We start from the raw sequence: 57671 nt of genomic DNA, 5'->3' as shown, positions 1-57671 counted from the left end.
TGCATATTACCGACGGCATAAAGCCCCTCGACCTTATTACCCCTGATATCAAGGACCTGCATATCGGGGTCACAATCAAGCCCCCCCAGCGTCACCAGCATATGGGAGCGAATTGGCACCGCATAGAAGGGGGGTTTTTCGACAGGAAACATCAGATAGGGTTCTTTATTAAAGTCTTCGTCCTTACCCTTATGCGCCATTTCGCTATACCGTTTACAGGTGGCGACAAAGCTGTCGACCGGAATATCCATCTGCCGGGCGAGTTCTTCCAGGCTATTGGCGCGGAACAGACGTCCTTTATCAGCATGGGTGTTCAATACGTCGATGGGTTCAGTTACCGGACCATCAAAACCAGTTTCAAAGGTTTGGTGATCAATTTCATATCTGCTGTCAAACACTGCCCACGCCTGCTGATTAGGCTGACGGAAGCGGCCATCGACCAGGCTCTGGTTCGGCAGCGATTCGTTCTGAAAGCGTTTACCCAGTCGGTTAACCTGCATAAACGACTGGTTGCCGGTCATCAGATCAACGTGAAAACCAGGGATAGTGTGGATCATTACCGGATGAGGCCAGTTTTGCAGCGCTGCGCCAATATCTAATGCCTGGCCCAGCACCTCGCCAATATTGCCGCCCTGAGGGTTATAGGTCTTAATTTCCGCCTTATTAATGATTGGACACCAGGCGTTAACCATCTCTTTATTTTCAGAGTAGCCGCCGGCGGCCAGCACTACCGCGTTACTGGCTGAAAAACGGATATACTCTCCCGATTTATTTTTCCCGATGATACCGCTGACCCGTCCATTATCCTGCCGTAAGATCTCTTCACAGGCGATGTTGTAATAGAAGTTAACCCCAAGCTTTTTGCATTGATCTTCAATAAAATCAAGAAATGCCTGCTGGGTGGGAACATATTCATTACCGGTACTGATCTTCTGATCTGCTCCGGCAAAAATATGGGCGGTAGGATATTGCCGGTAGAGATCCGGGTACTGTTTGGCCACGCTGAAAGTGTCAACCAGCGCCACCTTCATACCGTGCGCTTCGCAAAGGTCAATATAATGATCGAATACCCGGCCACTCTGACGAACCCAGATAGCGACCAGCTCAGGATGAACCCGATTATTAGCAAACCGGATCAGATCGGCAAAGATAAGGTCTTCATCAATCTTTTTGCCCGATTTCAACTGTAATTTACTGTTAACCGCGCCATTATCCATACCGCGGGCGGATAAAGCAGGAAATTTTTCCACCAGTGCGACTTTTAATCCATGCTCTGCCGCTGAATGGGCGAGAAACAGACCCGCGCAGCCTGCGCCGACAATAACGACATCAGCTTCAACAACCTGGCTAAAGTTATAGTCGGTAAGCGGCGGCTGCGGTTTATCCCACCCGGGCACCCGCAGATTATTATTTGGATCATGCCATTTAATATTTTTATCAGACATTTTACTCCCCTTACATTTTAAACCGGATTTTTGGGTTTTAACCCCTAAGCATAAATAAATTTTTCTTTTATTATTATCAACTTCAGAGATTATATTAATTTATCGCCTTAAGTTTTCAGGCCTCTGAGTGATATTTTTATTAACATTATGGTACGCGCGATCAAAATAAGTGAGCGCATCGTTCTCTGAATATTTTTCGATCGCGACAACACGCCCTACAATAATATTATGGCTGGCTGTCTCATAGATTTTATCAAGCTCACAGTCGAAATTCACCAGCGCATTATTTAAGGCGGGGCTGCCGGTTATCAATTCATGCCATTCGCCTGCGGCATAACGTCTGCTCATTTCCATCTGGCCATTGGCAAAATGCCCCGCCAGTTCAGTCTGGGAACCCGCAAGCACGTTGACACAAAAATGCCGGTTTTGCATAAACAGCTCAGTTTGCAGCGATGCGCGTCGCATACATACCAACAGTGACGGCGGTGTGTCGGAAAGACTGCACATGGCAGTGGCAGTAAACCCCCCACGACCCGCAGGACCCGCCGTGGTGATGATGTTAACTGCAGCACATACCTGCGACATTGCATCACGAAACTCATTTTGTGAAACTACTGTAAGTGTGTCCATGCTTGCCATCTCTTTTTCCCCGGTGATATCTTCACTTGATTAGCCCGCCGGATAAAAATACGGGTGGTACATAGTCAAATAAAAATAATGTTTATTATTCCTGTCAACTTAACCTGTATCGCTATTAATTCATTACATTTAAACAATGTTATTTCTGTGATTTTCCCCGTATTTTAATGGATAGAGAAAATCCGACTGCTGTTCTTATACGATAACGAATAGAAGAGTGGTAATTCTTTTTTCAATTTGTGTTATGTTGATCGCGTATAACAAAATGATAAATTATTCTGCAGGTTGACAATTTACCTGCGTATTTAGCGCGCTGGTTTTTTAAAATTCACGACAATAATTAACAATATCCACCCGATGCCGCAGTCGCCGCCATAAAAAACCACAAACAAATAATTAACAAACAACACATACCAGCAATAAAACACACAAGGAAACAACAGTTCTGGCGATAAAACCGCCAGTCATAGCGCGCCCGTTTTTTATGATCTGTATCATATTAGTTATGTTATTGCGGCATAACGGGCGAATGATGCGTGCTATTTGGATTGCTTTCACATTTTAGTCGCGATGATTTGGTTATATTGGCCGGGGAATATAATACTTTTAATTAATTAACAAGAGATTAACCATGAAGATGCAACTCTTGTACGAATTCGTTCAGCTGGCGGAATCGCTTAATTTCAGCCGCGCGGCACTCAAAATGAATGTGACGCAGCCCGTGCTGAGCCGCCATATGAAGATGCTGGAAGAACATTTCGAAACTGAGTTGCTGGCACGCAACACCCATACCGTCGCGCTGACGTCGGCCGGTAAACTGTTGTTGGTCGAGGCACGCAAGATCATTCAGCAATATGAATGCTCACTATCGACGGTCAATGCTTTTACTGGCAAGAGTCGCCGTCGGCTGAGCGTGGTATTTCTCGGCGAAGCCATCCAAAATTTCCTCATCACCTTTCTCACCCAATTTCGCCAGGACCATACCGATATCGCGGTAGAGTGCCATGACTGCGAGCTGGATGAAGCGCTGGAGTTGCTGGATGGCCACAACTGCGATCTGGGCCTGCTGATCCGGCCAGGCTTTACCGGAAATAGCCGATTCAATATCCTGCCTCTTACCACCGATCCGCTATGCGTGGCGGTAAACCGCCACCACCCCCTGGCCGGGCGGGGTCAGGTGTCGCTACGCGAAGTCGGTGCATGGCCGCTTATCCGTATCAATCCGCGCGAATTCTCACTCTCTGAAGAGTACAGCACCCGCTTTTTCGACATTCATGGTATTCCCTTCCGGGTGGGCAGAGAGTATGCCAATCTGAAGACCTGCTGCTTTAACCTCGAGTTCGACACTCAGTCAGTGATGCTGATGCCGAAGCACAGAAGAAACTGGCTCGGCAAAAACTGCGTACTGCTGGATCTGGCCGAGGAAGACTGTAAGTTCAATGTCGAGCTGGTCTGGGATGATAACAATATCAACCCCTGCATTGCGGTGTTCCTCAGTGCGCTCAAACCCTTCCTGAACGATAAAAACGTGGTTTTCTGAATATTCGGGCATCTGTATCCAGCAGTAAGCCCCCTCCACCTGCCACCATTATCAGCCACGCCAGTGCAAACCGTAAAATCTCCGCCGTCGACAATTATGTCGAAAATACATAACTGAAAAAACAAATAGAATTTCACCCGCTCTGGCGAGAGTGTTAGGTTTTTTCTGAACCGCAGTAAATCGTCTTATTTAATGACATCTCGCGCATTATATTAAAGGAGTAGATCATGGTGATTAAAGCCAATTATGTATCCGATCACGACAAACGTAAGGAAATGACGCATGAGGAATTAGGCACAATTCCACATATGCGTTTCGAGGAATATTCGGAAAAACTTAAACACTGTTTCACCATGAAACGGAAGAACGGCATTCTGGAAGCCCGTCTGCACACTAATGGCGACAGCCTGCAATGGGGCGCACCTGCTCATCAGGCGTTGCACTATTTCTTCGACTGGGCCGGACGCGATCCGGACAATGAAATCATTATTCTTGGCGGTACCGGCAAAGATTTTATGAAAGGTATCGGGCGGCTGGATAAAAATGGCAAATGGCAGTCCGCCACCGAGTTTTCATCCTCCCCGGATGAAGCCTGGAAAATGTACGAATATCAGTACTATGACGGTACTAACGATATTGAAGGCCAGGTATTCGATGTTGAAGTCCCGACGATTGGCGTGTGGAATGGCGCCGCTTTCCACACCGACCTGGTGTTATTCAGCGATCTCACCCTGTGTACCGAAGATGCCTGGACCACCGAAATGCATTTCCGCGTCAATATGGTACCCGGCGACGGCATTCAGATTGCCTGGCGCGAGCTGATGGGGCGCAAACGTTATGCCTATGCGGAACTGACCGGTGAAATCATTACCGCCCGTAAAGCGCTGGCGCTTGGTATGGTCAATGAGATCTGCCCTGATACCGAAGCCTGCTACGACCGTGCCTGGGAAATCGCCGAACTGATTATGCAGACCGGTACGCGTGTCACCCGCCGCATTACCACCCAGCAGCTGCGTAAAGCCTGGAAAGAAGATATTGCCAGTGAACTGCGCAATGCCTTCGCCACGGAAATGTTTGTTACCGCCACTGAACACTCGCCACACGAAGCTAACTACTGGGAGTGGGCCCATGAAGAGGCCGAACTGGTGCTGGCGGCAGAGAAGAAAGGTAAAATTGTTCGTCCGCGTATTGGCGGCGGTAAAGAGGAAAACGAGATTAAGTAATCGTTCCCGACGGCGGCCGGTAATGCTATTCAGGTTTTATCCTGATTTAACAAAAAACTCAGTGTCACAGGAAATATTCCGGTCGCTGCAAGGTAATATTTTTAAAATATCACTCATATTTATCCCGCCAATCCGGGGGAGGGGGTATTTATATTCAAAATGGAACCCCCCGCTAAATAATAGCATTTTCTTGCTGAGCTAATGAGCGGAATAAAAACTATGAACGGAGGAAAGTTCATGAATACAGGAAACGACGTTATTATTTCCGCCGCCCTGACCGGTGCGGTTACGCCGAAAGATATTAACGAACATATTCCACTGACGCCGCAGGAGATCGCGGCGGATGCTTATCGCTGCTGGCAACAGGGGGCGGCGGTGGTTCATCTGCATATGCGCGATAAGCAGGGGCTGGGCACCATGGATCGTGCGCGTTTTGACGAGACCATCCGTCTGCTACGCGATTATCAGGACTGCGACGTCATTATCAACTGCACCACTTCCGGCGATAGCCGGGCCAGTGATGAAGATCGCATGGCGCATGTTTCAGCGCTGGACGGTATCGAAATGGCGTCCTGGGATGCCGGCTCATTTAACTGGATGCCCGGCGGCGTATTTATCAACTCTCCGCAATTTCTTGGTCGGCTGGCTGAGATCCTCACGGCGCGCGGTATCAAGCCGGAAGTTGAGATCTTTGACAGCGGCATGCTGGGCGTCGCCAGCTACTTTGTCGAACAGGGTAAGCTGCGCGCCCCTCTTCATTACCAGTTCTGTCTCGGCGTGCCGGGTGGCATGCCCGCCACGGTGGAAAATCTGCTCTATCTGAGCCAGCAGATCCCGGCTAACGCCACCTGGTCAGCCTTCGGTATCGGCAAGCACCATTTGCCGATGCTGTACACCGCTTTAGCTCTGGGGGGTCACATTCGCGTGGGGCTGGAAGACAACGTCTATTTCAGCAAGGGCGTGAAGGCGACGAATGCGCAACTGGTGGAGCGCGCCGCTCAGGCGATACGCCTGTTCGGCAAACAGGTGGCGACCCCCGCCGTAGCGCGGAACATCCTGGGCCTGCCACCGTTACCCGTAAGCCACAAAGCACGTGCTTATGCTGGCCATTAATCCTGCGGGATCAAACCAGCTTTGTTAACAGTCTGACAAGAAGGTTTTATGAGAGAAGCGGTGATTGTTGCAGCGGCACGCACGCCAATTGGCAGATGCCGTGGTGCGTTAGCCTCCGTTCCGGCACATGTGCTGGGCGCTCTGGCGGTTAAAGAGGCAGTACAACGGGCCGGGATCGCCCCCGAGAGTATTGATGACGTGATTTTTGCCAATCTGATGAATCACGAGATTAACAATATGGGGAGGATGGTATTGCTGGAAGCCGGGTTACCGGTTTCGGTACCGGGTATCACTCTCGATCGTCAGTGTGCGGCGTCGCTGAACGCGCTGGCCTATGGCGCCATCCAGATTATGGCCGGCTTTGCCGAGGTGATTGTCGCAGGCGGGGTAGAAAGCGATTCACGCCGGACCTGGATGCTGGAAAAGACCGAGACCGCCTGGTCGGTGCAGCCGCCGAGCTTTGTCAATATTCATACTGCGCCCGATCGCGTTGGCAACCCGTCAATGGGTATCACCGCCGAGAATATCGCCGCCAGATACCGCTTCAGCCGCCAGCAGCTGGACGAATTCTCACTGCGCAGTCAGCGGCTGGCCAGCACGGCCTGGCAGAACGGGCGCTTCGATGCACAGATCGTTCCGGTGCCATTGACCGATAAAAAAGGACGCAAAACGCAGGTGAGCCGCGATGAATCGGTACGCCCGGACTGCTCCGCAGACGGGCTGGCGGCCCTGCGCCCCAGTTTTCGTCCTGATGGGGTCGTCACGGCGGGTAACAGTTCACCGATGAGCGATGGCGCAGGTGCGCTGGTATTGATGGAGCGCAGCCTGGCGGAAAAAACCGGGCGGGAGATCCTCGCTGTGTTCCGCGGCTATGCCGCCGCTGGCGTCGATCCCAACTATATGGGGATGGGGCCGGTGCCTGCGTGCTCGAAATTATTACAGCAAACCGGCCTGACCGTGGATGACATCGCGCTGTGGGAACTTAACGAAGCGTTTGCCGCGCAGTCGCTGGCCTGTATCCATGAGATAGGCATGGATCCCGATCGGGTTAACCCGAATGGCGGCGCCATTGCGCTGGGGCATCCGCTGGCAGGCAGCGGCGCCATCCTGGCGACAAAAGCGGTTTACGACATGCGTCGCCGCCAGCTGGACAACGCGGTGATTACTTTCTGCGTCGGCGGTGGCCAGGGCGTGGCCGTGCTACTCACGAGGGAATGACTATGGCGGAAAAATTTGCTTTACCCGATGACATTACCGCGCTGTTTAAAGACGGGCAGACGCTAATGTGCGGCGGCTTCGCCAATCATGGTGTACCCAACCGCCTTATTGACTGTGTGATAGCGAGCGGAGCGCGGCATTTAACCCTGATCTCTAACGACAGCGGCGATGCCGATTTGACAATAGGTCGCCTGATCCACCACGGACTGGTGGATAAGCTGATTGCCTCTCATATCGGACGCAATACCGAAACGGTGGCGCTGGTGGCCGCTGGCAAAATCGAACTGGAACTGGTGCCACAGGGTAGCCTGGCGGAACGCATGCGCTGCGGTGGTTCCGGGCTGGGAGGTGTGCTGACCAAAACCGGTATCGGCACCCTGGTTGAGGAGGGTAAACGACGTATTGAGATAAATGGCGAGGTGTGGCTGCTGGAGGTGCCGTTACAGGCGGATATCGGCCTGGTGCGCGCCCGTACCGCCGATCCGCTGGGTAACCTGACCTACCGCGGCACCATGCGTAATTTCAACCCGCTGGTGGCGAAAGCCTCGCGTCTGACGTTAGTGGAAGCCGACATGCTGGTAGATGTGGATGAACTGGGAGTAGATGCCGTGGTCACCCCCGGCGTCTACGTGGATAAGATTCTGACACTGCCGGGAGCAACTTTATGAACGCACGCAACAGAATAGCCCGGCGCGCCGCCGAATATTTCGCTGACGGCGACGTCATCAACCTCGGTATCGGCATCCCCAGTCTGTGCAACGATTACGCTCCACCCGGCGTGATGTTCCACACCGAAAACGGTCTGGTGGGAATGGGGCGGCTGGTGGCCGGTATGCTGGCAGTCGAAGGGTTTTCCAACGCCACCGCCATGCGTTTCGTACCGGTACCGGGCGCCAGTGCGCTCGACAGTGCCGAATCTTTTGCCCTGGTGCGTTCCGGCAAACTGGCGGCAACGGTTCTGGGAGCCTTGCAGGTGGCGGAGAACGGCGATCTGGCCAACTGGGCGCAACCCGGTCGGGTATTCGGTATGGGCGGCGCGATGGATCTGGTCACCGGCGCACGCAAGGTCATCGTCACTATGGAACTCTGCACCAAAGATGGCCAGCCGAAAATCGTCAAAACCTGTAGCTACCCGCTCACCGGCGAGCGCTGTGTTGATCACATCGTCACCGAGCAGTGCGTAATCGATGTGACGCCTGACGGACTGGTGCTGACCGAACTGCTTGCAGGGCTGACGCCTGACGATATCCGGCGCCAGATAGAGCCCCGGCTGATGGTCTCCCACCAGCTGAAAATCATGCAGGAATGACGCCGGTATCCGACTGATTACAAGAGGTAAATATGACATCACTGGTTATTGTAAGCGCCGTGCGCAGCGCCATCGGTAAATTTGGCGGCAGCCTGAGCAGCGTTGCGGCACCGACGCTGGGGGCGCTGATGATGAAAAGTGCGCTGCAACGGGCAGGCATTACGCCATCAGCGGTAGACGGAGTGATTTTCGGTAATGTATTACAGGCAGGACTCGGCCAGAACCCGGCCCGCCAGGCGATGCTGCAGGCCGGGCTGTCGGAAAGTAGCGCGGCAACCTCGATCAATATCGTATGTGGTTCCGGCCTGCAAAGCGTCATTTTTGCCGCGCAGAGCATTGCCGCAGGCGACGCTCAGGTGGTATTAGCGGGCGGCATGGAAAATATGTCGGCGGCGCCCTACCTGCTCGGCAAAGCTCGCTGGGGATATCGCATGGGAGATCAGCAGGTTACCGACAGTATGGTAAACGACGGGTTGTTCTGCGCTATTGGCCACTACCATATGGGCATCACGGCGGAAAATGTCGCCAGACGCTGCAATGTCAGTCGTCATGATCAGGACGAAATTGCACTGCTGTCCCAGCAACGTGCGGCAGCGGCAATTGCCCGCGGCGATTTCCGTCAGGAAATTGTACCGGTAACGGTGCGCGGTAAAAAAGGAGACTGTCAGTTTGCCGTTGATGAACACCTGAGAAGTGACACCACGCTGGATAGTCTGGCACAGCTGAAACCGGCATTCGACCCGGAAGGTTCGGTTACCGCTGGCAACGCGTCAGGTATTAATGATGGCGCCGCCGCGTTGCTGGTGATGAGCGCAACGCGGGCGCAAAGCCTCGGTGTTCGGCCGCTGGCGCGCATCCGCAGTTATGCCACTTGCGGCGTTGATCCGGCGCTGATGGGGCTGGGGCCGTTGCCTGCTACCCGACTGGCGCTGAGCCGGGCGGGATTGACGGTAGCGGATATTGATCTGGTGGAAGCGAATGAGGCCTTTGCCGCCCAGTTTTTAGCCGTTGGCCGCGAGCTGAAGCTGGATATGGAAAAAACCAACGTTAACGGCGGCGCTATTGCGCTGGGTCACCCCATCGGCGCATCTGGCGCGCGCATTCTGGTGACCTTGCTGCACGCGCTGGCGGCGAGAGACCAGACGCTGGGACTGGCAACGCTCTGCGTCGGTGGCGGACAGGGCGTGGCGATGATCGTCGAACGTGTGTAACCCGGCCTGCCACTGGTATCGCCGGCTACGCGCAGACACTTATTATTTCAATAAACCATTAAATGTCGGCAGAGAGGGCTGGTTAATACTCATCAGCCATAGCTGATACAGGGTGCTTTATCACTCTGATATGAAAATATGCCATGACCAAAATAGAGTTTAAAAAACTTAATTCATAACACGATAATTATTAGCAGTTATTCGCTGCATGAAAATAGTTTACCAGCCACTCTGTCGTTTTTTGTCATTAATGTTCAGCTGTTTCTGCCTTATTTATTTTACAGGATAGAACAATGAAAATTACGCACTGGAATATGTGGATGCAAATGCTAAACGCCGGAGTTATTGCATCCGGAATATTAATGGCGAACGGCGCGGCAATCGCCGCCAATACCGGCAGTTCCGGACGTCCGTTATCCGATGTCGGAAGCTGGCTGTCTGATGAGGGCATCACTCCGCATATTATGGCATCCCAGCTCTGGCTGGGTAATCCCGGCGCCGGGACGAATACTGGCCAGCACTCAGCTTATACGATGTTTTTTGCTGGCGCCGATTTTGATCTCGACCATATGGGGCTTATTCCCGGCGGGAGTGTACATTTCATGCAATTATGGGTGCCATTTTCTTATAATGAGGAATACGGTAACAGTGCCGGCGGTCTGCTGGCGGGTGACCCGCCTCCTTATATCCCCAAAGTCGGCCATTTGCTGCGCTTCGGCTATGAACAGAAACTTTTCGACGACCACTTATCCGTTGAGCTGGGTAAAAGCAATCCAGGCCTGTTCTTCGGCTTTAGCAACTGTAATATCCCGCAGTCCTGCGTAAATAGCGTTCTGAATAAAACCGCGGGCTTTGCACCGGCGCCTTATGCTGGCTGGGGCGCTCACGCCAGCTACCACTTTACGCCCACGCTGGAGTCCGGCATCGGCGCATGGCGTACCTATCAGGCGTTTCCGTTCACTAACGGCTGGGAAAAGTGGGATGACGATTACAACAGCGGCAGCACCCTGCTGGTCGCTAACGTGGCGCGTCGCGCCAGCTGGCAACAAGAAAGCTACCCCCTGAACTGGGAAGTGCTGGTTTTCCACAACAACCTTGCCTATGACGATGTTTACTACACGGTAAACGGCACTTCAAAAGTGTATGACAGCGACTCTGCGGTACGCAGTCACAAAGGCGTCTCCGGCGTGTATCTCAGCGCCAAAAAGGCCCTGTGGCGAAGCGATGGCGGGAGCGAACCTCAGGATGCCGCGCCCAGCGCCATTAGCCTGCATGGCGGCATAACACAGACGCTGGAATCAGATGCTTACACCGGCGTCTCGACGCTGGCGGATACCGGGCTGATCTGGTCCGGCCCCTGGCGGAGTCGCCCGTTTGACAGCTACGGCCTGACTTTGCGCTGGGGCCGGCTGACGGGCAGTGAACAACGCTATATGCAGGATATGTTTGATGCGATGGGGGGAAGCGGATGGCAGGCGCCGCGCAACGAGTATCAGTTGAGCGTTGACGCTTCGATTATGTTAACGCCGGAGATCAATCTGCAGATGACCGGTGCGCGAACCTGGAACAACAGTAACTGGCAGTATCCCTATTCCGCGATCAAACCGGAGGACGGCTATACGTTCTGGCTACAGGTGAACGTTATGCTGGAAAAACTGCTCGGTCTGTAATTTAGCGGGCCGGGTTTTTCCTTAATGTCTGAATTTAATGCTCTCTACCTGACACTGTGATTATCAATGAAGAATATCAGCCCGGATGACGCTATTACGGCGTCCGATGTTTCCGCTAAAACATCATCTCTGTATAACGTACTGTTACTGGTGGCCTTTATTGCACTGGCGGCTAATTTGCGTTCACCACTCACCTCATTACCCTCAGTGATTGATAGTATCAGGAGCGATCTGCATATCAGCCCGGGATTAGCCGGGCTGATGACCACTATCCCGGTGTTATGTTTCGGCGCATTGATGCCCGTCGCATCGGTGATTCTGGCCCGGGTCGGTATTGGCAAAGCCATTTATCTCACCCTGTGCGGTGTGGTGCTTGGCACGATTTTGCGATCGGCCGGTGGCTTGACGCTGGCGTTGTCAGGAACGGTAGTGATTGGCGCGGCGCTGACGCTCGGTAATATCGTCAGCCTGATGGTGATAGCCCGCGATTTTCAGCGCCACTCCAGTATTATCACTGGGGTATATGTGATGTCGATGAGCATCGGCGCGATGCTGACAGCCGCCCTGACGGTGCCGATCGCATCGGTGATCGGCTGGCGCGCAGCGCTGGCGATATGGAGCCTGCTGGCAATCTTAGCCATTGTGCTGTGGATCGGAGCCGGATTTGTCAGGGCAACACCACCCGCTGGCGGCGTTTATTCCGTGCCATCTGGCGCCGCGCGCGCACCCGGCGCCACAGTCTCGCCGTCTGCCAGAGAAGCGTTAGCGGTATGGCGGCGCCCGGTAGTCTGGTTACTGGCGATCGCTTTTTCCTCACACACCTTTCTGTTTTATGCCATGACCGCCTGGCTGCCGGAATATATCAAGCCGGTTGTTAATATGGACACCAGCCAGGCCGGCACCATTGCCTCCATTTTTCAGATACTGGGTATCCTCGGTTGTTTCGGTGTTCCCTGGCTTGGCTCTGTCGCGCGTTTCCCGACGGCAAAATTATTCCTGATTGCCGGTGGCGTATGGTTTTGTATGGCAGCCGGGTTGTTGTTGTTGCCGCAAATGTGGCCCCTGTGGATACTTTCCGGCGGCATCGGTGCAGGCGCGGGCTTTGTGGTGGTGTTTATGCGGGTGATGGAGCTGGCCGGCAGCCTGGATGAAAACCGCCGCATCTCCTCCTTTGTGCAGGGATTTGGCTATATTGTCGCCTCAACCGGTCCGACAGTTGTCGGATATATTCACCAGCAGAGTGGCGGCTGGTCTGGCGTATTTACCCTGCTGTCCACTATCGCTTTGGTCATGATTTCAACAGGAATAATTGCCGCAAAAAGCAAATAATCCCGCCAGACGGCTGAGCAGGCGAATTTGCCATTAATCCTATTTTTGGTAAGGAAACGGAAAGTCGGATGAAATTGATTCAGAAAATTCTTACAATAGCATTGATGATTATCCGACCATTTTCACGGAGCGACAGATGGCAAGTCATTTTGTACGCTGGGCATACGTCCAGAACCCGGCACGTATGCCGCGACTACCGCAGAAATTATTAGAAGATTCCTGGAAACTGAACGAGAAGCGCCGAATGCGTTTTCTTGCCGCCCGTGAGCTGCTGGCCGAACTGATGCTGCGGGTTTATGGTATGCAACAACTCCCCTCCCTGATCACCACGAGCAGCGGCCGTCCCTGTTTTGCCGATCCCGACCTGCCTGACTTTAGTATCGCCTATGCCGGTAATCAGGTTGGTGTGTTACTGGCAGAAGAGGGCGGACGTGCCGGACTGGATATGGAGATTGTTCGCGCTCACAGTCGTCAGACGGTAGAAAGTCAGCTACAGCGCCTCTCTTCAGGCGAGAAAGCCTGGATCAATGCCCAGCAAGACCCGATTGAAGCCGCCACCCAGCTCTGGACCTTACGTCAGAGCGTGCTGAAGCTCACCGGCGAAGGCCAGCGCGATATCGACTCTTTGCGTCTTCATCCCGCTTCCGGTCGTCTGCGCTCAACGGCGTTTCCCGATATTCAGGCCATTTGCGATGTCGAGCCATTAATGGTGTGGTCATGCGCCCTGTCGCCTGGCACCCAGCGTTTACGCCTGTGGGAATTTGCTGAGGGAAATAGCTGGCACGCGCTGCGCGATGTGGAAGTGAATAAACCGAATATGGGACCACGCGCCCTGCGCCTCACCAGTATGCCGCCGGAACGTCAGGTACAGCATTAAAAAAGCGGCATCAGGTAAATCCTGACGCCGCCTGCGGTTAGCGCTTAACTCACGGATCAATGTGCGTCGATAAACACAATCTTAAGCACAAACAGCAGCGCCACCACGATGACGCATGGGCTGATTTCACGCCAGCGTCCGGAGCCCGCCTTCATCACGCAGTAAGCAATAAAGCCCAGCGCGATACCTTCGGTTATTGAGAAGCTGAAAGGCATCATCACGGCAGTCACAAATGCCGGAACCGCTTCTGTCAGATCATCCCACTTAACGCGCGCCAGGCTGGAAGTCATCAGCACGCCAACATAGATCAGCGCGCCGGCTGCAGCATAGGCCGGTACCATCGCCGCCAGCGGCGACAGGAAGATCACCAGCAGGAACAGAATGCCGGTTACCACGGCCATCAGACCGGTACGGCCACCGATAGAGACGCCGGATGAACTTTCAATATAGGCGGTAACGGAAGAGGTACCGATAAAGGAACCGACCACGGAGCTGATACTGTCAACATACAGTGCCTGCTTCATGCGCGGGAACTTGCCTTGCTCATCGGCTAACCCGGCTTTGTCGGTGACCCCAATCAGGGTACCGGAGGAGTCGAACAGGTTAACCAGCATAAAGGAGAAGATAATACCGGCCATACCGAGGTTCAGTGAACCCGCCAGATCAACCTGACCGATAATCGAGGTTACCGGCGGCGGCGCAGAGAAGAAGCCGGTGTATTTCACATCGCCTAACAGCATGCCAATGACAGTGGTGATAATAATCGACACCAGCACCGCCACATGAATGTTACGCGCGGCCAGAATGGCAATGATAAAGAAACCCAGCACGCCAAGCAGTACACTGTGCGAGGTCAGGTTGCCCACCGCCATCAGCGTATCTTTGTTTGGCACCACGATACCGGCATTTTTCAGGCCAATCATCGCAATAAACAGACCAATACCGCTGGTAATACCGATGCGCAGTGACGCCGGAATATTAGCAATCATCCAGTAGCGTACGCGGAAAATCGTCAGCAACAGCAGGCCAACCGCGCCCCAGAAGATGGCGCCCATACCGGTCTGCCACGAGATGCCCATCGCACCCACCACCACAAATGCGAAGAAGGCGTTCAGCCCCATCGCCGGCGCCAGCGCAACCGGTAAGTTCGCCACCAGTCCCATCAGGATACTGCCGAAGGCAGCAATCAGACAGGTGGTAACAAATACTGCCTGGGTATCCATGCCTGCGACACCGAGGATTTGCGGGTTCACAAACACGATATAAACCATAGTGAGGAAGGTAGTGAAACCGGCGATCACTTCAGTGCGTGCTGTTGTGCCATGCTCTTGCAGTTTAAACAGGCGCTGCAGTAAACCTTGTTTATTCATTATCAGATTCCGAACCAAAGGAAATGTTGTCGTTGGCTATCCTATACTAATATGCTGATTTTTGATGCGGATCACACTGTTTTTTCGCAACCGATTGCGCAGTTTTTACCGCTTTATCGCCGTCATTAACAGTAATTGACATTTCCTGGTCGCAATCCTGCCACAGTTGGTTAAAGATGTTATGACATCTTCGAACGATAAAGGATAAAGCGTAATGAGTATTGAATGTGTGTTTTTTGATTGCGACGGTACGCTGGTGGACAGTGAACTGATTTGCACCCAATCTTACGTAAATACCTTTGCGCAGTATGGTGTTGAACTGTCGTTACAGGAAATGTTTGAAAAATATAAGGGTGTGAAGCTGTATGACATTGTCGCCGATGTCTGCGCGCAGCATCAGCTGGATGTTGCGGTCGATGAACTGGAGGCCGCCTATCGTCAGGAAGTGGCAAGGCTGTTTGATGCCGATTTGCAGCCGATTGCCGGTGCGCAGCAGCTGCTGGCGCAGGTTAGCGTACCGATGTGCGTGGTTTCTAACGGCACCGTAAAGAAGATGCAGCACTCCCTTGGACTGACCGATATGCTGCGCTATTTTGATGACCGGTTGTTCAGCGGCTATGATATTGCCCGCTGGAAGCCCGATCCGGAGCTGATGTACCACGCGGCAGAAAAAATGCGCGTACCGGTTGAGCGCTGCATTCTGGTTGATGATTCCGAGGCCGGCGCCAGGGCGGGCATTGCTGCCGGTATTCCGGTGTTTTACTACTGTGCCGACGCCCATAATAAGCCGCTCGACCACCCGCTGGTGACCATGTTTGACGATATGGCGCAGCTGCCGGCGCTGTGGAAGGCGCGCGGCTGGTCGATTACGCAATAGTTTTTGCATGGCGGAGAGATATCCCCCTCAGGCAGCGGGAGCCATTACTGGCTCCCGCGCCGGTTAACCAATTGCTCCCAGCGCATCTTCGTTACCCTGACGCCGCGGTAACAAAAACAGTGTGGCGATAATATCCAGCAGATAGATTAGCGCCAGCAGCGTAATGGCAGCGACAAATGACCATTGCGACGCCAGCAGGCCGATGACCAGCGGTCCAAAGCCGCCGACGCCACGCCCAAGGTTAAACAATACGTTTTGCGCCGTGGCACGAGCCTGAACCGGATAGGTATCGGAGATCAGCGCGCCGTAGCCGCCAATCATGCCATTCACAAACATCCCCATCAGAGCGCCGGTAAACAGCATCACCATCGGATCACGCAGCTGTGCATAGATCACCACCATAATCACCGCGCCAAACTGGTAGATCAGGAAAATCTTCCAGCGCGCAAAGCGATCGGCCAGCACGCCAAACAGCCAGATGCCGAAGGTCATCCCGACCACCGTTACCGCCGTCCAGAGTCCGGATTTGGTCAGTGAGAAACCAAAATTGGCAGAGAGATAGCTCGGCATCCAGATCATCAGGCCGTAATAGCCAAAGTTCTGTACCGAACAGAGGATCAGAATGCCAAGGCTGGCTTTGCTGGTTTGCGCATCTTTAAACAGCAGCTTCAGGCGGGCGCGAAAGGAGAGTTCGGGGGTGGTTTTCTGCTGGCGGGTAAAGGCTTCCGGCTCGCCCATGCCACGGCGAATCATAAACGACAGTAGCGCCGGCAGCAGCCCGACAAGGAACATGCCACGCCAGCCGATGATATTCAGCAGAAAGGGGGTGATAAACGCCGCCAGCAACACGCCAAGCTGCCAGCCGATGCCGACCCATGCTGATGCACGATTACGCTTGTGCGCTGGCCAGGCTTCGGCAATTAGCGCCATCCCGATACCAAACTCGCCACCCAGGCCAACCCCCGCCAGAGTGCGGTAGATCAGCAGATCCCAGTAGCCCTGCGCCAGCGCGCACAAACCGGTAAACAGGGAAAACATCAGGATAGTAAAGGTCAGCACCCGAATACGACCCAGACGGTCGCTGAGGTGCCCAAAGATAATACCGCCCAGCACGGCGCCGATTAGCGTCCAGGTGACCAGCGAACCGGCCTGGGAAGGACTTAATATCAGCGATGCGCTAATAGCGGGCAGCATAAAACCAAGGATAAGCAGATCAAAACCATCCATGGCATAGCCACTAACGGCAGCGAGCATGGCTTTAGCCGGTGTCGCGCTCTGCTTCGCTTGAGTGGATATCGACATGTTTCAGTACCCTACAGATAAAATTGTAGGCCAAGTATATCTCCCCGGGAGTATCTGAAGTACCTGAAACAGCGCAGGGGAGCCATCAATGGCTCCCATTCAACGGAAATTATGCGGGATTACTGCCGCCGTCATCACCAGCCAGCAGTTTATCCAGCTGGTCGCCGCCAACATGACGGAAGTCCTGGCCTTTGACGAAATAGAAGATAATTTCGCAGATATTCTGGCAACGGTCGCCAATGCGCTCAATGGCCCGGGCACAAAACAGCGCCGTCAACACACTGGGAATGGTGCGCGGGTCTTCCATCATATAGGTCATCAGCTGACGCACGATGCCCTCATACTCCTGATCCACCTTTTTATCTTCACGGTAAATCTGGATAGCGGCATTGAGGTCCATCCGCGCAAAGGCATCCAGCACGTCATGCAGCATCTGTACGGTATGATGTCCCAGCGATTCAAGGCTGACCAGCAGCGGCAGATGTTGCTGACTGAATTTCTCCAGTGCGGTGCGGCTGATTTTCTCCGCCACATCGCCAATACGTTCCAGTTCAGAGATGGTTTTGATGATCGCCATCACCAGACGTAAATCACTGGCGGTCGGCTGACGCTTGGCGATGATGCGCACGCAGGCTTCATCAATCTCCACTTCCATCATATTGACCTTGTGATCGCCTTCAATCACCTGTTTCGCCAGATCGCCATCCTGATTATGCATCGCGGTAATCGCATCGGTGAGCTGTTTCTCCACCAGACCACCCATGATCATCACCTGAGTGCGAATGTGCTCCAGCTCGGCATTGAACTGGCCGGAGATATGTTTGTTAAGATTTAAGTTATCCATGTTTTCTCCAACCTGTTAATCAAACAGGCGTAATCAACGCCGAAACAATGGGTGCAAACCCAGTCGCAAAATGGCAACGGCAATCGTCCGTTTTCAACCGTAACGCCCGGTAATATAGTCTTCAGTCTGCTTCTGATGCGGCTTAGTAAACAGGGTATCTGTATCACTAAACTCAATCAGTTCGCCGAGATACATAAAAGCAGTGTGATCGGAGCAACGCGCAGCCTGTTGCATATTATGCGTTACGATAACCACGGTGTAATCCTGCTTCAGTTCGGTAATCAGCTCTTCAATACGGCCAGTTGAGATAGGATCGAGTGCGGAACAGGGCTCATCCAGCAGCAGTACTTCCGGGCGAATAGCGATACCGCGGGCAATACACAAACGCTGCTGCTGACCGCCGGAGAGGCTGTAACCGCTCTGATGCAGCTTATCTTTGGTCTCATTCCACAGCGCCGCCTTGGTGAGCGCCCACTGTACGCGCTCGTCCATATCGCTGCGCGACAGCTTTTCAAACAGACGCACACCGAAAGCGATATTGTCATAAATCGACATCGGGAACGGTGTCGGCTTCTGGAACACCATACCGACACGGGCGCGCAGCAGGGCGATATCCTGCGTCGCCGTTAAAATATTCTCGCCATCCAGCAGAATTTCGCCTTCCGCACGCTGCTCCGGGTAGAGAGAGAACATCTTGTTAAAGGTACGCAATAGCGTCGATTTACCGCAGCCCGACGGGCCGATAAACGCCGTTACCTGGTTTTTGGCGATATCCAGGTTGATATTCTTCAGGGCATGGAATTTCCCGTAATAGAAGTTCAGATCGCGAACCTGCATTTTTCCGGGGGCTTTATTCACCATACTCATTCTCTTCTCTCTTATTCAGCGCCGCCGTGGCCGCGCTGTTCAATTAATGTTTGCCCCTGGCAAAAATTACACGAGCCAGAATGTTCAGTAACAGCACACACAGCGTGATAATCAGCACGCCCGCCCAGGCCAGACTCTGCCATTCGGCAAACGGACTCATGGCGAACTTAAAGATAGTTACCGGCAGGTTGGCGATCGGCTGCATCATGTCGGTACTCCAGAACTGGTTCGACAATGAGGTAAACAGCAGCGGCGCGGTTTCACCGGCAATACGTGCAATAGCCAGCAGTACACCGGTCATAATGCCGGAGACCGAAGCTTTCAACGTGATAGCAGAGATCATCTTCCACTTGGGCGTGCCGAGGGCATAAGCCGCTTCGCGCAGACTATCCGGCACCAGCTTCAGCATATTTTCGGTGGTACGGATCACAATCGGCACCTGCAGCAGCGCCAGCGCAATCACCCCGGCCCAGCCGGAGAAGTGCTGCATTTGCGCAACCACGATGGTGTAAACAAACAGACCAACCACAATCGACGGCGCTGAAAGCAGGATATCGTTAATAAAACGAATCACTTCGGCCAGCATTGATTTGCGGCCATACTCAGCCAGATAAATCCCCGCCATAATCCCCAGCGGCGTTCCAAATAGCGTCGCCCAGAGGATCAATAAGCCGCTACCGGCAAAGGCATTCGCCAGACCGCCGCCAGCGCTATTTGGCGGCGGCGTCATTTCGGTGAATAGCGCCAGCGACATGCCGTCGATACCGCGGCTAATGGTGGAAAACAGGATCCACACCAGCCAGAACAGCCCAAAAGCCATGGTCAGCAGCGACAGTGTCAGCGCAATACGGTTTTTCATCCGGCGCCACGCCTGCATTTTCCGGCGTGAAGCATCCAGATCGGCGCGTGCCTGCATTTCAATTGTTGTCATGTGCGCGTCCCTTCACTTTTCGCTAAACGCATCACCATCAGTTTAGAACAGGCCAGCACGATAAAGGTGATAACAAACAGAATCAGACCCAGCTCCATCAGTGCGGCGGTATGCAGCCCTGATTCCGCTTCGGCGAACTCATTTGCCAGCGCCGAGGTAATACTGTTACCCGGCATAAACAGCGAAGCGCTGCTGAGCTGGTAAGTGTTACCGATGATAAAGGTCACGGCCATGGTTTCACCCAGAGCGCGCCCCAGACCGAGCATCACGCCGCCAATCACGCCGTTTTTGGTGAACGGCAGCACAATGCGCCAGATCACTTCCCAGGTGGTGCAGCCAATACCATAAGCAGACTCTTTCATCATCACCGGAGTCTGCTCAAACACATCACGCATCACCGAGGCGATATAAGGAATGATCATGATGGCGAGGATAACCCCGGCAGCAAGAATACCGATGCCAAAAGCCGGGCCTTCAAATAATGCCCCGACTAACGGAATACCGGACAGCACATTACCTACCGGCGTTTGGAAATATTCGGCAAACAGTGGCGCGAAGATAAACAGCCCCCACATGCCGTACACGATACTGGGGATGGCTGCCAGCAGTTCAATTGCCGTGCCCAGCGGACGCCGTAGCCAGCCTGGCGCCAGTTCGGTAAGGAACAGAGCGATGCCGAAGCTTACCGGTACGGCGATCAGCAGGGCGATAATCGAGGTGACCAGGGTGCCGTAAATCGGTACCAGCGCACCAAAGTTCTCGTTAGGCGCATCCCACTCTTTAGTCCACAGGAAGGCAAAACCGAATTTCTCGATGCTTGGCCATGAGGCAATAACCAGCGAGACGATAATACCGCCCAACAGAAATAGCACAATCAGCGCAGCCAGTTTTACCAGTGCACCGAAGAGGATATCGCCCTGTTTACCCGGGGCCTTAAATGTCGGCTTGGTCGCAGCCATAGAATTCTCGACGTTAAGATGGAAATGGCGGCAAAAGCGCCGCCCTGTGTGACGGACCGAATCCCTTCGGTCCTGCACTGAGTCTTAGTACAGCGCTTTACCGGAGCTGTCTTTGATATTGGTTTTCCATGCTGCACGAATCTGATCGGTCACTTCTTTCGGCAGTGTCGCGTAATCCAGTGCGTTAGCTTCTTTGGCACCGTCTTTATACGCCCAGTCAAAGAACTTCAGTACCGCAGCAGCCTGCTCAGGTTTTTCCTGAGTTTTATGCATCAGAATGAAGGTAGTAGAGGTGATTGGCCAGACGTTGCTGCCTTTCTGGTTAGTCAGATCCTGAGCAAAGGTTTTATTCCAGTCCGCGCCTTTCGCCGCATTACTGAAACTCTCTTCGCTCGGGCTGACAGGCTTACCAGCCGCATCGACCAGCTTGGTATAAGTCAGGTTGTTCTGTTTAGCGTAGGCATACTCAACGTAACCAATCGCCCCAGGCAGACGCTGAACAAAGGCGGCGATACCATCGTTGCCTTTACCACCGAGACCGGTTGGCCAGTTTACTGTGGAGCCGGCGCCAATCTTCGATTTCCACTCTTCGTTTACTTTCGCCAGGTAGCTGGTAAAGACGAATGAGGTGCCAGAGCCGTCAGCACGACGCACCACGGCGATATTGGTTTCCGGCAATTTTACGCCCGGGTTCAGCTTCACGATGGCTGCATCGTTCCACTTTTTAATGTTACCGAGGTAGATATCGCCGAGGGTCTTACCGTCCAGCACCAGCTCGCCAGACTTCAGGCCAGGGATATTAACCGCCAGCACCACACCGCCAATCACCGTCGGAAACTGAAACAGGCCGTCGGCATTTAATTTATCGTCAGTCAGCGGAGCATCAGATGCGCCGAAATCAACGGTTTTTGCAATAATCTGTTTTACGCCACCTGATGAGCCGATACCCTGGTAGTTGATCTTATTACCAGTTTCTTTCTGATAAGTATCCGCCCACTTGGCATACACCGGCGCCGGGAAGGTCGCGCCCGCGCCAGTCAGGCTTGCCGCTGCCATGGCAGAAGCCGCGCTCAAAGATACGGTTGCTGCGACGATTCGAGCTAAGGTGCTATGCATCAGTGTCATATTCCCTCCGGGGGAGTAAAAGTCAGGCTCAATGCCGTTTTAATAAGATTAATCATTGCTGCTGGAGGCAAAATAGGACAGTTTGGTGACAGTAAAATGTACGAAATATGACAGTTTTGTGACATCCAGCAGCTAATAAAAAATCTGCCGGCCCGCAGCCGATAGCGCAGAGCGCCAGCCCCGGCATCAGCGTTACCCTCAGGCCCTGAAACAGGGTCCCACCAGCCGCGGTTGGTTATTACAATGTGGATCACATCTGATGGTTATTGTTGTGATTTATTTCTACTTGTTGGTTTTTTCGCGATGAAAAATCCCCGGAAACAGCTCAGTGATTTTCCCGCAAAGGGGGTATTGCGCCCATAAAAAAAGCCCGGTATTGGCTACCGGGCCTTGCTGATTAATCCTGAACTGTCGTCAGATTATTCGACGGTAACCGATTTCGCCAGGTTACGCGGCTGATCGACATCAGTGCCTTTAATCAGCGCCACATGATACGACAGCAGCTGCAACGGTACGGTGTAGAAGATTGGGGCAATCATATCTTCAACGTGTGGCAGAGGGATAATGCGCATCCCTTCGCTGTCACTAAAACCAGCATCCTGATCGGCAAACACATACAGTAAACCGCCGCGTGCGCGCACTTCTTCGATGTTTGATTTCAGTTTTTCCAGCAGTTCATTATTCGGCGCCACCACAATCACCGGCATATCCGCATCAATCAGCGCCAGCGGACCGTGCTTCAGTTCACCGGCGGCGTAAGCTTCGGCGTGAATATAGGAGATCTCTTTCAGCTTCAGCGCACCTTCCATCGCAATCGGATATTGATCGCCACGGCCAAGGAATAGCGCATGATGTTTGTCGGAGAAATCTTCTGCCAGCGCTTCAATCAGCTTGTCCTGGGACAGCATCTGCTCAATACGGCTTGGCAATGCCTGCAGGCCATGCACGATATCATGTTCGATTTGCGCATCGGCGCCTTTCAGGCGGCCAATCTTCGCCACCAGCATCAGTAACACGGTCAGCTGGGTGGTAAAGGCTTTGGTGGATGCCACGCCAATTTCAGTACCGGCTTTGGTCATCAGCGCCAGGTCAGATTCACGCACCAGCGAGGAGCCGGCCACATTGCAGATTGCCAGCGATCCGAGGTAACCCAGCTCTTTCGACAGGCGCAATGCGGCCAGCGTATCGGCGGTTTCACCGGATTGCGACAGGGTGATCAGCAGGCTGTTTTTACGCACCGCAGATTGGCGATAGCGGAATTCAGAAGCGATCTCGACGTCGCATGGCACATTGGCCAGCGCTTCAAACCAGTAACGTGAAACCATACCGGAGTTATACGAGGTGCCGCAGGCAACAATCTGAATATGCTCAACCTGACTCAGCAGAGTATTAGCGCTGGCGCCGAGCTCGGAGAGATCGACTTCACCATGGCTAAAACGACCGGCTAAGGTGTTTTTAATCGCCATCGGTTGTTCGTAAATCTCTTTCTGCATGTAGTGGCGATAGATACCTTTATCACCGGCGTCATACTGCACCTTAGATTCAATTTCCGCACGCTGTACATCGTTGCCGTTACGGTCGACGATAGTGACATCGCGCCGGGTAATCTCAGCAATATCGCCCTCTTCCAGGTAGATAAAGCGGCGGGTAACCGGCAACAGCGCCAGCTGGTCAGAAGCAATAAAGTTTTCACCCACGCCACGACCAATCACCAGCGGACTGCCGGAACGTGCGGCTATCACGCGCGATGGGTCGCGACTATCCATAATCACCATGCCGTAGGCGCCACGCAACTGTGGGATCACACGCAATACCACTTCACGCAATGAACCACCCTGTTGCTGTTCCCAGTGCACCAGATGCGCCACCACTTCGGTGTCGGTTTCTGAGGCAAAGTGGTAGCCACGTTCAATCAATAGCGCACGCAGCGGCTCATGGTTCTCAATAATGCCGTTATGGACGATGATGATATGTTCAGAGATATGAGGGTGTGCATTCGCTTCGGAAGGTTCACCGTGGGTCGCCCAGCGGGTATGCGCAATACCAGTACCGCCCGTCAGCTGAGTCTCCTCAGCGGCTTCGGCCAGCTTCTGCACTTTACCAAGGCGGCGCAGACGCGTTACCTTGCCCTGCTGATCCACCACAGCCAGACCGGCGGAGTCATAACCACGATATTCAAGACGACGCAGACCTTCGAGAAGAATTTCTGCGATATCACGTTGCGCCACTGCACCAACAATTCCACACATAATTATTTTCCTGACTAAATGGTGTTTCAGCACCATTTTCGTTGTCTTGTGACCTGATTTTCCGCTGAGATTTACGTGCTTGCGCATCGAACCTGCGGATTCCCCGAGCCTTGTAGAGTGGGGAGTATTATTTTTTTAACTAACGGACGGCATAAATGCCGCCCCTACTGCTTTTTATTTCTTTTTCGCCGGACGCTGCCAGCCTGACTTTTGGATCTGCTGTTTACGGTTATAGACCAGATCGGCGGCGGTGATATCTTTCATCACCGTGGTTCCGGCAGCGATAGTGGCGCCGCTGGCCACCGTTACCGGCGCCACCAGCTGGGTATCAGAACCAACAAAGACGTTATCGCCAATGATGGTTTTAAATTTATTCGCGCCATCATAGTTGCAGGTAATGGTGCCGGCGCCAATGTTCACGCCGGCGCCGATCTCTGCGTCGCCGAGATAGCTGAGATGGCCGGCTTTGGAACCTTTACCCAGACGCGCCTTTTTCAACTCAACAAAGTTGCCGACATGTGCGCCTTCCGCCAGCTCACTGCCCGGACGCAGGCGTGCGAAGGGGCCGATAGTACAGGCCGCGGCCAGTTCGGCATCTTCAACCACCGTATATGGGCTAATTTCGCAATCATCGCCGATCACGCTATTTTTGATCACGCAGCCGCTGCCGATTTTCACCCGATCGCCCAGTGTTACCTGACCTTCAATAATAACATTGGTATCAATCACCACATCACGACCATGCTTCAGACTGCCACGCAGATCAAAACGCGCCGGGTCCAGCAACATCACGCCAGCCAGCAGCAGTTTTTCCGCCTGCTCAGCCTGATAAACACGTTCAAGCCCGGAGAGCTGCAGACGATTATTTACGCCCTCGGTTTCGCTAATCCGCGCCGGATGCACCGTTTCAATCTTGCGGCCTTCATGGTGGGCGAGGGCAATAATATCAGTGATATAGTATTCACCCTGTGCATTATTGTTCGTCAGTTTGCTTAACCAGCGCTTCATATCAGCACCGTTAGCAATCAGAATGCCGGTGTTAATTTCACCGATGGTTAGCTGTTCAGGAGTGGCATCTTTCTGCTCAATAATCCCCACCACGTCGCCCTGCTGACGCAGGATGCGGCCATAACCGGTGGGGTTATCCAGTTTCACCGTCAGCAACCCAATGCCCCCCTGCGGTTTTGCGCTGCGCAGGCGTTCGAGAGTTGCCACGGAGATCAACGGCACATCGCCGTACAGCATCAGAATATCTTCGTCGTCGGCAAAGTGCGGCGCCGCCTGTTGCATTGCATGGCCGGTACCCAGCTGTTCCGCCTGCAGCACCCAGGTCAGCGACTCATCATTCAGCGTGGCCTGCAGCAGATCGCCACCATGGCCATACACCAGGTTGACGTTACGCGCGCCGAGGTGTTTAGCCGCATCAATGACGTGTTGCACCATCGGTTTCCCTGCCAGAGGATGCAGGACTTTCGGAAGATCTGAATACATGCGGGTTCCCTTGCCGGCAGCAAGAATAACCACGCTCATTGCGCTGTTTGACATACACACCCTGACCATTCTTTTGATAGACGAAAGTAAAACGGTTTAAGCCTGAGATTACTACATTTTTCTCGGAACGAAATTAGCCAGCAAAGCGAAAATAACCGGCAAAGCCGTCGAAAAGGCCAAAAAAAATGCCGGTCAGATAACTGACCGGCATCTTAAGACATAAAGCCTGGATTACATCGCTTTCCTGGTCAACTCGATAACGCGCAGTTTGGCGATCGCTTTAGCCAGTTCCGCCGATGCCTGAGCAAAGTCGACATCGCCGTGAGAGCTGTTTATATGCTCTTCCGCTTTGCGTTTCGCTTCCAGCGCTCGCGCTTCGTCGAGATCTGTGCCACGAATCGCCGTGTCAGCCAGCACGGTAGTCGAGCCTGGCTGCACTTCCAGTACGCCGCCGGAGAGATAAATAAACTCTTCTTCGCCGTGCTGTTTAACGATACGGATCATACCAGGCCTAATGGCGGTGAGCAGCGGGGCGTGACCAGGATAGATACCCAGTTCACCTTCGCTACCTGACACCTGGATTTTTTGTACCAGACCAGAGAACATTTGTTGCTCTGCGCTGACCACATCCAGATGATAAGTCATAGCCATATCTAACCTCCTGGGAAACCGTTATTACAGTTTCTTCGCTTTTTCCACGGCTTCGTCGATGGAACCTACCATGTAGAAAGCCTGCTCTGGCAGATGGTCGAATTCACCTTCCATAATGCCTTTAAAGCCACGGATGGTATCTTTCAGCGACACATACTTACCTGGAGAACCGGTGAAGACTTCCGCTACGAAGAACGGCTGGGACAGGAAACGCTGCATTTTACGTGAGCGTGCTACCACCAGTTTATCGTCTTCAGACAGTTCATCCATACCAAGAATGGCGATGATGTCTTTCAGTTCCTGATAACGCTGCAGCAGGGACTGAACGCCACGCGCGGTGTCGTAGTGTTCCTGACCAACAACCAACGGATCGAGCTGACGGCTGGTGGAGTCCAGCGGGTCAACTGCCGGGTAGATACCCAGAGAAGCGATCTGACGGCTCAGTACCACGGTTGCATCAAGGTGCGCAAAGGTGGTGGCTGGTGATGGGTCAGTCAAGTCATCCGCAGGAACGTAAACCGCCTGTACGGAAGTGATGGAACCGGTCTTCGTGGAAGTAATACGTTCCTGAAGCACACCCATCTCTTCTGCCAGGGTCGGCTGATAACCTACCGCAGATGGCATACGACCCAGCAGAGCTGATACTTCAGTACCGGCCAGGGTATAACGGTAGATGTTATCGATGAACAGCAGTACGTCACGACCTTCATCACGGAATTTTTCCGCCATGGTCAGGCCGGTCAGCGCTACGCGCAGACGGTTTCCCGGTGGCTCGTTCATCTGGCCATACACCAGAGATACTTTGTCGATAACGTTAGAGTCGGTCATTTCGTGGTAGAAGTCGTTACCTTCACGGGTACGTTCGCCCACACCGGCAAATACGGAGTAACCTGAGTGCTCGATCGCGATATTACGGATCAGCTCCATCATGTTTACGGTTTTACCCACACCCGCACCACCGAACAGACCGACTTTACCGCCCTTAGCGAACGGACACATCAGGTCGATAACTTTGATACCGGTTTCCAGCAGTTCCTGCGAGCTTGACAGATCTTCGTAGGAAGGAGCCGGACGGTGAATTGACCAACGGACTTCTTCACCGATGTCGCCTTTCATATCGATTGGCTCACCCAGCACGTTCATGATACGGCCGAGTGTTGCAGTACCTACTGGTACTTCGATTGGATGCTCAAGGTCAACCGTTGCCAGACCGCGTTTCAGGCCGTCTGAGGAACCCATGGCGATGGTACGAACCACGCCGCCACCCAGTTGCTGCTGAACTTCCAGCACCAGACGAGCATCACCATTCTGAACCTCAAGGGCGCTGTACACTTGTGGTACTGCGTCCTGAGGGAACTCGACGTCCACCACGGCGCCGATTACCTGGACAATCTTTCCAGTAGCCATCTTAATCCTCTACCTAATATTTAACCTGGTTAAACCGCGGAGGCCCCCGAGACGATCTCGGTAAGTTCCTGGGTGATGCTGGCCTGACGAGCTTTGTTGTATACCAACTGCAGCTCTTTGATCAGGTTACCGCCGTTATCGGTTGCGGCTTTCATCGCCACCATACGCGCGGCCTGCTCGCTGGCCAGGTTTTCTACAACACCCTGGTAAACCTGAGACTCTACATAGCGACGCAGTAAAGTATCCAGCAGCCCTTTCGGATCCGGCTCATACAGGTAATCCCAGGTCTTCTTCTTCAGATCGCCTTCATCTTCTGCAGGTGGTAACGGCAGCAGCTGAATGATCTGAGGAGCCTGAGACATGGTGTTGATAAATTTGTTGCTGACGATAAACAGCTTATCTAAGCGGCCTTCATCGTAAGCCTGCAGCATAACCTTTACCGGGCCAATCAGTTCGGACAGGGAAGGTTTATCTCCCATACCGGTAACCTGAGCAACCACGTTGCCGCCAACAGAACTGAAGAATGACAGACCTTTGGAGCCAATAATCGCCAGATCGCTCTCGACGCCTTTATCAGCCCAGGCTTTCATATCAGCCAGCACTCTTTTGAACAGGTTAATGTTCAAACCACCACAAAGCCCACGGTCGGTAGAAACGACCAGGTAGCCAACGCGCTTGACGTCGCGCTCCTCAAGGTAAGGGTGCTTGTACTCCAGATTACCAAGAGCAATGTGACCAATCACTTTGCGCATGGTATCTGCATAAGGACGGCTGGCCGCCATGCGTTCCTGCGATTTACGCATTTTGGAGGCGGCGACCATTTCCATCGCTTTGGTGATCTTTTGCGTGTTCTGGACGCTTCCGATCTTACTACGTATCTCTTTTGCGCCGGCCATAAGCTTCTCCTCAAAGCCTTGCGGCCTGCCCTGTCAGGGCAGGCCGCCAGACGTTACCAGGACTGGGTTGCTTTGAACGTATCAAGAACGCCTTTCAGCTTCTCTTCGATATCGTTGTTGTAGTTACCCGACTGGTTGATTTCAGCCATCAGCTCGACATGGTCGCGATCGGCATAAGCCAGCAGCGCAGCTTCGAAGCTACCGATTTTCGCCAGTTCGACGTCAGTCAGATAGCCACGTTCAGCAGCGAACAGCACCAGGCCCTGCTGGGCAACAGACATCGGCGCATACTGTTTCTGCTTCAGCAGCTCGGTCACTTTCTGACCGTGGCTCAGCTGTTTGCGGGTTGCTTCATCCAGATCGGAAGCGAACTGAGAGAACGCAGCCAGTTCACGATACTGCGCCAGCGCGGTACGAATACCACCGGACAGTTTCTTGATGATCTTGGTCTGAGCAGCACCGCCCACACGAGATACCGAGATACCCGGGTTAACTGCCGGACGAATACCGGAGTTAAACAGGTTAGTTTCCAGGAAGATCTGACCATCGGTAATCGAAATTACGTTGGTTGGAACGAACGCAGAAACGTCACCCGCCTGGGTTTCAATGATTGGCAGCGCCGTCAGAGAACCGGTTTTACCTTTCACTTCACCTTTGGTGAATGCTTCAACGTACTCCGCATTAACACGGGATGCACGTTCCAGCAGACGGGAGTGGAGGTAGAACACGTCACCAGGGAATGCTTCACGACCTGGTGGACGACGCAGCAGCAGGGAAACCTGACGGTAAGCAACAGCCTGTTTAGACAGGTCATCGTACACAATCAGCGCATCTTCGCCGCGGTCACGGAAGTATTCGCCCATCGCACAACCGGCATATGGCGCCAGGTACTGCAGTGCGGCGGATTCTGATGCGGTAGCAACCACAACAATGGTGTTAGCCAGTGCGTTGTGTTCTTCCAGCTTACGAACCACGTTAGCAATGGTGGACGCTTTCTGGCCGATGGCCACGTACACACATTTAATTCCGGAGTCACGCTGGTTGATGATTGCATCGATCGCCATCGCGGTTTTACCGGTCTGACGGTCACCGATGATCAGCTCACGCTGGCCACGGCCGATTGGAATCATTGCATCGACAGATTTGTAACCGGTCTGAACAGGCTGATCAACAGACTGACGCTCGATAACGCCAGGTGCGATCACTTCGATTGGCGAGAAGCCATCGTTATCAATAGCGCCTTTGCCATCAATTGGTGCACCCAGGGTGTTCAGCACACGACCCAGCAGGCCACGACCAACCGGAACTTCCAGAATACGACCAGTACACTTAACTTTCATGCCTTCGGCAAGGTCAGAATACGGGCCCATCACTACCGCACCTACAGAGTCACGCTCGAGGTTCAGTGCAATAGCGTAACGGCTGCCCGGCAGGGCAATCATCTCACCCTGCATCACATCGGCCAGGCCGTGGATGCGGATGATACCGTCACTTACAGAAACAATAGTACCTTCATTGTGAGCTTCGCTCACGACATTGAACTGAGCAATGCGCTGCTTGATCAGTTCGCTGATTTCGGTGGAATTCAGTTGCATATGCTCCAAGTCCCCTTAAGACTGCAAGACGTCTGCCAGACGCTCAAGACGGCTGCGTACGCTGCCATCAATCACCATATCACCCGAGCGGACGATAACGCCTGCCACTACAGACTTATCAATTTTGCAATTCAGCTTAACTTTGCGAGACAGACGTTTTTCCATCGCGGCGCTGATTTTAGTCAGCTGTTCGTCACTCAGAGCATTGGCAGAGATAACTTCAACTTCGGCGGTCGCATCGTGTGCGGCACGCAGTTGTATATACTGAGCCAGTACATCCGGAAGCGCTTGTAAACGTCGGTTTTCTGCCATTACCTTAATCAGGTTCTGACCAGCTTCGTCGAGTTGATCACCACAGATCGCGTTGAAAGATGCAGACGTAGCTTCCGGCGCCACGGCGCCGGAGAGAAGTTCTGTCATCTGTTCATTGCTTGCCACTTCAGCGGCAAACGCCAGCATCTGCTGCCAGCGGTCGACACTTTGATGTTCAACAGCAAAGTCAAAAGCTGCTTTGGCGTAGGGGCGAGCTACAGTTACAAATTCAGACATCAGCCCCTCCCTCCTTACAGTTCAGCGACCAGTTTATCTACGATGTCGCTGTTAGCAGCTTCATCCACGGAACGTTCAATGATCTTCTCGGCGCCGGCAATTGCCAGCATCGCGACTTGCTTACGTAACTCTTCACGTGCTCGTTTACGCTCAGCGTCAATTTCCGCCTGAGCCTGGGAGACGATCTTGTTACGTTCGAGCTCAGCTTCAGCTTTCGCTTCGTCCAGGATTTGACCACGGCGTTTGTTAGCCTGTTCAATAATTACCTGGGCTTCTTCTTTCGCTTTTTTCAGCTGGTCAGTCGCATTAGCCTGCGCAAGATCCAGATCTTTTTTGGCACGTTCAGCGGAAGCAAGGCCTTCAGCAATTTCTTTCTGGCGCTTTTCGATGGCTGCCATAATCGGCGGCCATACGTACTTCATGCAGAACAGGACAAACAGGACGAACGCGATAGCCTGGCCGAGGATTGTTGCGTTAAGGTTCACAGCACAATGCCTCTTGTTAAGTTAACTTAATCTGCCGTCATCAGAGATAAGCGGCAGAGTCCGTTCATCGCTCAACATACAATCTGTTGCCCGATGAACCATCGGTTATTACGCGACAGCAAACATCACGTACAGACCCAGACCAACAGCGATCATCGGGATTGCATCCACCAGACCCATGACAACAAAGAACTGCGTACGCAGCAGAGGAATCAGATCCGGTTGACGCGCGGCGCCTTCCAGGAATTTACCTCCGAGGATGCCGATACCGATCGCAGCACCGATTGCCGCCAGGCCCATCATCACAGCGGCAGCCATGTACAGCAGATCCATATTCAGGTTTTCCATGACAGTCTCCAGTTTGTTTCAGTTATAACGCAGTAGTGTTGATAAAAAATCAATGTTCTTCGGATGCCATCGACAGATAGACAATCGTTAAGACCATGAAAATGAAAGCCTGCAGCGAAATGATCAGGATGTGGAAAATGGCCCAGGGCACACTCAGAATCCACTGTGACCACCACGGCAACAGACCGGCAATCAGGATAAAAATCAATTCACCCGCATACATGTTGCCAAACAGTCGCAGACCGAGAGAAACCGGTTTAGACAGCAGGCTGACACCTTCAAGAATCAGGTTGATGGGGATGAAGATCGGGTGATTAAAGGGTTGCATGGTCAGCTCTTTCGTAAAGCCGCCGATGCCTTTCATCTTGATGCTGTAGAACAGAATCAAAATAAATACGCCCAGAGCCATAGACAGCGTGACGTTAACGTCAGCTGAAGGCACAACACGCAGAGCTGGCAGACCGAGCCACTTTTCACCGATATACGGCAGCAGGTCGATTGGCAGCAGATCCATGAAGTTCATCAGGAACACCCAGACGAAAATCGTCAGGGCCAGCGGGGCGATAAGTTTGCTTTTACCGTGGTACATGTCGCGAACGTTGCCGTCGACAAAGCCAACCACCAGTTCAATAACCGTCTGGAATTTTCCCGGTACGCCGCTGGTAGCACCTTTCGCTACTTTACGGAACAGCACCAGGAACAGCAGGCCCAGCACCACAGAGAAAAACATGGAATCGATATTTAATACCCAGAAAGACGCTGGTGCGTCGTGCGGGTTCACTAACTCGAAAGTACGCAGGTCCAGCTGAAGGTTATTCAGGTGGTGACCTATGTATTCTTGCGGAGTAGAGATTTCTCCTGCAGCCATGATGCCTCTTACCCTTTGTTGTTAATTACAGCCGGTGCCAGTATCTGCACAACCAGCACCGATAACCACGCCAGCCCGAGCGGCAAAAACACCGCGCCGAACAGCCCCAGCGCCACGATAAGAAGGATAATCGTGGCAAACACCTTCAACACCTCGCCAAGGGCGAAGCTCCAGGCAACACGGCCTTTCGCGGGTGTTTGCGCCCCAAGGCGCCAGGCTAAAATCATAAAAAACACACTTGGCAGCCACGCAGCCAGCCCACCAGCGATGGCAGATGCGCCCCAGGTGACATCTTTCAGGGCAAACAGCAATCCGATTACGACAAAAGTCACCAGCTGAAGCAGCAGCACGGTTCGGGCAAATTTTACACTGTAAAGAGACACTGACATGACGCTAAACTCTCCTGCCCCGCTCGGGGTATGTCGCGTGTCGTATAAAACTGCCTTTACTCATTTGAGTCAAGCAGCAAAAAACGAGCAAATTATACGGGGCGTACCTACGATTTCAATGGATAAGTAGCGAAAAGGTGAACAATTATTTAAATTTCTTTCCGACAACCTGGTTTTCAAAAGCACAAAGAACAGTAAACCGAAGTAAATTTGCTGCAATAGCGGCAAAACACTGTGCAGAAAGCGTGCTTTAGATCACAATTCAGTAATGTAATGGCGAAATAACATACGGTTATTTCCGTATTACCATGGAAAAACAAATAAAAAATCCATTTAAAATCAATAAAATAACTAATTTTAATTTAAAAATAACAATTACCATCGTTCAAAAGCTTATATTGACATCGCCAGCAAACTTTCAATGTCAATAATCACCGCGCGCAGGCTGGGTTAGGGCAAAGATATATTTTCCCCCCTCACTGCTTTTTCACCGAAACAAACACAGTGTCGTGATAGTTTTGATAATGGGATGTGAAATTAACGTTAAATGTAACGGAGGATGACCAATAATTTCCGCCGCGGAATTTAACCTGATTGAAACAGATCGGGCCAGCGAAAATGACGGTGGAAAATGCACGAAAGGCTAATTTCCACGCTGCTTAGCACCTAACTCAAATCACTATTGCTGCTTAAATCCTGACTGATTAACAGGTTAAATCGCCTTAATCATCACCAGATGACGCTCGCCCTCAAGCTGAGGAACCGTAAGGCGTACGGTGTTAATTACGCTAAAACCGGCGGGTAAGGCAGCGATCTCCTCTTCCGGCAGAACCCCTTTCAGCGCATAAAACGTCCCGCTTTTACCCGCCAGCGGCTGGCACCAGCTCAGCATATCATTCAGTGAGGCGAAAGCACGGCTGATAACGCCATCAAACGGCGCATCTGAGGGAAAATCCTCTACGCGGCTCTGTACCGGCGTAATATTTTCCAGCTTTAGTTCATGCTGTACCTGACGCAGAAAACGCACACGCTTACCCAGGCTATCCAGCAGGGTGAAATGGGCCTCAGGGCGCACAATCGCCAGCGGTATGCCAGGCAACCCCGGGCCGGTGCCCACATCAATAAAACGGCGGCCCTGCAGGTAAGGCTCCACCACAATGCTGTCGAGAATATGGCGCACCAGCATCTGCTCCGGATCACGCACGGAAGTCAGATTATAGGCTTTATTCCACTTATGCAGCATTTCAACATAGCCTGTCAGCTGTTGCTTTTGCTGATCGGACAGGGAAATGTTGGCGGCATTAAGCAGGGCGGAGAGTTTGTTAATCACAGAGGAATCCCGTTTAAATCAATACACAGTAAGGGCGTTATCGGCGCCGCCAGTTTGGCTACGGACAGCGCGCAGCTACCGGAGCGTACATACAGTACGTGAGGATAGCGAGCACTGCCCAAATGCAAAATGGCAAGTAAGATAGCCGCTAGGCGCTCTTACGAAGCAATCCCTGTTTCTTCAGCCAGATCAGCAGAATAGAGATCGCTGCCGGCGTAATGCCGGAGATGCGCGAAGCCTGGCCGATCGAGCCCGGTTTATGATCGTTAAGTTTGGCGATCACTTCGTTCGACAGGCCGCTAACCTGATGATAATCGAGGGTAGCCGGCAGCAGGGTATTTTCATTGCGCAGCTGGCGTTCAATCTCTTCCTGCTGACGGGCGATGTAACCTTCGTACTTCACCTGAATCTCTACCTGCTCAGCGGCCTCGGCATCGCTTAATGCCGGGCTAAACAGCGCAAGGGTCATCAGTTTTTCGTAGGTCATCTCCGGACGACGCAGTAAATCTTCACCGCTGCCCTCTTTGGTCAGCGCCGCGCTCAGGACGCTATTGATCTCAGCAACGCTGGCTGATTTCGGATGCACCCAGATATCACGCAAACGCTGACGCTCTTTCTCGATGCTCTCCAGCTTCTCGCTGTAGCGCGCCCAGCGGGCATCATCCACCAGTCCCAGCTCGCGGCCAGTTTCGGTCAGACGCAGATCGGCATTGTCTTCACGCAGCATCAGACGATATTCCGCACGTGAAGTGAACATACGGTACGGTTCTTTGGTGCCAAGGGTGCAGAGGTCGTCCACCAGCACCCCGAGGTAAGCCTGATCGCGACGCGGCGCCCAGCTCTCTTTGTCCGCCGCCAGACGACCGGCATTCAGTCCTGCCAGCAAACCTTGCGCAGCGGCTTCTTCGTAGCCGGTGGTGCCGTTGATCTGGCCGGCAAAGAACAGGCCATGAATATATTTGCTTTCCAGCGTGGGCTTCAGATCGCGAGGATCGAAGAAATCATACTCGATCGCATAGCCCGGACGCACAATGCGCGCGTTTTCCATGCCAGGCATTGAGCGGACAATCTGCATCTGCACGTCAAATGGCAGACTGGTCGAAATGCCGTTCGGGTAGATTTCATTGCTGGTTAAGCCTTCCGGCTCGAGGAAAATCTGGTGGGCGTTACGATCGGCAAAGCGCATCACTTTGTCTTCGATCGACGGGCAATAACGTGGACCAATACCTTCGATCACCCCGGCGTACATTGGGCTGCGATCAAGGTTATTACGGATCACGTCATGGGTTTTCTCATTGGTGTAGGTGATGTAGCAAGGCACCTGTTGTGGATGCTGTGACACATTGCCCATAAACGAGAACACCGGCATCGGCGTATCGCCATGCTGCTGTGCTAATACGCTGAAATCGATGGTACGGGCATCGATACGCGGTGGCGTACCGGTTTTCAGGCGGCTGACACGCAGCGGCAATTCCCGTAGTCGACGCGAAAGCGGAATTGATGGCGGATCGCCAGCACGGCCGCCGCTGTAGTTATCCAGACCGATATGAATTTTTCCGTCCAGGAAGGTGCCGACGGTCAGTACCACGGCTTTTGCGCGGAATTTTAGTCCCATCTGGGTGACGGCGCCGACCACGCGATCGTTTTCGACAATCAGATCCTCAACCGCCTGCTGGAAGATCATCAGGTTCGGTTGATTCTCCAGTGCGGTACGCACTGCCTGCCGATAGAGTACGCGGTCAGCCTGTGCCCGGGTGGCTCTTACCGCCGGGCCTTTGCTGCCGTTTAGTATCCTAAACTGTATCCCGGCATGATCGATCGCCGTTGCCATCAGACCACCCAGTGCATCCACTTCTTTTACCAGATGTCCCTTGCCGATACCCCCGATCGCCGGGTTACAGGACATCTGTCCCAGAGTATCAATGTTGTGGGTTAACAACAGGGTTTGTTGACCCATTCGGGCAGCAGCCATCGCGGCTTCTGTTCCCGCATGACCACCACCGATTACGATGACGTCAAAAGGATCTGGATAGAACATGGTACTGCACCTCGCGATTGGACGGTCAGGGAGAGTTCCCTGGGGCGTGGATTCTACTCAACTTTAGACGATGGCGAAAGCATCGGGATCGTCAGGTATTAAAAAGAAAGATCTTTTTTATTTAAGGATCTGTTTATTAGATCTCTTATTAGGATCGTCGATCTCTGTGGATAAGCCTTTTTTGATCAAGCCGATCAACCGATTAGTGAAGATCGATAGCTGTGAATGATCGGTGATCCTGATCCGTATAAGCTGGGATCTAAATGGCATGTTATACACAGGCTCAAGGAATGAACAACCTTATAATTGGGATAACAACCGGTTGTTAGGGGGTCAATACAGTAGTTATCCACAATCGATCGCGCTTAAATCGTACAAAAAAGGTGAAAAAAGTTGCGGATCCGGCAAAAAAAAGCGTCGCCAGGGGAGAAAAGAGGCTCCGCTGAACCTCTGACTGGCGATTAAAGCAGCGTTTTCCAGCTCTCTACCCATTCCCCGGCCGGATCTTCCGGGATCTCATGCTGCAACACGTCGATCTCAAGACGCTCGCCAATACGTTGGCCACCACAGGCGGTTAATAAGGTATCGATCTTCTCTATTGCTCCGCAGAACAGATCGTACTCGCGGTTGCCAATCCCCACTGCGCCATAACGCACGGCAGAAAGATCGGGTTGTTGCTCTTCAATCTCATCAAATAGTGGCTGCAGATTTTCCGGTAAGTCGCCTGCGCCGTGGGTTGAGGTCACCACCAGCCAGATACCTTGCTGTGGCAGTTCCTGCAACTCAGGACCGTGAAAGGTCTCGGTGGTGAAGCCGGCATCTTCCAGTTTTTCCGCCAGATGCTCAGCGACGTACTCCGCGCTGCCTAAGGTACTGCCACTGATTAAGGTAATGTCGGTCATGATGAGATCCCTGCGCTACAAAGGGGGGCATTGTACTCTGTGATCAAGCAGTGATCTACCTGTGGAAAACCAGGGTTATTCGATCGTCCGCCATCACTGTCGCTGCTGATCGGCTCGCGGTTTCTTATTAATGTTGCTCTTCGCTCTTATATAGCGGCAGAAAATTCTCCAGGAAATCCTGGATAGGATATTCAGCCCTGATTAATTGATTAAGAGATCGTGTTTTGAAAAAGTTACCTTTAGCTTTACTGATTGGCGCCGCCTTTATTACCCATTCTGCGCTGGCAACCGAACAGAACCGTACTATCAGCTATCTGACCTCATGGGGACTGCATAGTGATGATGCGGAAACTCTGGCGCAATCGAAAGTTGATACCTTTCTATTATCCTTTGGTAAATGGGATAGCGAAGGAAATATTACCACCTCTGACGATATCGCAACCATCCCACGTTATGACGCATGGTGGATGCCTGTGGCTTATTCCACCTGGACCCAGGTAAAATTAGCCCATCCGGAAAAGAAAATGATGGTCGCCTTTGGCGGACAAACTTATGAAGATATCTGGTCCCACCTTAATACCGATTCCGGTCGTGAAAAAATCGCTCAGGCGCTGGTTAAACTGCTGAATACCGGCTTCCCGGTGTATAAAAAAAACCTGACGCCTCAACAGATGGTCGGCGAATGCCTGGCGACCAAATGGGATGGCTCCTGTGATATGGGGCTTTATCAGAAAGCCGGTACGGTTTATCTCGATGGCGTTGATTTTGATTTCGAGAAAGCAGCCCGTCTGACCACGGAAGAGAACGATAATCTGCTGAAGCTGTCACAACGCGTACGCCAGTTGCTGGGGCCGGAAAGCAAAAAGCTGCTCAGTCTGACCACTTATCATGTGGGCGCTGACCCGGTCGCCTGTGCTGATAGCAGCGTTCAGCAGGATTGTTCGTATATTGAGGACAAACGTTCTTCCCATCACGGCGAAGTATTGCCGCTGCTGGCAAAAAGTAAGGATGTCTACGATTTCTTTAATGTGATGGCTTATGACGCAGGGCGTAATTTTAAATATAAAGTCGCGATGAATAACTATGCCCGGGCGGTGGGTGATGCTGGCAAAATAGTATTGGGCGCCACGATTAATAAACAGTGGGGGCCAAATGGTAACTTTTTGGAGAGCCGGCAAAATAATATTGCCCGTGCCGAATGGCAGGCGGCAAACAATTATGGCGGCTTCTTTGTCTGGACCCTTGGCGCCAGTACCGAACAGATGAGAGTGGAAGATCAGGTTGATTATATCAATGAGATGAAACAGGCGGCGGATGGTGTGACGACACCGGAGCCGGTAGAAGATACCATCCCGCCTTCGGCACCCGCTAATTTGACTGCCAGCGTGCAGGGTAAAACAATCGCTCTTAGCTGGCAGCCGGCAACAGATAATCTCGGGGTAAGCGCTTACTGGGTTTATCGTAACAGCGTTAAAATGGATGTGGTCACCGCCACCAGCTGGTCGGATAAAACGGCGCAGCCGGCAGTGGAATATAGCTATCACGTTATGGCGGTTGATGCTGCCGGCAATATCTCTCAGGCCAGTAACCGCGTTGAAGCAAAAATCCCGCAGGAACAAGAGATTATCGCCCCGAATGTTCCCGAGGATCTGCGGGTTGATGCCGCCAGTAAAACCACACTGGCTATCAGCTGGAAGCCGGTCAGCAACGTGACGGTAAGCCAGTATCATGTTTATCGTGATGGCAAACTGCTGCAAAAAACCACCGCGCCTGCGTATCAGGATCAGGGGCTGACCCCGGCAACCCGCTACCAGTATAGTGTGGTGGCACAGGCGGCTTCCGGCGCGTTATCTGCGCATAGTGCGACTTTGCAGGCTAACACTGCCAGTGATGAAATGACCGGAGATGCCTGGAAGGTCGGCGTGCAGTATAAGGTGGGGGATGTTGTGACGTATCAGGGCAAGAAATATAGCTGTCGTCAGCCGCATATGGCAATGGCGCACTGGAATCCGGCGGACGTTCTGGCGCTGTGGCTGCCGGTTAACTAATTAGCCTTACACCCGCAGCAACGGATGATTTGATTAATGGTGGCCGGGGTTTTGGCCACCTGATTTAATCTGATTAATTCCCCGGTCTTTAACGCCGGGCTGTGTATAACTCTATCCACCGATCACGGCTTAATGGTACGCATAATCGGGTTCTGCAGCGAGATCAACGTCTCGGTTGACTGGATCTCATCAATGGTCTGTATCTTGTTGATCAACACCTGCTGCAGGGCATCGATCGATCGGCACATCACCTTAATAAAGATGCTGTAATGGCCGGTGGTGTAATACGCCTCGACTACCTCGTCCAGACTCTCCAGTCGTGCCAGCGCGGAAGGGTAATCTTTAGCGCTTTTCAGGATGATGCCGATAAAACAGCAGACGTCATATCCGAGGTGCCGCGGATCAATCTCCACCCGTGTACCTTTGATAATACCCGCCTGTTTCATCTTCTCGACACGCACATGAATGGTTCCCGGGCTGACGTTAAATTGCTTAGCCAGCTCGGCATAGGCAGTGCGGGCGTTGTCCATTAACGCATTCAGGATGCCCCGGTCGAGATTGTCTATTTGCAGATTGTCCGCCACTTTTCACTCCGTTGAGGGTTAAATGAATACCACTAAACCTAACCGATTATCGGCCATTAATAGCAGGTTGTTAGTGACCACGCAGGAAAGCGCTCACAGCCTGCCTGCGCAGGCCGTGAGCGGAGAGCGACTAGCGTTTACGCCAGAGAGTTAACTGGGCGACGGTGTGCTGATATTTCCGCGCGGTTTCGCGGATCACAAAAGGTACATCGCGTGGTGAGGCGATCTCTTCAAAATCTGCCGCCAGCAGACGTTGCAGCGCCTGATAAGTGGTAAGCGCTTCGCCATTCTCGCGGATACCGCCCAGCCAGTTCTCCTTCGGCGTGAACTCCTCCAGCCAGGTGTAAGGCGATGACAGCATTAACACCCCGCCCGGGGAGAGCATGGTGGTGATATCCTGCAGAAAACGTTTCGGCTGCCGCAGGCGGTCAATCAGATTGGATGCCAGAACCAGATCATACTGTTCGCGTTGCGGTTTCAGGTTGCAGGCATCGCCCTGTACAAACTGAATACGCGCCGCCTGTTGGGCGCCGAGATCGAAATCTTTCAGCCGCACCTGGCAGTATTCCACCAGATCGCCCTCTTCCTGGGTTAGGTAGCGGAACTCTTCCCCGCTGGTGAGCTGAAGCGCCACGTCGATAAAGCGTGCGGAATAGTCCATCCCCACCACCTGATCGAAATAACGCGCCAGTTCGAAGCTGGCGCGACCGGTGGCGCAGCCGATATCCAGCGCGCGTCCACGTTTTATACTGAACTTACAGGCGATCTCCACCAGCGTTTTCGCGTAGTTGGCGACGCCAAAGTATTCCGGACCGTACTGGAAATCGAGGTATTGCGACACCATGCTGTCGGTTTCATACGGGTTTAGTATCATTTTTTCCTGATGGGTGGAGAGCACATAGCGGAACCCCGCATGCTGGAAGAAATGACGACGAAACGCATAGCGGGAAGATTTCAGCGCTTCGTTACCGGTGGAGATCCAGCTGCCGCCTTTAATAAGGGCGTGTTTGCCATCAAAGGTCGGCGTCGAGAAGTCATCGTACAACGGATGAACCTTAAAGCCTTCCAGGCCGTTAATCGGTGTGGTGGTCCACTGCCAGACGTTACCGATCAGATCAAAGAACTCCCCCTGTGGGAACCGATCTACCGGGCAGGAGGAGGCCCAGTACTCCAGGTTGATATTGCCCGGCGCCTGTTGCCAGTCCGGCTGATCGCCGGCCAGTTGCTCGCGCAGGCAGTACCACTCCGCTTCGCTCGGTAACTGAATCGATTTGCCGGTATCATCCGCTTTCCAGCGGCAGAAAGCGGCGGCTTCCAGCTGATTAACTTCAGCGGGCCAGTCCCACGGCATCGCCACTTCTTCAGCCATCAGACGCAGTTTTAGCCGATCGGGTTGCGTAATGTCCCCGACCCAAAACGTCGGTTTCTCCGCCCGGGCAAATTCGCGCCAGCCCCAGCCTTCGTCATCCCACCACTGCCGCTGCTGATAGCCACCTGCGCTGACAAAGGCGAGAAATTCCGCATTACTGACCAGCATCTGACTGGCTTTAAAGGGTTTCACCTCGCTTTGCAGCGTGCCGTACTCATTATCCCAGCCGTAGGTGTCGTCGCTTTTACCCTGAGTGACCAGGCCTCCGGCCACAGATATCAGACGATTAGCCGGAACTTCATGGCGGTTATGGCGCGCGGTTTCGCAGGCCGGCCAGTGCGCCTGTGGCGTTACCCACTCAACCGGCAGCTGACGTATCAGAACGCTGGAGGTTTCGAGGTGGATACGCTCGTGCTCAATACCCATCAGGATCACCCATGCCGGACTGTTCCAGTCAATCGGCAGGCTGAGTGGCATGGTTTGAATAAACTCGCTGACCGTACTCTTCACTTTGCCGCGATAGTCGCGCAGTTCCCCAACCGTCGGCCACTGATAGTGGCTGGTATCAAGATCGTCCCAGCTCATTTCATCAACGCCGATAGCCATCATTGCTTCTATATGGTCATCAATACGTTGATTAAGATGCTGACCGGCCATCAGCTTATTGACGTAAAAGGTGGCAGTATGACCAAAGTAAAAGATCAGCGGATGGCGTAAAGAGATGGCTTTGGTAAACCAGGCGCGCTGGTCAGCAAGGCAGTCGAACAGATCTTCATACAGCTCCCAAGTACGGGTGAAGTAGCTGAGGATCTGCTGGCGTTTCTGCTCAACGTTGTTGCCGCTCAAAAGCAAGGTGCGGGTTGGTGTGGGTAAGCCTGCATTGCGGTTCTGTTGATGCTGAGTCACGTTTTGCTCCCGAGTTGCCAGGTAATTCAGGGATAATGGATGACTATAGCAAACCGAAAGGCTGTCGGCATTAACGCCGGCGATAAGGGCGTGGGGCGCTGAAACGGAGGGATTAACGTTTCCAGCGGCGAAGCAGGCGGCTTTTCAGTCCGGTATCAAAACGCCAGATATGATCGAAAATACGTAAAATACCCGGTTTGCCATGCGCTGACATGGCCACGGCATGGAAACGCTGCTGTTGCTGCTGCTGGCGCAGTTTTACGGTTTTAATCAGCGCATCGGGCAGGCGTTGAGCGATAAAGTCCGACACCACCACCGCATCGGCTTCCAGCCAGCCAGGTCCTTCCATGCGTCTGATTACCGCATCGATACAGGCGGCCAGATCGGTGCCGCCACGAAAGCGCTGGCTTAAGAAACGGATCGCCTGAGCGATACCGTCATCGCTGGTCAGCTCGTAGCCCACTACATCATGCGCAAACAGCATAATGTAACAGCGGCGTTTATCTGCCAGCGCGATTTTCAGCAGCGCCAGGCAGAAAGCTTTGGCACAGCGTTCGTTGAAACCGCCCATTGAGCCGGAGGTATCGACGCAGACGATAAACGGCCCACGCGGCTGATCTTCATGTTGCTGGTGGCTGACCGGGCGCTGGGTGATTTTCTCATGCCAGGCATCGCCCTGCAGGCGGTAGGTCAGCAGGCGCTTCTCCACCAGCCGTCGGTAAAACTCAATCTCCAGCTCACTAATGCCCAGTGTCGCCAGTTCCGGCGGTAACAGCCGCAGTACATCGTCGCTCTGATGCAGGCCACTGACCTCTTCCGGTACGTTATCGGGTTCACGCACCAGCTGGTGAAAAGCTTCCTTCGGCGCATCCTGCGACGGCACTGATTTTGCCTCACGGCTGCGGCCGAGCTGTTCGGCCAGTTTCAGCAACTCCGGCTGCTGCGCGAGGAAATCGCCATATTCGGCGATCAACTTATAGTCGCCGTACTGCAGTTTGCTGGCGCTCATATCCCATAAGCGCCCGGCGGCAGCTTCGTCGTCATCGGCCAGCACCGGCGCCAGCTGACCACTGATCGCCAACCGCTGTTGCAGTTCCGCCAGCAGCTTTTCCCGCTCCTGCTCAAGCAGTTGCTGATTTAGCGTCAGGGTTTGCAGCGTCAGATTTAAGCGCCAGCGTTGCAGAAATAGGGTGTGCTGCGCCTGGCTGAGATTGTCGACGTCAGCATGGGCGATCAGCCCGCTGGCCTGTTCGACAAACGGGGAGTTTAGGGCTTCAAGCTCTGCCAGCAGGCTGAGCAGCTGGCGGGAAAAGGTGGCGGTGCTGACGGTTTGATATTGCTGAAACAAGGCAAACTCTTTCCCCAGCGCTTCCGGAACCGGGGTGGTTTTCAGATTTTCGAGGATCTCCGCTTTCCAGCGCGGCAAATCGCGCAACAGCGCATTTTTCATTTTGGGAAACTTCTCTAAAAACAGCGCCAGCTGCGGCGACGCCAGCAACACCAGAATTAACTCTTCAATCAGTTCACCTTCACCGATCGAGAGCAGGGTGCTAAGCGTCTCCAGCGAGATCATTTTCGCGCCTGTTTCAGCTGTTCCGCCACGTCCTGCAGGCTGGTTTCGATGCGCGCCAGCCAGTCGTCACTGATAAACAGACAGCGCTGATGCTGGCTGAATAGCGTGCGTTGGCCGCGTAACTGATTTTCCAGCTCATCCAGCGCCTGGGCGATCTCTGCCGGCATCGTGCTCTGCTGTTTGCCCGGCTGCATCAGGCGTGAGACCTGCAGACTGGCATCGCGCAGCGTCAGGCAATCATGGCCATCAACCTGCAGATCCAGTGTCTGGGCAAAACCGATGCCGTTTAGTTTGCCGCGAATTTCACCCGGCTTTTGCAGCCAGTGAGTTAGCGCTTCGCGCGTCACCACCACATGGGTGACCTGCATATCGTGCAGCGTCAGCGGTTTCTGCAACATTAATGTCAGCTGCTGATCGCTCAGCGCCGCAGGCAGGTCGTAATGCGGCTTACGACTAAACATACCGCCATGTTTTTCCAGCTTTATCGCCTGCTCAAGACTTTGTTGCTGCTGTAATGCGAGGCGACGGGCGGCGATCTGCTGCAGTTTGATCAGCAGCGGCTGTTGCTGCCACGCCTGCTGGGTGATCAGGTTATCTATTTCGCGGTCCAGTAGCTTCATTGACTCTACGTCATGCCAGAGACAATCTTTCAGCAGGATCAGATCGATAGGGGCGATGGTGTTGCGTCCACTATAGAAAGCGCAGGCCTGCAACAGATGAATCGCTTTTTTCCAGCGGCGGTCGGAGATATAGGGAGCATCCGGCAGAGTTTCCAGCAGCTGACGCAGCTGGAAAATCAGCTCAAAGACATTATCCGGCAGTAGCACCTGAGAGATACCCTGCTGCCAGTTGCGATACTCTTCGTCGCTGATGCACAGGTTTTCCGCCACCGGATTGACGTTTTCATCCTGCTGGTGGGTTAGCATGCTGCGGAAATTCTGTTTCTCATGCACATTATCCAGCCACAAGCGAATCAACATACGGTCATACAGTGCTTCCAGCCCGCTATCTGCTTCCGGTAACTCGTTGGAGGCGGTAACCAGCAGGCGCATCGGAATGGCATCTTCACTGTCGCCATTGCGGAAGCGGCGTTCGTTAATCGCGGTAAGCAGGGTATTCAGAATTGCCGGTCCGGCTTTCCAGATCTCATCGAGAAAAACGATTTCAGCGTCCGGCAGGTAGCCTTTGGTCAGGCGCTGGTAGCGTCCTTCATCTTTTAATGCCTGAATTGACAGTGGGCCAAAAACCTCTTCCGGCGTGGAGAAACGTGTCATCAGGTATTCAAAGGCGCGGGCATGCTGGAAGGCGTACTTAAGACGGCGGGCGATCAGGCTTTTGGCAATACCCGGCGGGCCGAGCAGAAACACGCTTTCACCGCTGAGCGCGGCCAGCAGGCAGAGACGTATGGCGTGGTGACGCTCATACAATCCTTTCTCTAACGCATTGCTGAGGCGCGAAATTCTTTCTGCCAGTAAATGAGGTTGAGCCATAATCAGTAAATCATCCTTTCTTGCCGCTTATCAGGCTGGCGCTAACACTACTGGCTATCATGCTTGAAAGACTTGATACCAGTCAGCTTTTTTATCGCGAAAGGGTGAAGATGCGCGCCATTTGTACATCCGAACTTACTACCAGGGGTAGGCTTTTATGGTATTTCGTGCATACTGTGCGGTTCTTGATAGTCTGGACCTTGCGCACCCGCGCATCATTCCGCTTCAACAAAAGATAAAACTATGAGTTCTGACAACAAGCAGTCCCTTGGTGCCGTAACGCTGGCGGCGATTGGTGTGGTTTACGGCGATATTGGTACCAGTCCGCTCTATACGTTGCGCGAATGTTTGTCCGGCCAGTTTGGTTTTGGTGTGGAACGTGACGCCGTTTTTGGCTTTTTGTCACTGATTTTCTGGATGCTGGTGCTGGTGGTTTCGCTGAAATACCTCAGCTATGTGATGCGCGCTGATAACGCCGGTGAAGGCGGGATTTTAACCCTGATGTCGCTGGCTGGCCGCAATACCGGCGCCCGCGCCACGGCATTTCTGGTGATCATGGGATTGGTCGGCGGCAGCTTCTTCTATGGTGAAGTGGTTATCACCCCGGCGATATCGGTGATGTCGGCAATTGAAGGGCTGCAAATCGCTGCGCCTTCCCTCGATCCCTATATTGTTCCGATGTCGATTGCGGTGCTGACGCTGCTGTTTGCGATTCAGAAACACGGTACCGGCATGGTCGGCAAGCTATTTGCGCCGGTGATGCTGCTATGGTTTATCGTGCTGGCGGTACTCGGCGCGCGCGGAATTATCGCCAACCCGGAAGTGTTGCAGGCGCTGAATCCGATATGGGCGCTTCACTTCTTTGTCGAGTATAAACAGGTTTCCTTCTTTGCCCTTGGCGCCGTGGTGCTGGCGATCACCGGGGTGGAGGCACTGTATGCCGATATGGGCCATTTCGGTAAGTTCCCGATTCGTCTGGCGTGGTTTACCGTGGTGGTTCCCTCGCTGGCGCTGAACTACTTTGGTCAGGGAGCGCTATTGCTGAAGGATCCGGAAGCGATTAAAAATCCGTTCTTCCTGCTGGCGCCGGACTGGGCGATGATCCCGATGCTGATTCTCGCCACCCTGGCGACGGTGATTGCTTCACAGGCGGTGATTTCCGGGGTGTTTTCACTGACGCGTCAGGCGGTGCGTTTAGGTTATCTGCCGCCGATGCGCATTATTCATACCTCGGAAAATGAATCCGGTCAGATCTATATTCCGGTGATTAACTGGCTGCTCTACTTTGCGGTAGTGATTGTGATTGTCAGCTTTGAACACTCGAGTAATCTGGCAGCGGCCTACGGCATCGCCGTGACCGGCACCATGGTACTGACCTCGATTCTCAGTTGTACGGTGGCGGTGAAAAACTGGAACTGGAACCGCTATCTGGTGTGGCTGATTCTGCTGATACTGCTGTGTATTGATGTGCCGCTATTTAGTGCCAACCTGGTGAAAGTCTTCTCCGGCGGCTGGCTGCCGCTCTGCCTGGCGCTGGTGATGTTTGTGGTAATGACTACCTGGAAAAGTGAACGTTTCCGTCTGCTGCGCCGTATGCATGAACATGGCAACTCACTGGAAGCGATGATCGCCTCGCTGGAGAAATCACCACCGGTGCGCGTGCCGGGCACCGCGGTCTATATGTCGCGCGCGCTGAATGTGATTCCGTTTGCCATGCTGCATAACCTGAAACATAACAAAGTGTTGCACGAGAGGGTAGTGCTGCTGACGCTGCGCACGGAAGATGCGCCTTACGTGCATAATGTCCGTCGTGTGACTATCGAACAACTTTCGCCAACCTTCTGGCGCGTAGTGGCCAGTTATGGCTGGCGTGAAACGCCAAACGTTGAAGAGATTTTCCATCGTTGCGGGCTGGAAGGATTAAGCTGCCGGATGATGGAAACCTCGTTCTTTATGTCGCATGAATCGCTGACTATCGGTGATCGGCCATGGTATTTGCGTCTGCGCGGCAAGCTGTTCCTTGCGCTACAACGCAATGCGCTGCGCGCGCCCGATCAGTTCGAGATCCCGCCTAACCGGGTGATTGAACTGGGAACGCAGGTAGAAATTTAAGCCACATGCGGGCGGCAGCGCCGCCCGTTTGGTTACCAGCTCAGGGTGGCGATAAAACCGCCCTGAGCCCGGTTGCTGAAACGCGCCTGCATGCCATGTAACTGGGCGATATTAGTGACGATCGATAATCCCAGACCACTGCCCGATTTCTCCTGTCCCGCTGGCCGATAAAAACGCTCACCAATATGTGCTAACTCATTCTGATCCACTCCCGGACCGTTATCCGCCACGCTAAATCCGCGACGCTGCAGGCTGATTTCGACGGTACTGCCCGCATGACTGTAGCGAATGGCGTTATCCAGCAGATTGCGCACCATCAGCATTAACAGCAACGAATGGCCGCTGACAACCACCGCTTCGTCCGGCAACTGCAGCGTGATCTCAACGCCGGCTTGCTGCGCCTGGTGATAGTGGTCGATAACCGCCTGTTGCAATAGCGGGTGCAGATCGATGGGCTGACGGTTTTCCAGTGCCGCTTCGCCATCCAGTCGCGACAGGGTTAACAACTGATCGACCAGCCGGGTGGCGCGGTCGATACCGGCGGTGAGATTACGCAACGCATGCTGGCGCATCGGCGGGTCATCGTGCGCCAGCTGCACCACTTCGGTTTGAACTTTCAGCGCCGCCAGCGGGCTGCGCAACTCATGCGCGGCGTCTGAGGTAAAGCGTCGCTCGCGCAGCAGCATCTGATTGATTCGGGCAAACAGAGCATTCAGCGCATCAACAATTGGCTTCACTTCTTGCGGCAAATAAGGTGTGGTTAATGGCGAGCCATCATCCGGCGAGCGCAGCTGCAGCTGCATAGCGATACGTTTTAGCGGCGCCAGTTCACGCGTCACCAGCCAGAACAGCAAAATTAGCATCACCGGCAGCGCAAACAACCACGGAGTTAAATTGGTTTGGACAATATCGCGCGTCATTTCATCGCGATACTCCCACTGCTGGCCGACTACCACCACGTAACGCCGATCGGGCGTCGCCAGCCAGACCATACGCCACAGATCGTCGTCATCGCGCAGCTTGCCGTCGCGAAAACCGTTTTGCTGATAGCCAAACAGGAAATCTTTGCCATTATCGCCGTCGTTCATCACCATCTGTCCGTCGCGGGTGAATATGGCGAACGCCAGCGCATCATCTTCCTGTTCACCACGATGGTGGCGCACCAGCTGTTTGGTTTTTGGCAGTGATTGCGCTGACTGGCTGCGATCTTGCGGATTCATGGTGGCGAGGCGTTTGGCAAATAGCATCTGCTGGGTATCAAACAACTCGTTGATTTTATGGCGGGTTTGATACCAGGATTCAATGCTGGCGACACCCCAGCACAGCAGTGTCAGCAGAATAAAGCCGACGATTAACCGCAGGCGCAAACTCATGCGCTTCATGAACCGGCTCCCAGCGTATAGCCGACACCATGCACGGTGCGGATAAAGTCGCTGCCCAGTTTTTTGCGCAGATGATGGATATGGACTTCCACCGCGTTACTGGAGACATCGTCATCCCAGCCATACAGTTTCTCTTCCAGCTGAGCGCGCGTCAGCACCCGGCCGGCATTCAGCAGCAGCAGTTCGAGGATCGCCAGCTCGCGCGATTTCAGCATCAGCGGCTCGCCGCGCAGGGTAACCTTATGTGAGCCGGGCTCCATTACCACCTCGCCGTGCTGCAATGTCGGCTGCAGCTGGCCATGCCGACGACGGATCAGCGCCTGCAAGCGAGCCGCCACTTCACTCAGGGCAAAAGGTTTACACAGATAGTCATCGGCGCCCTGTTGCAGACCCGCTACCCGCTGCTCCAGCGCGTCGCGGGCGGTGAGGATCAGTACCGGTACATCCTGACCGTTTTTGCGCCACTGGCGCAAAATATCCAGTCCGTCGATATGCGGCAGGCTGAGATCCAGCACCACGGCATCATAAGGGGCGGCCTCCGGCGCCACTAACCCCTCCTTGCCGGATAAAAACCAGTCAACGCTAAAGCCCAGTTTGCTTAAACCGGCTTTAATGCCGTCGCCAATCAGGCGATCGTCTTCAATTAATAAAATTCTCATCGGCGTCTCTTTTTCTCGCGTGATTCACAGCCTACGTAACCGCAGGGCGGCTTGTACAGGTTCTGGCGCGGAAAATCGGCTATTTACCGCAGGATAGAGAAATAAAATGGCGCGCTCTGCGTCCTTAAGATCCTGTTAAGAACCCTTTGCTTTAATAGTGTCCACACAAAAGGCGGCCGGCATCAATGCCGCCGCTTATCCTGAGGTAAAGAGGAACATAATATGAAAAAAACCGCCGCTTTATTCGCTATCGCCGCTCTGGTTTCCACCCCGGTGCTTGCCGTGAACAATGGTGGCTTTGTTGACCCTAATGCCCCGGCGGCCTCCATGCAGCAGGGGGGCTTTAATGGCCCAAATGGTAGCGTGGTCACGGTTAAACAGGCACAGGATCTGAAGGATGACAGCTGGGTGACGCTGCGCGGCAATATCGACAAACGTACTGGCGATGAGGACTACAGTTTCCATGACGCGTCCGGCACCATGACGGTGGAAATTGACCACAAGCGCTGGCAGGGCCTGAGCGTATCTCCGGCCGACAACGTTGAGCTGCAGGGCAAGCTGGATAAAGACTTTAATTCGGTTGAACTGGATGTGAAAAGCGTGCGTAAAATTCAGTAACCCAGTTAGTGCTCACCAACGGGTCAACAGAAGTTGGCCCGTTTTTTTATCGGTTAGGTGCTTTAAGCAAAATTTCCCCCGTCGTCAGCGAAACGTTTCGATGGCGATCACATTTCCATCACATCCTGATTGTTTTCCGCGGTGTTTTTTTTACACTCCCGGTCAGCGAAACGTTTCGCTCAGGAGTGAAAGATGAAAAAAGGCGCCTTACTGAATTCTGAAATTTCTTACGTGGTTTCCCGTTTGGGGCATACCGATAGCCTGGTGATCTGTGATGCTGGTTTACCTGTTCCGGCAGGTCCGCAGCGGATCGATCTGGCGTTGACGCACGGAATTCCCGGCTTTATGCAGGTCACCGAAGTCGTAACCAAAGAGATGCAGGTAGAAAGCGCCATCATCGCGGAAGAGATTAAGCAGCATAATCCGCAACTTCATAGCGAGCTGGTCGCTCTGCTCGAATCCTTGCAACAACTTCAGGGAAATACCATCAGTATCAGTTACATCAGTCATGAACAGTTCAAACAACAGACACAGCGTAGTCAGGCGGTCATTCGCAGCGGAGAGTGTTCTCCGTATGCGAATGTCATCCTGGTCGCTGGCGTGACCTTCTGAGGCTGGCATGCAACCTTTATTGCAACTGACAGGTATTGATAAATCCTTCCCGGGCGTAAAAGCGCTTTCCGGTGCCGCGCTGGCGGTGTATCCAGGTCGGGTGATGGCGCTGGTGGGTGAAAACGGCGCCGGTAAATCCACCATGATGAAAGTGCTGACCGGTATTTATAGCCGCGATGCCGGATCGCTGCAATGGCTCGGTAATGAAACCAGTTTTAGCGGTCCGAAAGCTTCGCAGGAAGCGGGTATCGGCATTATTCATCAGGAACTTAATCTGATCCCACAACTCAGCATTGCGGAGAATATTTTTCTCGGGCGTGAATTTGTTAACCGCTTTGGCCGCATTGAGTGGAAAAAAATGTATAGCGCCGCCGATGCGCTATTGCAGCGTCTCAATCTGCGTTTTAACAGCCATAAGCTGGTGGGTGATTTGTCGATTGGCGATCAGCAGATGGTGGAAATCGCCAAGGTGCTGAGCTTTGAGTCGAAAGTGATCGTGATGGACGAACCAACCGATGCGCTGACCGACACGGAAACCGTTTCGCTGTTTCGGGTGATCAGGGAGCTGAAAGCGCAGGGTTGCGGCATCGTCTATATCTCACACCGCATGAAAGAGATCTTCGAAATTTGCGATGACGTCACCGTTTTTCGCGATGGGCAGTTTATTGCCGAGCGCACGGTGGACAGCCTGAGCGAAGAGTCGCTGATTGAAATGATGGTCGGTCGTAAGCTGGAAGAGCAGTATCCGCGTCTCGATAAAGCGCCGGGTGAGGTGCGTCTGCAGGTGGAGAATCTTTGCGGACCGGGCGTCGATAACGTCAGCTTTAACCTGCGCAAAGGTGAAATTCTGGGGGTGGCCGGCCTGATGGGCGCCGGACGTACCGAACTGATGAAAGTGTTATACGGCGCGCTACCGCGTACCGGCGGCAAGGTAACGCTGGATGGTCATGAGGTACAGACGCGTTCGCCGCAGCAGGGCCTGGCTAATGGCATTGTTTATATCTCTGAAGATCGAAAACGTGACGGCCTGGTGCTGGGGATGTCGGTAAAAGAGAACATGTCTCTCACCGCGCTGGGCTACTTCAGTCATGGTGGCGGACGTCTGAAACATGCGGAGGAGCGGCTGGCTGTTGGCGACTTTATCCGCCTGTTTAATGTGAAAACCCCGTCAATGGAGCAGCCGATAGGCCTGCTTTCCGGCGGCAATCAGCAAAAAGTGGCGATTGCGCGCGGCCTGATGACCCGCCCGAAGGTGTTAATCCTTGATGAACCGACGCGTGGCGTGGATGTCGGGGCGAAAAAAGAGATCTATCAGCTTATCAACCAGTTTAAAGAAGAAGGGCTGAGCATCATTCTGGTGTCGTCCGAAATGCCGGAAGTACTCGGCATGAGCGATCGCATTCTGGTGATGCATGAAGGCCGCCTGAGCGGCAATTTCACCATTGAACAAGCCACCCAGGAAGCCCTTATGGCTGCAGCAGTGGGCAAGCAACACAGCGAGGAGTTAGCACATTTATGAGTACGCAAAGTTTACCTGTACGCCGCCGCCAGATTAGCAAAGCGTGGCTGCTGGAGCAGAAATCGCTGATTGCCTTGATTGTGCTGATCGCTGTTGTTTCCAGCCTGAGCCCGAATTTTTTCACGGTAAATAACCTGTTCAATATTCTGCAGCAGACTTCAGTTAACGCCATTATGGCGGTGGGGATGACGCTGGTGATCCTGACCTCCGGTATCGACCTGTCGGTTGGCTCACTGCTGGCGCTGACCGGCGCGGTGGCTGCGTCACTGGTTGGCATGGAGGTCAATGCGCTGGTGGCGGTGGCGGCTTCGCTGGCGCTTGGCGCCTTTATCGGCGCGATTACCGGCACCATTGTGGCGAAAGGGAAAGTACAGGCATTTATCGCCACCCTGGTGATGATGCTGCTGCTGCGCGGCGTCACCATGGTGTACACCAACGGCAGCCCGGTTAATACCGGCTTTGATGCCAATGCTGATTTGCTGGGCTGGTTTGGTATCGGTCGCCCGCTGGGGGTGCCGACGCCGATCTGGTTGATGGCTATCGTGTTTCTGCTGGCGTGGTACATGCTGCATCACACCCGGTTAGGCCGCTACATCTATGCGCTTGGCGGCAATGAAGCGGCAACGCAGTTATCCGGCATCAATGTGAACCGGGTGAAAATCATTGTCTACTCCCTGTGCGGCATGCTGGCAGCGCTGGCGGGGAGCATTGAAGTCGCACGCCTCTCTTCGGCGCAGCCGACGGCCGGTACCGGTTATGAACTGGATGCGATTGCGGCGGTAGTGCTGGGCGGTACCAGCCTTGCAGGTGGTAAAGGACGTATTGTCGGCACCCTGATTGGTGCGCTGATCCTTGGCTTCCTGAATAACGGACTGAATTTATTAGGTGTTTCTTCTTACTACCAGATGATCGTAAAAGCAGCGGTAATTTTGCTGGCGGTGCTGGTGGATAACAAAAGCAGTAAATAACTCTTCTCTACCCGGACAGGAAATAAAAAATGAAAAAACTGACTGCACTTGCTGTATTACTTAGCGCCACCCTCAGTGCCAATGCACTGGCGAAAGACACTATTGCATTAGTGGTTTCCACCCTGAATAACCCGTTTTTCGTTTCACTGAAAGAGGGGGCACAGAAAGAAGCCGACAAACTGGGTTATAACCTGGTGGTGCTGGATTCACAGAACAACCCGGCGAAAGAGCTGGCTAACGTGCAGGATCTGACGGTACGCGGCACCAAATTAATGCTGATCAACCCAACCGATTCCGATGCGGTAGGCAACGCGGTGAAAATGGCCAACCAGGCCAAAATCCCGGTGATCACCCTTGACCGCGTCGCGTCACAGGGTACCGTGGTCAGCCACGTGGCCTCTGATAACCGTTTTGGCGGTAAAATGGCCGGTGACTATATTGCGAAAAAACTCGGTGAAAGCGCCAAAATTATCGAACTGCAGGGGCTGGCCGGGACCTCCGCTGCTCGTGAGCGTGGTGAAGGTTTCAAACAGGCTGCTGATGCACACAAATTCAATATTCTTGCCAGCCAGCCTGCGGACTTCGATCGTACTAAGGGCCTGAACGTTATGCAGAACCTGCTGACCGCACATCCTGATGTGCAGGCAGTATTTGCGCAGAATGACGAAATGGCGCTGGGCGCACTGCGCGCATTGCAAACTGCAGGTAAATCTGATGTGTTGGTGGTGGGCTTCGACGGTACCGCTGACGGTATGAAAGCGGTTGAAGGCGGAAAAATGGCGGCAACTGTCGCTCAGATGCCGGAGCAGATCGGTGTTATCGGCGTGCAGGTGGCTGATAAAGTGCTGAAAGGCGAGAAAGTTAAAGCGATCAATCCGGTAGACCTGAAGCTGGTCACCAAATAAATCAAAGAAAAGCAGGGCACCGCGCCACCCTTTCCGGTGGCGCACTTTTTAGGACGATTCACATATGACTAAAACCGGTAAACTGGCTGTTCTTGGCAGCATTAATGCGGACCACATCCTTAACCTGGCGCAGTTTCCGCGCCCGGGAGAAACGGTGATCGGCAAGCAGTATCAGATCGCTTTTGGCGGGAAAGGGGCGAATCAGGCGGTGGCTGCCGGTCGCAGCGGCGCGGATATCGCCTTTATTGCCTGTGTTGGCGAAGATGATATTGGCGAGCGCGTGCGTCAGCAGCTGGCAAAGGATCGCATTGATATCTCGCCGGTAGAAGTGATCGCCGGAACCACAACCGGGGTGGCGCTGATTTTCGTTAATGGTGACGGAGAAAACTCCATCGCGATATATGCCGGCGCCAATGCGGCATTAACGCCGGAACGGGTTACCCGTCATCAACAAACCATTGCCGAGGCATCGGCATTGCTGATGCAGCTGGAGTCACCGCTGGAAAGCGTGCTGGCCGCCGCGCGTATTGCACGCCAGCATCAGACGCAGGTGATCCTGAATCCTGCGCCAGCGATACCGCTGTCCGATGAGTTGCTGTCGCTGGTGGATATGATTACCCCGAATGAAACCGAAGCGGAGATCCTTACCGGCATTGCGGTTCGTTCCGATGAAGATGCCGCGCGTGCGGCGGCAGTGCTGCATGGCAAAGGCATCGGTAAGGTACTGATTACGCTTGGCAGCCGTGGCGTCTGGCTGAGCGATAACGGGCAGGGCCAGCGTATTGCTGGTTTCCGTGTGACCGCCGTCGATACCATTGCTGCAGGTGATACCTTTAATGGCGCGCTGATCACCGCACTGCTTGAGCAGCAACCAATGGATAAAGCGGTGCGTTTTGCCCATGCGGCAGCCGCGATTGCCGTCACACGTCCGGGGGCGCAACCTTCAGTGCCATGGCGCGAAGAGATTGATAGCTTCCTGCAACAGCAGAGGTAAGTATCCTGGCCACGATGAAAGATGTCGCCCGTTTAGCGGGCGTATCGACCTCAACGGTATCTCATGTCATCAATAACAACCGTTTTGTTAGCGATGCGGTACGCAAAAAAATTGATGATGCCATCAGGGAGCTGAACTATGCGCCCTCGGCGCTGGCGCGCAGCCTGAAAATCAATCAGACCCGTACCATTGGTATGCTGCTGACTGCCAGTAGTAACCCGTTTTATTCCGAAGTGGTGCATGGTGTCGAAAATAGCTGTTATCAACGTGGCTACAGTCTGGTGCTGTGTAATACCGCCGGCGATGAGGAGCGCATGAATCGCAGTCTGGAAACTCTGCTACAGAAGCGAGTGGATGGCTTGTTGATCATGTGTACCGAAAGCCATTTACCCTCGCTGGAGATCCTGAACCGCTATCCATCGATTCCTTCTGTGATGATGGACTGGGCGCCGTTTGACGGCGATAGCGATATTATTCAGGATAATTCATTACTGGGGGGCGAGCAGGCCACCGCCTATCTGATTGCACGTGGCTACACCCGGATCGCCTGTATTGCCGGCCCGCAGGATAAAACGCCAGCCCGGCTGCGTCTCGAGGGTTATAAACAGGCGATGACCATGGCCGGGCTGCCGATCCCGCCGGGGTACATTGTTGACAGTGACTTTGAGTTTCAGGGCGGCTATAACGCCATGAACCAGCTGTTGACCCTGAATCCATTACCGCAGGCGGTGTTTACCTGTAACGATGCGATGGCCGTCGGGGTTTATCACGCGCTGTATCAGGCCGGATTATCGGTGCCGCAGGATATTGCGGTGATTGGTTATGACAATATTGAACTGGCGCGCTATATGACGCCGCCGCTGACCACTATTCATCAGCCGAAAGACGAACTGGGCGCGCTGGCAATTGATACTCTGATTCAACGTCTTGCCGATCCCGGCATCAGCAAACAGTTGTTAGTGCTGACGCCGGAACTGATCGAACGCGCCTCGGTGGGTGAGATTTAACCGCCCTTTTTACGTTTCTCGCGATTGGCAATCAGATTACGACCGTCGCCCGGTTTTAATAACATAAACACCAGCGCTGAAAGTATGGTTACTACCCCCATCGTCAGGAAGGTGGCATGAAAGTGATCTACCGTGCTGCCATCGAAATTCTGATACATGCGCAATACCGCGGCGCTGACCGCCACGCCAAAACCGATCGCCAGTTGCTGGGTCACCGCCAGCATACTATTACCACTGCTGGCATTCTCATCGGTTAAGTCAGCCAGAGTGATAGTGTTCATCGCCGTAAACTGCGTCGACATCGCCATCCCCAGAATAAACAGCGGCGCCACTATTATTAAGATGCCCATACCAGGCGACTGTAGTGAGAAGGTGGCGATTAGCGCGCCGATAATCGCGGTGATGGCGACCAGCGTCTTACGATAGCCAAACCAGCGCAGAACCTGGGTAACGGTAGACTTCGCTAATATTGAGCCGAAAGCGGTAGGCGCCATCATGCAGCCTGCCAGAATCGCCGAATAGCCAAACCCCACCTGTAGCATCAGCGGCATCAGGAAAGGGATGCAGCCGGTACCGAGGCGCGAAGCGATATTGCCGACAATGCCAACCGAGAAGGTGCGGGTTTTAAACATTGGCAAACCGATTAGCGGCATCGGATGACGGCGCGCATGCCATATATAGAAGAGAAGCAGTAATACACCCGCCAGCAATACCGCGGCGGCAATGCTACCGCCAACGATCTGTTCCCCGAGTAGCTCAATACCACTGGATACCAGTACCAGGCCAAAACCAAACAACAGAAAGCCGGAGAGGTCAAAACGGCGACGGGGGGTGGTGAAATCCGGCATATATTTGCGTGCGTAGATAATGCCGAGGATACCTATCGGGATATTAATCAGGAAGATCCAGTGCCAGGTGGCATAAGTAACCATTACGCCGCCGAGCAACGGGCCAAGAATCGGGCCAACCAGCCCGGGCATGGTGACAAAATTGAGTACCGGCAGCAGCTCGCTGCGCGGGTAAGCACGCAGTAGCGCCAGACGGGCGACCGGCATCATCATTGCGCCGCCCACCCCTTGTATCACTCGTGAGACTACCAGCATGCCCAGCGAACCGGACAACGCGCAGAACAGTGACCCCAGCGTAAAGAGTGAAACCGCGGCGATGAATACTTTACGTGTGCCATACCGGTCGGCCAGCCAGCCGCTCACCGGGATCAGCATCGCCACCGTTAGGGTATAGCTGATTACCGCGGATTGCATCGCCAGAGGGGATCGATTAAGACTCCGGGCAATTGCCGGCAGAGCGGTATTCAGAATGGTGGCATCCAGTGCCTGCATAAAGAACGCCATTGCAGCAATCCAGGGAAGACCAGCCATGCTGCGTGCGGATTTAATCATTAAGCGTCCTTTCCTTCTTCTTTATATGCCCGGGATGACAGGAGAGATGATGCGATGCGCAAAGATAATATCTTTCTTTCCGGCATTATTATCCTTAATTCCCGTAATCAGACTAAAAAACCGCCGTTAACCGGGTATTTTTTCGGCTGCTGGCGAAAATTAAACCGGTTAGTCATTTTTTTATAATAAACACTTGTCACCGGTCAGGAACTCCCTATAATGCGCCTCCACTGACACGGAACAACGGCTTAACGGTCACCGGGTCAGGAAGAGAAAAGTGAATAAATCCTTGACTCTTCAGTGGTGAAGCGTATTATACGCCACCTCGCGACAGCAGAATGAATCGCTGTTCGCACTGCTCTTTAACAATTTATCAGACAATCTGTGTGGGCACTCGCAGGGTTGATATCGCAAACCATCTCCGGATGGAAAAAATTTGAAATATCAAGTCTCAAGAGTGACTACTATATTCATTACG

50 protein-coding genes (1 of these 50 running past the window's edge) are annotated in these 57671 nt (G+C 53.4%); 20 read left to right on the top strand and 30 right to left on the bottom strand.

Features of this window, described 5'->3' with window-relative positions:
- Positions 1 to 1445 carry the 5' portion of an FAD-dependent oxidoreductase gene (locus JWF83_RS03165; protein WP_413648613.1) on the bottom strand. 145 nt of this gene lie to the left of the window's left edge, so only the first 1445 of its 1590 coding nucleotides appear in the window; the start codon lies at positions 1443 to 1445; its stop codon lies beyond the left edge, outside the window.
- A 99-nt stretch (positions 1446 to 1544) separates the two neighbouring features.
- Positions 1545 to 2084: a flavin reductase family protein gene (locus tag JWF83_RS03160; protein WP_413648611.1), complete on the bottom strand. Its 540-nt coding sequence runs from the start codon at positions 2082 to 2084 to the stop codon at positions 1545 to 1547.
- Between the two features lie 631 nt (positions 2085 to 2715).
- On the opposite strand from JWF83_RS03160, the gene JWF83_RS03155 reads away from it, so the two are divergent.
- From JWF83_RS03155 to JWF83_RS03110, 10 genes are all read left to right on the top strand, one after another.
- Entirely contained in the window at positions 2716 to 3624 is a 909-nt protein-coding gene (locus JWF83_RS03155; protein ID WP_413648609.1) for a LysR family transcriptional regulator, read from the top strand.
- 227 nt (positions 3625 to 3851) lie between these two features.
- On the top strand, positions 3852 to 4847 hold the full coding sequence (locus tag JWF83_RS03150) for an enoyl-CoA hydratase/isomerase family protein (RefSeq protein ID WP_413648608.1): 996 nt from the start codon (positions 3852 to 3854) through the stop codon (positions 4845 to 4847).
- A gap of 237 nt (positions 4848 to 5084) precedes the next feature.
- Positions 5085 to 5960: a 3-keto-5-aminohexanoate cleavage protein gene (locus tag JWF83_RS03145; protein ID WP_413648606.1), complete on the top strand. Its 876-nt coding sequence runs from the start codon at positions 5085 to 5087 to the stop codon at positions 5958 to 5960.
- Positions 5961 to 6008: 48 nt separating this feature from the next.
- Positions 6009 to 7178 (top strand): thiolase family protein, encoded by a 1170-nt coding sequence (locus JWF83_RS03140; RefSeq protein ID WP_413648605.1) that lies wholly within the window; start codon positions 6009 to 6011, stop codon positions 7176 to 7178.
- Between the two features lie 2 nt (positions 7179 to 7180).
- Positions 7181 to 7846, top strand: a complete 666-nt coding sequence (locus JWF83_RS03135) for a CoA transferase subunit A (protein WP_413648604.1) — start codon at positions 7181 to 7183, stop codon at positions 7844 to 7846.
- Positions 7843 to 8487 carry a CoA-transferase gene (locus tag JWF83_RS03130; RefSeq protein ID WP_413648602.1) on the top strand — a complete coding sequence of 215 codons (645 nt, stop codon included), beginning with the start codon at positions 7843 to 7845 and terminating at the stop codon, positions 8485 to 8487. The genes JWF83_RS03135 and JWF83_RS03130 overlap by 4 nt, the downstream gene beginning before the upstream one ends.
- Positions 8488 to 8519: 32 nt before the next feature.
- Positions 8520 to 9698: an acetyl-CoA C-acetyltransferase gene (locus JWF83_RS03125; protein ID WP_413648601.1), complete on the top strand. Its 1179-nt coding sequence runs from the start codon at positions 8520 to 8522 to the stop codon at positions 9696 to 9698.
- A gap of 293 nt (positions 9699 to 9991) precedes the next feature.
- Positions 9992 to 11368 carry a carbohydrate porin gene (locus JWF83_RS03120; protein WP_413648600.1) on the top strand — a complete coding sequence of 459 codons (1377 nt, stop codon included), beginning with the start codon at positions 9992 to 9994 and terminating at the stop codon, positions 11366 to 11368.
- A gap of 66 nt (positions 11369 to 11434) precedes the next feature.
- Positions 11435 to 12697 (top strand): CynX/NimT family MFS transporter, encoded by a 1263-nt coding sequence (locus tag JWF83_RS03115; protein ID WP_413648598.1) that lies wholly within the window; start codon positions 11435 to 11437, stop codon positions 12695 to 12697.
- A gap of 136 nt (positions 12698 to 12833) precedes the next feature.
- Positions 12834 to 13574: a 4'-phosphopantetheinyl transferase family protein gene (locus JWF83_RS03110; RefSeq protein WP_413648596.1), complete on the top strand. Its 741-nt coding sequence runs from the start codon at positions 12834 to 12836 to the stop codon at positions 13572 to 13574.
- Between the two features lie 56 nt (positions 13575 to 13630).
- On the opposite strand, the gene JWF83_RS03105 is transcribed toward JWF83_RS03110, so the two are convergent.
- Entirely contained in the window at positions 13631 to 14944 is a 1314-nt protein-coding gene (locus JWF83_RS03105) for an NCS2 family permease (RefSeq protein ID WP_413648595.1), read from the bottom strand.
- A 214-nt stretch (positions 14945 to 15158) separates the two neighbouring features.
- On the opposite strand from JWF83_RS03105, the gene yieH reads away from it, so the two are divergent.
- Positions 15159 to 15821, top strand: a complete 663-nt coding sequence (gene yieH, locus JWF83_RS03100; protein ID WP_413648594.1) for a 6-phosphogluconate phosphatase — start codon at positions 15159 to 15161, stop codon at positions 15819 to 15821.
- Positions 15822 to 15884: 63 nt separating this feature from the next.
- On the opposite strand, the gene JWF83_RS03095 is transcribed toward yieH, so the two are convergent.
- The 20 genes from JWF83_RS03095 to mioC form a co-directional block, all read right to left on the bottom strand.
- Positions 15885 to 17123, bottom strand: a complete 1239-nt coding sequence (locus JWF83_RS03095; RefSeq protein ID WP_413648592.1) for an MFS transporter — start codon at positions 17121 to 17123, stop codon at positions 15885 to 15887.
- A gap of 109 nt (positions 17124 to 17232) precedes the next feature.
- Positions 17233 to 17967, bottom strand: coding sequence for a phosphate signaling complex protein PhoU (gene phoU / locus JWF83_RS03090; protein WP_413648591.1), 735 nt, complete (start codon positions 17965 to 17967; stop codon positions 17233 to 17235).
- A 93-nt stretch (positions 17968 to 18060) separates the two neighbouring features.
- Positions 18061 to 18834 (bottom strand): phosphate ABC transporter ATP-binding protein PstB, encoded by a 774-nt coding sequence (gene pstB, locus JWF83_RS03085; protein WP_413648590.1) that lies wholly within the window; start codon positions 18832 to 18834, stop codon positions 18061 to 18063.
- Between the two features lie 43 nt (positions 18835 to 18877).
- A complete protein-coding gene (gene pstA, locus JWF83_RS03080) occupies positions 18878 to 19765 on the bottom strand; it encodes a phosphate ABC transporter permease PstA (RefSeq protein WP_413648588.1) in 888 nt (295 codons plus the stop codon).
- Positions 19762 to 20724 (bottom strand): phosphate ABC transporter permease PstC, encoded by a 963-nt coding sequence (pstC, locus tag JWF83_RS03075; protein WP_413648587.1) that lies wholly within the window; start codon positions 20722 to 20724, stop codon positions 19762 to 19764. The genes pstA and pstC overlap by 4 nt, the downstream gene beginning before the upstream one ends.
- Before the next feature lie 84 nt (positions 20725 to 20808).
- Positions 20809 to 21849: a phosphate ABC transporter substrate-binding protein PstS gene (pstS, locus tag JWF83_RS03070; RefSeq protein ID WP_413648585.1), complete on the bottom strand. Its 1041-nt coding sequence runs from the start codon at positions 21847 to 21849 to the stop codon at positions 20809 to 20811.
- 419 nt (positions 21850 to 22268) lie between these two features.
- Entirely contained in the window at positions 22269 to 24098 is a 1830-nt protein-coding gene (gene glmS, locus JWF83_RS03065; protein ID WP_413648584.1) for a glutamine--fructose-6-phosphate transaminase (isomerizing), read from the bottom strand.
- A gap of 174 nt (positions 24099 to 24272) precedes the next feature.
- Complete coding sequence (gene glmU / locus JWF83_RS03060) at positions 24273 to 25643, bottom strand: bifunctional UDP-N-acetylglucosamine diphosphorylase/glucosamine-1-phosphate N-acetyltransferase GlmU (RefSeq protein WP_413648583.1); 1371 nt, start codon at positions 25641 to 25643, stop codon at positions 24273 to 24275.
- A gap of 177 nt (positions 25644 to 25820) precedes the next feature.
- Entirely contained in the window at positions 25821 to 26240 is a 420-nt protein-coding gene (locus JWF83_RS03055) for a F0F1 ATP synthase subunit epsilon (protein ID WP_413648582.1), read from the bottom strand.
- A 24-nt stretch (positions 26241 to 26264) separates the two neighbouring features.
- Positions 26265 to 27647 (bottom strand): F0F1 ATP synthase subunit beta, encoded by a 1383-nt coding sequence (gene atpD / locus JWF83_RS03050; protein WP_413648581.1) that lies wholly within the window; start codon positions 27645 to 27647, stop codon positions 26265 to 26267.
- A 29-nt stretch (positions 27648 to 27676) separates the two neighbouring features.
- On the bottom strand, positions 27677 to 28543 hold the full coding sequence (gene atpG, locus JWF83_RS03045; RefSeq protein ID WP_413648579.1) for a F0F1 ATP synthase subunit gamma: 867 nt from the start codon (positions 28541 to 28543) through the stop codon (positions 27677 to 27679).
- 53 nt (positions 28544 to 28596) lie between these two features.
- Positions 28597 to 30138: a F0F1 ATP synthase subunit alpha gene (gene atpA, locus JWF83_RS03040; protein WP_413648577.1), complete on the bottom strand. Its 1542-nt coding sequence runs from the start codon at positions 30136 to 30138 to the stop codon at positions 28597 to 28599.
- A gap of 15 nt (positions 30139 to 30153) precedes the next feature.
- Positions 30154 to 30687, bottom strand: a complete 534-nt coding sequence (gene atpH, locus JWF83_RS03035; RefSeq protein ID WP_413648575.1) for a F0F1 ATP synthase subunit delta — start codon at positions 30685 to 30687, stop codon at positions 30154 to 30156.
- 14 nt (positions 30688 to 30701) lie between these two features.
- Complete coding sequence (atpF, locus tag JWF83_RS03030) at positions 30702 to 31172, bottom strand: F0F1 ATP synthase subunit B (protein ID WP_413648573.1); 471 nt, start codon at positions 31170 to 31172, stop codon at positions 30702 to 30704.
- A gap of 108 nt (positions 31173 to 31280) precedes the next feature.
- Positions 31281 to 31520, bottom strand: a complete 240-nt coding sequence (atpE, locus tag JWF83_RS03025; RefSeq protein WP_003849523.1) for a F0F1 ATP synthase subunit C — start codon at positions 31518 to 31520, stop codon at positions 31281 to 31283.
- A gap of 49 nt (positions 31521 to 31569) precedes the next feature.
- Positions 31570 to 32388: a F0F1 ATP synthase subunit A gene (gene atpB / locus JWF83_RS03020; protein ID WP_413648571.1), complete on the bottom strand. Its 819-nt coding sequence runs from the start codon at positions 32386 to 32388 to the stop codon at positions 31570 to 31572.
- Between the two features lie 8 nt (positions 32389 to 32396).
- Positions 32397 to 32777 carry a F0F1 ATP synthase subunit I gene (gene atpI / locus JWF83_RS03015; RefSeq protein ID WP_413648570.1) on the bottom strand — a complete coding sequence of 127 codons (381 nt, stop codon included), beginning with the start codon at positions 32775 to 32777 and terminating at the stop codon, positions 32397 to 32399.
- A 712-nt stretch (positions 32778 to 33489) separates the two neighbouring features.
- Positions 33490 to 34107: a 16S rRNA (guanine(527)-N(7))-methyltransferase RsmG gene (gene rsmG / locus JWF83_RS03010; RefSeq protein ID WP_413648568.1), complete on the bottom strand. Its 618-nt coding sequence runs from the start codon at positions 34105 to 34107 to the stop codon at positions 33490 to 33492.
- A 148-nt stretch (positions 34108 to 34255) separates the two neighbouring features.
- Positions 34256 to 36145 (bottom strand): tRNA uridine-5-carboxymethylaminomethyl(34) synthesis enzyme MnmG, encoded by a 1890-nt coding sequence (gene mnmG, locus JWF83_RS03005; RefSeq protein ID WP_413648567.1) that lies wholly within the window; start codon positions 36143 to 36145, stop codon positions 34256 to 34258.
- A gap of 461 nt (positions 36146 to 36606) precedes the next feature.
- A complete protein-coding gene (gene mioC / locus JWF83_RS03000; RefSeq protein WP_413648565.1) occupies positions 36607 to 37047 on the bottom strand; it encodes an FMN-binding protein MioC in 441 nt (146 codons plus the stop codon).
- Positions 37048 to 37271: 224 nt separating this feature from the next.
- Between mioC and JWF83_RS02995 the strand changes: the two genes are divergently transcribed.
- On the top strand, positions 37272 to 39095 hold the full coding sequence (locus JWF83_RS02995) for a glycosyl hydrolase family 18 protein (RefSeq protein ID WP_413648563.1): 1824 nt from the start codon (positions 37272 to 37274) through the stop codon (positions 39093 to 39095).
- A 122-nt stretch (positions 39096 to 39217) separates the two neighbouring features.
- Here JWF83_RS02995 and asnC read toward each other — a convergent pair whose 3' ends face one another.
- From asnC to ravA, 4 genes are all read right to left on the bottom strand, one after another.
- Positions 39218 to 39679, bottom strand: coding sequence for a transcriptional regulator AsnC (gene asnC, locus JWF83_RS02990; RefSeq protein WP_413648561.1), 462 nt, complete (start codon positions 39677 to 39679; stop codon positions 39218 to 39220).
- 130 nt (positions 39680 to 39809) lie between these two features.
- A complete protein-coding gene (ovoA, locus tag JWF83_RS02985) occupies positions 39810 to 41954 on the bottom strand; it encodes a 5-histidylcysteine sulfoxide synthase (protein ID WP_413648560.1) in 2145 nt (714 codons plus the stop codon).
- A 112-nt stretch (positions 41955 to 42066) separates the two neighbouring features.
- Complete coding sequence (viaA, locus tag JWF83_RS02980) at positions 42067 to 43527, bottom strand: ATPase RavA stimulator ViaA (RefSeq protein ID WP_413648559.1); 1461 nt, start codon at positions 43525 to 43527, stop codon at positions 42067 to 42069.
- Complete coding sequence (gene ravA / locus JWF83_RS02975) at positions 43524 to 45017, bottom strand: ATPase RavA (RefSeq protein WP_413648557.1); 1494 nt, start codon at positions 45015 to 45017, stop codon at positions 43524 to 43526. Before ravA ends, viaA begins: the two co-directional genes overlap by 4 nt.
- A 243-nt stretch (positions 45018 to 45260) precedes the next feature.
- Between ravA and kup the strand changes: the two genes are divergently transcribed.
- Positions 45261 to 47129, top strand: coding sequence for a low affinity potassium transporter Kup (gene kup, locus JWF83_RS02970; RefSeq protein WP_413648556.1), 1869 nt, complete (start codon positions 45261 to 45263; stop codon positions 47127 to 47129).
- Between the two features lie 32 nt (positions 47130 to 47161).
- Here the strand turns inward: kup and qseC are convergent, their stop codons facing one another.
- Together qseC and qseB are read right to left on the bottom strand one after the other, a co-directional pair.
- Positions 47162 to 48511, bottom strand: a complete 1350-nt coding sequence (gene qseC, locus JWF83_RS02965) for a quorum sensing histidine kinase QseC (RefSeq protein ID WP_413648555.1) — start codon at positions 48509 to 48511, stop codon at positions 47162 to 47164.
- Positions 48508 to 49170, bottom strand: a complete 663-nt coding sequence (gene qseB, locus JWF83_RS02960) for a quorum sensing response regulator transcription factor QseB (RefSeq protein WP_413648553.1) — start codon at positions 49168 to 49170, stop codon at positions 48508 to 48510. The genes qseC and qseB overlap by 4 nt, the downstream gene beginning before the upstream one ends.
- 222 nt (positions 49171 to 49392) lie before the next feature.
- On the opposite strand from qseB, the gene JWF83_RS02955 reads away from it, so the two are divergent.
- The 7 genes from JWF83_RS02955 (at position 49393) to rbsR (ending at position 55793) form a co-directional block, all read left to right on the top strand.
- Entirely contained in the window at positions 49393 to 49788 is a 396-nt protein-coding gene (locus JWF83_RS02955) for a YgiW/YdeI family stress tolerance OB fold protein (RefSeq protein ID WP_413648552.1), read from the top strand.
- Between the two features lie 192 nt (positions 49789 to 49980).
- A complete protein-coding gene (gene rbsD / locus JWF83_RS02950; RefSeq protein ID WP_413648551.1) occupies positions 49981 to 50400 on the top strand; it encodes a D-ribose pyranase in 420 nt (139 codons plus the stop codon).
- A gap of 7 nt (positions 50401 to 50407) precedes the next feature.
- The gene (gene rbsA, locus JWF83_RS02945) at positions 50408 to 51919 is read left to right on the top strand and encodes a ribose ABC transporter ATP-binding protein RbsA (RefSeq protein WP_413648549.1); all 1512 of its coding nucleotides are present in this window, start codon (positions 50408 to 50410) and stop codon (positions 51917 to 51919) included.
- Positions 51916 to 52887: a ribose ABC transporter permease gene (gene rbsC / locus JWF83_RS02940; protein WP_413648548.1), complete on the top strand. Its 972-nt coding sequence runs from the start codon at positions 51916 to 51918 to the stop codon at positions 52885 to 52887. Before rbsA ends, rbsC begins: the two co-directional genes overlap by 4 nt.
- A gap of 29 nt (positions 52888 to 52916) precedes the next feature.
- Complete coding sequence (gene rbsB / locus JWF83_RS02935; protein ID WP_413648547.1) at positions 52917 to 53792, top strand: ribose ABC transporter substrate-binding protein RbsB; 876 nt, start codon at positions 52917 to 52919, stop codon at positions 53790 to 53792.
- A gap of 64 nt (positions 53793 to 53856) precedes the next feature.
- Complete coding sequence (gene rbsK / locus JWF83_RS02930; RefSeq protein ID WP_413648545.1) at positions 53857 to 54786, top strand: ribokinase; 930 nt, start codon at positions 53857 to 53859, stop codon at positions 54784 to 54786.
- A gap of 5 nt (positions 54787 to 54791) precedes the next feature.
- The gene (gene rbsR, locus JWF83_RS02925) at positions 54792 to 55793 is read left to right on the top strand and encodes a ribose operon transcriptional repressor RbsR (protein WP_413649159.1); all 1002 of its coding nucleotides are present in this window, start codon (positions 54792 to 54794) and stop codon (positions 55791 to 55793) included.
- Here rbsR and mdtD read toward each other — a convergent pair.
- Positions 55790 to 57193, bottom strand: coding sequence for a multidrug transporter subunit MdtD (mdtD, locus tag JWF83_RS02920; RefSeq protein WP_413648544.1), 1404 nt, complete (start codon positions 57191 to 57193; stop codon positions 55790 to 55792). The genes rbsR and mdtD overlap by 4 nt on opposite strands.
- Positions 57194 to 57671 lie beyond the last annotated feature (478 nt).

The sequence above is a fragment of the Pantoea sp. B65 genome (assembly GCF_047308185.1).
In the GTDB taxonomy this organism is placed as follows: domain Bacteria; phylum Pseudomonadota; class Gammaproteobacteria; order Enterobacterales; family Enterobacteriaceae; genus Erwinia.
Note: the sequence above shows the minus strand (reverse complement) of the source record. Positions and strands in the feature narration are given on the sequence as shown.

Excerpts from the sequence above, each read along its gene's own strand:
- pstS (WP_413648585.1), bottom strand. The coding sequence starts at position 21,849 with ATGACACTGATGCATAGCACCTTAGCTCGAATCGTCGCAGCAACCGTA.
- JWF83_RS03110 (WP_413648596.1), top strand. The coding sequence starts at position 12,834 with ATGGCAAGTCATTTTGTACGCTGGGCATACGTCCAGAACCCGGCACGT.
- glmS (WP_413648584.1), bottom strand. The coding sequence starts at position 24,098 with ATGTGTGGAATTGTTGGTGCAGTGGCGCAACGTGATATCGCAGAAATT.
- rbsA (WP_413648549.1), top strand. The coding sequence starts at position 50,408 with ATGCAACCTTTATTGCAACTGACAGGTATTGATAAATCCTTCCCGGGC.
- mdtD (WP_413648544.1), bottom strand. The coding sequence starts at position 57,193 with ATGATTAAATCCGCACGCAGCATGGCTGGTCTTCCCTGGATTGCTGCA.
- qseC (WP_413648555.1), bottom strand. The coding sequence starts at position 48,511 with ATGAAGCGCATGAGTTTGCGCCTGCGGTTAATCGTCGGCTTTATTCTG.
- phoU (WP_413648591.1), bottom strand. The coding sequence starts at position 17,967 with ATGGATAACTTAAATCTTAACAAACATATCTCCGGCCAGTTCAATGCC.
- JWF83_RS03115 (WP_413648598.1), top strand. The coding sequence starts at position 11,435 with ATGAAGAATATCAGCCCGGATGACGCTATTACGGCGTCCGATGTTTCC.
- JWF83_RS03130 (WP_413648602.1), top strand. The coding sequence starts at position 7,843 with ATGAACGCACGCAACAGAATAGCCCGGCGCGCCGCCGAATATTTCGCT.
- atpA (WP_413648577.1), bottom strand. The coding sequence starts at position 30,138 with ATGCAACTGAATTCCACCGAAATCAGCGAACTGATCAAGCAGCGCATT.
- JWF83_RS03095 (WP_413648592.1), bottom strand. The coding sequence starts at position 17,123 with ATGTCGATATCCACTCAAGCGAAGCAGAGCGCGACACCGGCTAAAGCC.
- atpH (WP_413648575.1), bottom strand. The coding sequence starts at position 30,687 with ATGTCTGAATTTGTAACTGTAGCTCGCCCCTACGCCAAAGCAGCTTTT.
- JWF83_RS03120 (WP_413648600.1), top strand. The coding sequence starts at position 9,992 with ATGAAAATTACGCACTGGAATATGTGGATGCAAATGCTAAACGCCGGA.
- JWF83_RS03155 (WP_413648609.1), top strand. The coding sequence starts at position 2,716 with ATGAAGATGCAACTCTTGTACGAATTCGTTCAGCTGGCGGAATCGCTT.
- mioC (WP_413648565.1), bottom strand. The coding sequence starts at position 37,047 with ATGACCGACATTACCTTAATCAGTGGCAGTACCTTAGGCAGCGCGGAG.
- JWF83_RS03125 (WP_413648601.1), top strand. The coding sequence starts at position 8,520 with ATGACATCACTGGTTATTGTAAGCGCCGTGCGCAGCGCCATCGGTAAA.
- pstC (WP_413648587.1), bottom strand. The coding sequence starts at position 20,724 with ATGGCTGCGACCAAGCCGACATTTAAGGCCCCGGGTAAACAGGGCGAT.
- JWF83_RS03135 (WP_413648604.1), top strand. The coding sequence starts at position 7,181 with ATGGCGGAAAAATTTGCTTTACCCGATGACATTACCGCGCTGTTTAAA.
- JWF83_RS03160 (WP_413648611.1), bottom strand. The coding sequence starts at position 2,084 with ATGGCAAGCATGGACACACTTACAGTAGTTTCACAAAATGAGTTTCGT.
- atpE (WP_003849523.1), bottom strand. The coding sequence starts at position 31,520 with ATGGAAAACCTGAATATGGATCTGCTGTACATGGCTGCCGCTGTGATG.
- rbsC (WP_413648548.1), top strand. The coding sequence starts at position 51,916 with ATGAGTACGCAAAGTTTACCTGTACGCCGCCGCCAGATTAGCAAAGCG.
- glmU (WP_413648583.1), bottom strand. The coding sequence starts at position 25,643 with ATGTCAAACAGCGCAATGAGCGTGGTTATTCTTGCTGCCGGCAAGGGA.
- kup (WP_413648556.1), top strand. The coding sequence starts at position 45,261 with ATGAGTTCTGACAACAAGCAGTCCCTTGGTGCCGTAACGCTGGCGGCG.
- rbsD (WP_413648551.1), top strand. The coding sequence starts at position 49,981 with ATGAAAAAAGGCGCCTTACTGAATTCTGAAATTTCTTACGTGGTTTCC.
- JWF83_RS03140 (WP_413648605.1), top strand. The coding sequence starts at position 6,009 with ATGAGAGAAGCGGTGATTGTTGCAGCGGCACGCACGCCAATTGGCAGA.
- JWF83_RS03055 (WP_413648582.1), bottom strand. The coding sequence starts at position 26,240 with ATGGCTATGACTTATCATCTGGATGTGGTCAGCGCAGAGCAACAAATG.
- JWF83_RS03105 (WP_413648595.1), bottom strand. The coding sequence starts at position 14,944 with ATGAATAAACAAGGTTTACTGCAGCGCCTGTTTAAACTGCAAGAGCAT.
- JWF83_RS03150 (WP_413648608.1), top strand. The coding sequence starts at position 3,852 with ATGGTGATTAAAGCCAATTATGTATCCGATCACGACAAACGTAAGGAA.
- pstB (WP_413648590.1), bottom strand. The coding sequence starts at position 18,834 with ATGAGTATGGTGAATAAAGCCCCCGGAAAAATGCAGGTTCGCGATCTG.
- pstA (WP_413648588.1), bottom strand. The coding sequence starts at position 19,765 with ATGACAACAATTGAAATGCAGGCACGCGCCGATCTGGATGCTTCACGC.
- yieH (WP_413648594.1), top strand. The coding sequence starts at position 15,159 with ATGAGTATTGAATGTGTGTTTTTTGATTGCGACGGTACGCTGGTGGAC.
- mnmG (WP_413648567.1), bottom strand. The coding sequence starts at position 36,145 with ATGTTCTATCCAGATCCTTTTGACGTCATCGTAATCGGTGGTGGTCAT.
- qseB (WP_413648553.1), bottom strand. The coding sequence starts at position 49,170 with ATGAGAATTTTATTAATTGAAGACGATCGCCTGATTGGCGACGGCATT.
- rbsB (WP_413648547.1), top strand. The coding sequence starts at position 52,917 with ATGAAAAAACTGACTGCACTTGCTGTATTACTTAGCGCCACCCTCAGT.
- JWF83_RS02955 (WP_413648552.1), top strand. The coding sequence starts at position 49,393 with ATGAAAAAAACCGCCGCTTTATTCGCTATCGCCGCTCTGGTTTCCACC.
- ravA (WP_413648557.1), bottom strand. The coding sequence starts at position 45,017 with ATGGCTCAACCTCATTTACTGGCAGAAAGAATTTCGCGCCTCAGCAAT.
- rbsK (WP_413648545.1), top strand. The coding sequence starts at position 53,857 with ATGACTAAAACCGGTAAACTGGCTGTTCTTGGCAGCATTAATGCGGAC.
- atpD (WP_413648581.1), bottom strand. The coding sequence starts at position 27,647 with ATGGCTACTGGAAAGATTGTCCAGGTAATCGGCGCCGTGGTGGACGTC.
- atpI (WP_413648570.1), bottom strand. The coding sequence starts at position 32,777 with ATGTCAGTGTCTCTTTACAGTGTAAAATTTGCCCGAACCGTGCTGCTG.
- atpG (WP_413648579.1), bottom strand. The coding sequence starts at position 28,543 with ATGGCCGGCGCAAAAGAGATACGTAGTAAGATCGGAAGCGTCCAGAAC.
- viaA (WP_413648559.1), bottom strand. The coding sequence starts at position 43,527 with ATGATCTCGCTGGAGACGCTTAGCACCCTGCTCTCGATCGGTGAAGGT.
- JWF83_RS03145 (WP_413648606.1), top strand. The coding sequence starts at position 5,085 with ATGAATACAGGAAACGACGTTATTATTTCCGCCGCCCTGACCGGTGCG.
- atpB (WP_413648571.1), bottom strand. The coding sequence starts at position 32,388 with ATGGCTGCAGGAGAAATCTCTACTCCGCAAGAATACATAGGTCACCAC.